The sequence below is a fragment of the Porphyromonas sp. COT-290 OH860 genome (genome assembly GCF_000768935.1).
Classification (GTDB): domain Bacteria; phylum Bacteroidota; class Bacteroidia; order Bacteroidales; family Porphyromonadaceae; genus Porphyromonas.
The window spans coordinates 1-57,187 of the sequence record NZ_JRAR01000049.1 but is presented as its reverse complement, the minus strand read 5'-3'; the positions used below and the strand labels follow the sequence as shown (position 1 = coordinate 57,187).

55 protein-coding genes and 3 tRNA genes are annotated in these 57,187 nt (G+C 50.4%); 18 read left to right on the top strand and 40 right to left on the bottom strand.

Annotated features, from left to right (window positions below; translation table 11 throughout):
* Positions 1-153: 153 nt before the first annotated feature.
* The 7 genes from HQ41_RS05175 to HQ41_RS05145 form a co-directional block, all read right to left on the bottom strand.
* Positions 154-228: transfer RNA gene (locus HQ41_RS05175), tRNA-Glu, on the bottom strand.
* 32 nt (positions 229-260) lie between these two features.
* Positions 261-515, bottom strand: coding sequence for a 30S ribosomal protein S20 (gene rpsT, locus HQ41_RS05170; protein WP_044188835.1), 255 nt, complete (start codon positions 513-515; stop codon positions 261-263).
* A gap of 34 nt (positions 516-549) precedes the next feature.
* A tRNA-Glu gene (locus HQ41_RS05165) sits at positions 550-621 on the bottom strand.
* A gap of 94 nt (positions 622-715) precedes the next feature.
* Positions 716-1,468 (bottom strand): LPS export ABC transporter ATP-binding protein, encoded by a 753-nt coding sequence (gene lptB / locus HQ41_RS05160; RefSeq protein ID WP_044188832.1) that lies wholly within the window; start codon positions 1,466-1,468, stop codon positions 716-718.
* 116 nt (positions 1,469-1,584) lie between these two features.
* On the bottom strand, positions 1,585-3,585 hold the full coding sequence (locus HQ41_RS05155) for a DNA topoisomerase 3 (protein WP_044188831.1): 2,001 nt from the start codon (positions 3,583-3,585) through the stop codon (positions 1,585-1,587).
* A 165-nt stretch (positions 3,586-3,750) separates the two neighbouring features.
* Entirely contained in the window at positions 3,751-5,220 is a 1,470-nt protein-coding gene (locus HQ41_RS09330; protein ID WP_152567347.1) for a hypothetical protein, read from the bottom strand.
* 28 nt (positions 5,221-5,248) lie between these two features.
* Positions 5,249-5,428, bottom strand: coding sequence for a hypothetical protein (locus HQ41_RS05145; protein WP_044188827.1), 180 nt, complete (start codon positions 5,426-5,428; stop codon positions 5,249-5,251).
* Positions 5,429-6,611: 1,183 nt separating this feature from the next.
* Between HQ41_RS05145 and rplM the strand changes: the two genes are divergently transcribed.
* From rplM to tsf, 4 genes are all read left to right on the top strand, one after another.
* Positions 6,612-7,067: a 50S ribosomal protein L13 gene (rplM, locus tag HQ41_RS05140; RefSeq protein WP_044188824.1), complete on the top strand. Its 456-nt coding sequence runs from the start codon at positions 6,612-6,614 to the stop codon at positions 7,065-7,067.
* Positions 7,068-7,077: 10 nt separating this feature from the next.
* Positions 7,078-7,464: a 30S ribosomal protein S9 gene (gene rpsI, locus HQ41_RS05135; RefSeq protein ID WP_044188821.1), complete on the top strand. Its 387-nt coding sequence runs from the start codon at positions 7,078-7,080 to the stop codon at positions 7,462-7,464.
* Between the two features lie 142 nt (positions 7,465-7,606).
* Positions 7,607-8,428, top strand: a complete 822-nt coding sequence (gene rpsB, locus HQ41_RS05130) for a 30S ribosomal protein S2 (protein ID WP_044188819.1) — start codon at positions 7,607-7,609, stop codon at positions 8,426-8,428.
* A 98-nt stretch (positions 8,429-8,526) separates the two neighbouring features.
* Positions 8,527-9,351, top strand: coding sequence for a translation elongation factor Ts (gene tsf, locus HQ41_RS05125; protein ID WP_044188816.1), 825 nt, complete (start codon positions 8,527-8,529; stop codon positions 9,349-9,351).
* Positions 9,352-9,428: 77 nt separating this feature from the next.
* Here the strand turns inward: tsf and HQ41_RS05120 are convergent, their stop codons facing one another.
* From HQ41_RS05120 to HQ41_RS05085, 9 genes are all read right to left on the bottom strand, one after another.
* Positions 9,429-9,902 (bottom strand): S24/S26 family peptidase, encoded by a 474-nt coding sequence (locus tag HQ41_RS05120; RefSeq protein ID WP_044188812.1) that lies wholly within the window; start codon positions 9,900-9,902, stop codon positions 9,429-9,431.
* Between the two features lie 7 nt (positions 9,903-9,909).
* Positions 9,910-10,782 carry a hypothetical protein gene (locus HQ41_RS05115; RefSeq protein ID WP_044188809.1) on the bottom strand — a complete coding sequence of 291 codons (873 nt, stop codon included), beginning with the start codon at positions 10,780-10,782 and terminating at the stop codon, positions 9,910-9,912.
* Positions 10,783-10,828: 46 nt separating this feature from the next.
* A complete protein-coding gene (locus HQ41_RS05110) occupies positions 10,829-11,680 on the bottom strand; it encodes a beta-1,6-N-acetylglucosaminyltransferase (RefSeq protein WP_161780582.1) in 852 nt (283 codons plus the stop codon).
* Between the two features lie 36 nt (positions 11,681-11,716).
* A complete protein-coding gene (locus tag HQ41_RS05105; protein ID WP_052405298.1) occupies positions 11,717-14,107 on the bottom strand; it encodes a polysaccharide biosynthesis tyrosine autokinase in 2,391 nt (796 codons plus the stop codon).
* A 14-nt stretch (positions 14,108-14,121) separates the two neighbouring features.
* Positions 14,122-15,039 (bottom strand): polysaccharide biosynthesis/export family protein, encoded by a 918-nt coding sequence (locus tag HQ41_RS09325; RefSeq protein ID WP_081964764.1) that lies wholly within the window; start codon positions 15,037-15,039, stop codon positions 14,122-14,124.
* 38 nt (positions 15,040-15,077) lie between these two features.
* A complete protein-coding gene (locus tag HQ41_RS05095) occupies positions 15,078-15,665 on the bottom strand; it encodes a sugar transferase (protein ID WP_044188805.1) in 588 nt (195 codons plus the stop codon).
* A 103-nt stretch (positions 15,666-15,768) separates the two neighbouring features.
* A complete protein-coding gene (locus HQ41_RS05090; RefSeq protein WP_044188803.1) occupies positions 15,769-16,890 on the bottom strand; it encodes a glycosyltransferase in 1,122 nt (373 codons plus the stop codon).
* Between the two features lie 336 nt (positions 16,891-17,226).
* Positions 17,227-17,394: a hypothetical protein gene (locus tag HQ41_RS09725; RefSeq protein ID WP_161780581.1), complete on the bottom strand. Its 168-nt coding sequence runs from the start codon at positions 17,392-17,394 to the stop codon at positions 17,227-17,229.
* A gap of 11 nt (positions 17,395-17,405) precedes the next feature.
* Entirely contained in the window at positions 17,406-19,949 is a 2,544-nt protein-coding gene (locus tag HQ41_RS05085; protein WP_052405296.1) for a DUF5686 and carboxypeptidase-like regulatory domain-containing protein, read from the bottom strand.
* Between the two features lie 979 nt (positions 19,950-20,928).
* On the opposite strand from HQ41_RS05085, the gene feoB reads away from it, so the two are divergent.
* The 8 genes from feoB (at position 20,929) to HQ41_RS05050 (ending at position 29,100) form a co-directional block, all read left to right on the top strand.
* A complete protein-coding gene (gene feoB, locus HQ41_RS05080; RefSeq protein WP_044188801.1) occupies positions 20,929-23,463 on the top strand; it encodes a ferrous iron transport protein B in 2,535 nt (844 codons plus the stop codon).
* Between the two features lie 16 nt (positions 23,464-23,479).
* On the top strand, positions 23,480-23,629 hold the full coding sequence (locus tag HQ41_RS09495) for a FeoB-associated Cys-rich membrane protein (protein WP_081964762.1): 150 nt from the start codon (positions 23,480-23,482) through the stop codon (positions 23,627-23,629).
* A gap of 4 nt (positions 23,630-23,633) precedes the next feature.
* The gene (locus HQ41_RS05075) at positions 23,634-24,146 is read left to right on the top strand and encodes a CvpA family protein (RefSeq protein WP_052405295.1); all 513 of its coding nucleotides are present in this window, start codon (positions 23,634-23,636) and stop codon (positions 24,144-24,146) included.
* 156 nt (positions 24,147-24,302) lie between these two features.
* Entirely contained in the window at positions 24,303-25,469 is a 1,167-nt protein-coding gene (gene porV / locus HQ41_RS05070; protein ID WP_044188849.1) for a type IX secretion system outer membrane channel protein PorV, read from the top strand.
* A gap of 1 nt (position 25,470) precedes the next feature.
* On the top strand, positions 25,471-25,962 hold the full coding sequence (gene ispF / locus HQ41_RS05065; protein ID WP_044188798.1) for a 2-C-methyl-D-erythritol 2,4-cyclodiphosphate synthase: 492 nt from the start codon (positions 25,471-25,473) through the stop codon (positions 25,960-25,962).
* A gap of 43 nt (positions 25,963-26,005) precedes the next feature.
* A complete protein-coding gene (locus HQ41_RS05060; protein WP_044188795.1) occupies positions 26,006-26,788 on the top strand; it encodes a formate/nitrite transporter family protein in 783 nt (260 codons plus the stop codon).
* Positions 26,789-26,830: 42 nt separating this feature from the next.
* A complete protein-coding gene (locus HQ41_RS05055) occupies positions 26,831-27,925 on the top strand; it encodes a metallophosphoesterase (RefSeq protein ID WP_044188792.1) in 1,095 nt (364 codons plus the stop codon).
* A 170-nt stretch (positions 27,926-28,095) separates the two neighbouring features.
* A complete protein-coding gene (locus HQ41_RS05050) occupies positions 28,096-29,100 on the top strand; it encodes a T9SS type A sorting domain-containing protein (RefSeq protein ID WP_081964761.1) in 1,005 nt (334 codons plus the stop codon).
* Between the two features lie 229 nt (positions 29,101-29,329).
* Here the strand turns inward: HQ41_RS05050 and HQ41_RS05045 are convergent, their stop codons facing one another.
* From HQ41_RS05045 to HQ41_RS05035, 3 genes are read right to left on the bottom strand one after another with little or no spacing between them, the layout of a single operon-like run.
* Complete coding sequence (locus tag HQ41_RS05045) at positions 29,330-29,602, bottom strand: DUF4834 family protein (protein ID WP_044188787.1); 273 nt, start codon at positions 29,600-29,602, stop codon at positions 29,330-29,332.
* 50 nt (positions 29,603-29,652) lie between these two features.
* On the bottom strand, positions 29,653-30,345 hold the full coding sequence (gene pssA / locus HQ41_RS05040) for a CDP-diacylglycerol--serine O-phosphatidyltransferase (protein WP_044188847.1): 693 nt from the start codon (positions 30,343-30,345) through the stop codon (positions 29,653-29,655).
* Between the two features lie 5 nt (positions 30,346-30,350).
* On the bottom strand, positions 30,351-31,016 hold the full coding sequence (locus HQ41_RS05035) for a phosphatidylserine decarboxylase family protein (protein WP_044188785.1): 666 nt from the start codon (positions 31,014-31,016) through the stop codon (positions 30,351-30,353).
* Positions 31,017-31,213: 197 nt separating this feature from the next.
* Here HQ41_RS05035 and HQ41_RS05030 point away from each other — a divergent pair, with 197 nt between their 5' ends.
* From HQ41_RS05030 to HQ41_RS05020, 3 genes are all read left to right on the top strand, one after another.
* Entirely contained in the window at positions 31,214-32,248 is a 1,035-nt protein-coding gene (locus HQ41_RS05030; protein WP_044188783.1) for a patatin-like phospholipase family protein, read from the top strand.
* Between the two features lie 691 nt (positions 32,249-32,939).
* Entirely contained in the window at positions 32,940-33,467 is a 528-nt protein-coding gene (locus HQ41_RS05025) for a GNAT family N-acetyltransferase (protein ID WP_044188781.1), read from the top strand.
* A 163-nt stretch (positions 33,468-33,630) separates the two neighbouring features.
* Positions 33,631-33,909 (top strand): DUF4248 domain-containing protein, encoded by a 279-nt coding sequence (locus HQ41_RS05020; RefSeq protein ID WP_044188778.1) that lies wholly within the window; start codon positions 33,631-33,633, stop codon positions 33,907-33,909.
* Positions 33,910-34,048: 139 nt separating this feature from the next.
* On the opposite strand, the gene groL is transcribed toward HQ41_RS05020, so the two are convergent.
* From groL to murF, 9 genes are all read right to left on the bottom strand, one after another.
* A complete protein-coding gene (gene groL, locus HQ41_RS05015) occupies positions 34,049-35,686 on the bottom strand; it encodes a chaperonin GroEL (RefSeq protein ID WP_044188775.1) in 1,638 nt (545 codons plus the stop codon).
* Positions 35,687-35,724: 38 nt separating this feature from the next.
* A complete protein-coding gene (locus tag HQ41_RS05010; protein WP_044188772.1) occupies positions 35,725-35,994 on the bottom strand; it encodes a co-chaperone GroES in 270 nt (89 codons plus the stop codon).
* Positions 35,995-36,124: 130 nt separating this feature from the next.
* A complete protein-coding gene (crcB, locus tag HQ41_RS05005; protein ID WP_044188770.1) occupies positions 36,125-36,508 on the bottom strand; it encodes a fluoride efflux transporter CrcB in 384 nt (127 codons plus the stop codon).
* 5 nt (positions 36,509-36,513) lie between these two features.
* Positions 36,514-36,966: a YhcH/YjgK/YiaL family protein gene (locus HQ41_RS05000; RefSeq protein WP_044188768.1), complete on the bottom strand. Its 453-nt coding sequence runs from the start codon at positions 36,964-36,966 to the stop codon at positions 36,514-36,516.
* Positions 36,967-36,996: 30 nt separating this feature from the next.
* Complete coding sequence (locus HQ41_RS04995; RefSeq protein ID WP_044188766.1) at positions 36,997-38,163, bottom strand: hypothetical protein; 1,167 nt, start codon at positions 38,161-38,163, stop codon at positions 36,997-36,999.
* A gap of 11 nt (positions 38,164-38,174) precedes the next feature.
* Complete coding sequence (locus tag HQ41_RS04990) at positions 38,175-39,359, bottom strand: AGE family epimerase/isomerase (protein ID WP_044188764.1); 1,185 nt, start codon at positions 39,357-39,359, stop codon at positions 38,175-38,177.
* Between the two features lie 203 nt (positions 39,360-39,562).
* A tRNA-Gln gene (locus tag HQ41_RS04985) sits at positions 39,563-39,633 on the bottom strand.
* A 92-nt stretch (positions 39,634-39,725) separates the two neighbouring features.
* On the bottom strand, positions 39,726-41,177 hold the full coding sequence (gene rpoN, locus HQ41_RS04980; RefSeq protein ID WP_044188761.1) for an RNA polymerase factor sigma-54: 1,452 nt from the start codon (positions 41,175-41,177) through the stop codon (positions 39,726-39,728).
* An 8-nt stretch (positions 41,178-41,185) separates the two neighbouring features.
* On the bottom strand, positions 41,186-42,496 hold the full coding sequence (gene murF / locus HQ41_RS04975; RefSeq protein WP_044188759.1) for a UDP-N-acetylmuramoyl-tripeptide--D-alanyl-D-alanine ligase: 1,311 nt from the start codon (positions 42,494-42,496) through the stop codon (positions 41,186-41,188).
* A gap of 947 nt (positions 42,497-43,443) precedes the next feature.
* Between murF and HQ41_RS04965 the strand changes: the two genes are divergently transcribed.
* From HQ41_RS04965 to radA, 3 genes are all read left to right on the top strand, one after another.
* The gene (locus HQ41_RS04965; RefSeq protein ID WP_044188754.1) at positions 43,444-44,328 is read left to right on the top strand and encodes a YicC/YloC family endoribonuclease; all 885 of its coding nucleotides are present in this window, start codon (positions 43,444-43,446) and stop codon (positions 44,326-44,328) included.
* Between the two features lie 116 nt (positions 44,329-44,444).
* A complete protein-coding gene (locus tag HQ41_RS04960) occupies positions 44,445-45,374 on the top strand; it encodes a dimethylarginine dimethylaminohydrolase family protein (RefSeq protein WP_044188752.1) in 930 nt (309 codons plus the stop codon).
* A 9-nt stretch (positions 45,375-45,383) separates the two neighbouring features.
* Positions 45,384-46,760 (top strand): DNA repair protein RadA, encoded by a 1,377-nt coding sequence (gene radA / locus HQ41_RS04955; protein WP_044188749.1) that lies wholly within the window; start codon positions 45,384-45,386, stop codon positions 46,758-46,760.
* Positions 46,761-46,962: 202 nt separating this feature from the next.
* Here the strand turns inward: radA and HQ41_RS09720 are convergent, their stop codons facing one another.
* The 12 genes from HQ41_RS09720 to HQ41_RS04895 all read right to left on the bottom strand — a co-directional run bounded on the left by HQ41_RS09720 (position 46,963) and on the right by HQ41_RS04895 (position 56,445).
* Positions 46,963-47,496: a rhodanese-like domain-containing protein gene (locus HQ41_RS09720; RefSeq protein ID WP_200880503.1), complete on the bottom strand. Its 534-nt coding sequence runs from the start codon at positions 47,494-47,496 to the stop codon at positions 46,963-46,965.
* A 286-nt stretch (positions 47,497-47,782) separates the two neighbouring features.
* A complete protein-coding gene (locus HQ41_RS04945; RefSeq protein WP_044188746.1) occupies positions 47,783-48,160 on the bottom strand; it encodes a RidA family protein in 378 nt (125 codons plus the stop codon).
* An 8-nt stretch (positions 48,161-48,168) separates the two neighbouring features.
* Positions 48,169-49,035 carry a M48 family metallopeptidase gene (locus HQ41_RS04940; RefSeq protein WP_044188744.1) on the bottom strand — a complete coding sequence of 289 codons (867 nt, stop codon included), beginning with the start codon at positions 49,033-49,035 and terminating at the stop codon, positions 48,169-48,171.
* Between the two features lie 22 nt (positions 49,036-49,057).
* Positions 49,058-50,191, bottom strand: a complete 1,134-nt coding sequence (locus HQ41_RS04935; RefSeq protein WP_044188740.1) for a CapA family protein — start codon at positions 50,189-50,191, stop codon at positions 49,058-49,060.
* A gap of 5 nt (positions 50,192-50,196) precedes the next feature.
* Positions 50,197-51,150 (bottom strand): ribosome small subunit-dependent GTPase A, encoded by a 954-nt coding sequence (gene rsgA / locus HQ41_RS04930; RefSeq protein ID WP_044188737.1) that lies wholly within the window; start codon positions 51,148-51,150, stop codon positions 50,197-50,199.
* A 19-nt stretch (positions 51,151-51,169) separates the two neighbouring features.
* Positions 51,170-51,733 carry a ribosome recycling factor gene (gene frr / locus HQ41_RS04925; protein WP_044188735.1) on the bottom strand — a complete coding sequence of 188 codons (564 nt, stop codon included), beginning with the start codon at positions 51,731-51,733 and terminating at the stop codon, positions 51,170-51,172.
* A 64-nt stretch (positions 51,734-51,797) separates the two neighbouring features.
* Positions 51,798-52,511 carry a UMP kinase gene (pyrH, locus tag HQ41_RS04920; protein ID WP_044188732.1) on the bottom strand — a complete coding sequence of 238 codons (714 nt, stop codon included), beginning with the start codon at positions 52,509-52,511 and terminating at the stop codon, positions 51,798-51,800.
* Positions 52,512-52,670: 159 nt separating this feature from the next.
* Positions 52,671-52,964 (bottom strand): ribosome hibernation-promoting factor, HPF/YfiA family, encoded by a 294-nt coding sequence (hpf, locus tag HQ41_RS04915; RefSeq protein WP_044188730.1) that lies wholly within the window; start codon positions 52,962-52,964, stop codon positions 52,671-52,673.
* A 2-nt stretch (positions 52,965-52,966) separates the two neighbouring features.
* Positions 52,967-53,863 (bottom strand): tyrosine-type recombinase/integrase, encoded by an 897-nt coding sequence (locus HQ41_RS04910; protein WP_044188727.1) that lies wholly within the window; start codon positions 53,861-53,863, stop codon positions 52,967-52,969.
* Between the two features lie 21 nt (positions 53,864-53,884).
* Positions 53,885-54,658 carry a TatD family hydrolase gene (locus tag HQ41_RS04905; RefSeq protein WP_044188724.1) on the bottom strand — a complete coding sequence of 258 codons (774 nt, stop codon included), beginning with the start codon at positions 54,656-54,658 and terminating at the stop codon, positions 53,885-53,887.
* A 1-nt stretch (position 54,659) separates the two neighbouring features.
* Entirely contained in the window at positions 54,660-55,649 is a 990-nt protein-coding gene (locus tag HQ41_RS04900) for a polyprenyl synthetase family protein (protein WP_044188722.1), read from the bottom strand.
* Positions 55,650-55,752: 103 nt separating this feature from the next.
* A complete protein-coding gene (locus HQ41_RS04895) occupies positions 55,753-56,445 on the bottom strand; it encodes an energy transducer TonB (protein WP_044188721.1) in 693 nt (230 codons plus the stop codon).
* Positions 56,446-57,187 lie beyond the last annotated feature (742 nt).

Sequence of the window (57,187 nt, the reverse complement as noted above, 5' to 3'; positions counted from 1 at the left end):
TACTCTGTTTTCACTTGAGGCAAGGGAGCAGTGGGCTTCTCCCTTTTCCTGACAGGCCTACCCCATCAGGCAACCCATGACGACACGCTACACCTAAGAAGCCAAGTCTAAACAGAAAAAAGTCTTCCTCAAAAAATGAGAGAAGACTTAGTTTGGTAGCCCATAGGGGAATCGAACCCCTCTTTCCAGAATGAAAATCTGGCGTCCTAACCGATAGACGAATGGGCCAGCCTTGAAGCACCCTCTAGGGATGCGGTAGATTAAGCGAGCTTGAGAACCTGCTTAGCCAACTTGGACTTCAGGTTAGCTGCTTTATTCTTGTGGATGATATTCTTACCAGCTAGACGGTCAAGCATAGACGCCAGCTTGGGTAGCATCTCTGTAGCTTGAGCATGATCGGTAAGAGCACGGAACTTACGCACAGCATTGCGTGCTGTCTTTGCGTAGTAACGATTGTGCAGACGACGAGCGTTCGTCTGACGAATTCTTTTGATCGATGACTTATGATTTGCCATTTCTGCTTCTTTCTACTTTTATTTTTTATTCTTGTAGCCCATAGGGGAATCGAACCCCTCTTTCCAGAATGAAAATCTGGCGTCCTAACCGATAGACGAATGGGCCAGCCACTCAGCAATCACAAGGCCATTCCCTGAATTGCGAATGCAAAGGTAAAGCAAATATTTGGATTACGCAAAACGCCAGCCAAAATATTTCACTAACTAAGTGCCTCCAAGTCGAAATTTCGGCGTCTTAGCTCGAAGTCTTTACCTAGATATTTCTCTCTCACAATCTCATTCTCGGCCAACTCCTCTGCTGTACCTTGGAAAAGCACCTTGCCCTCAAAGAGCAAGTAAGCCCGATCTGTAATACTTAGTGTTTCGTAGACATTGTGATCCGTAATGAGAATACCGATATCCTTATGCTTGAGTTTGGCGACAATGGCTTGAATATCCTGCACCGCAATAGGGTCTACCCCTGCAAAAGGTTCGTCTAGCATGATAAACTTAGGGTCGATAGCCAAGCAACGAGCAATCTCAGCTCTACGACGTTCCCCACCAGAGAGCCTATTACCATGATTGGTACGCACCTTCTCTAGACGAAACTCACCGATAAGCTCCTCTAGACGCGCTTGCTGCTCAGCTTTGGTACGCCCCGTAAGCTCGAGGACGGACATAATGTTATCCTCCACACTCATCTTGCGGTAGATTGATGCCTCCTGAGCCAAATAGCCGATCCCAGCACGTGCCCGCTTATAGACGGGATACTTAGTAATATCCTGCTCATCGAGAAAGATGCGTCCGGCATTGGGTACAACGAGCCCTACAGTCATATAGAAAGTCGTCGTCTTACCAGCTCCATTGGGACCTAGTAAACCAACAATCTCCCCCTGCCCCACCTCAATGGAAACATGATTAACCACCGTACGGGCTCGATATTTCTTGACTAATCCCTCAGTTCTGAGTATCATTTTACTATATATAATAATGTATATCACCCTGCGATAGGACTCATCGGATTACGACACCCCACCTCTAAGGCTCCAATAACAAAGGTAATGCAAAATATCCACGCTCTCGGCCTTGCTCAACGAGACAGCGAAGCACCCAAAGCCTGCTCGTACTCCTCGAAGCTCATACGATAGTTACAACCCGAGGCATACGCACTACAGCCGTAAGCCGTACGCCCACGAATAATCCGCCCCACTCCACATCGGGGACATAATGGAGCGATCGGCTCGTTTGGCTCGGAGGTGACGGCTGGAGGTATAGACGAGCGCCCCGACATAACCTCAGCCACTAGAGCGACAACCATCTCCTTGAGCGAATGAATGAAGTCTGCCGCAGCAAGCTCTCTGCGCTCGATCTGGCGGAGCTTGTACTCCCACTGCCCCGTAAGTTCGGCACTCTTGAGTAGCTCATAATTGATCGTCTGAATCAGCCCTATCCCCGTGGCGGTAGCCTTGAGCTGACTACGCTTCTCCTTGACAATATAACCACGCCTAAAGAGCGTTTCGATGATATTGGCACGTGTAGACGGACGACCAATACCATTCTCCTTCATCACCTCTCGCAGCTCCTCACTCTCGACCAGCTTACCCGCTGTTTCCATAGCTCTGAGGAGCGTTGCCTCGGTATAGGGCTTTGGGGGGGTTGTCTGCTTCTCTCTGAGATCTGGCTGATGCGGACCACTCTCCCCCTCAACGAAGGCCGGCAATACCTTATCACTATCTTGCTCCTCGGCCTCCTCATCCTTATCTCCCTCAATCTTCCTAGCCTGAGCCTTGTCTTGCTCGAATACGACACGCCAGCCGGGCTTGAGAACCTCTCGCCCACTGGTCTTGAAGCCGACCTCCTCCACCCGAGCCTGCACCGTAGTCGTGCTGACTTCGCAGTCGGGATAAAAGGCGGCAATGAAATGGCGAGCGACAAGGTCAAAGACCTGCCCCTCTCTCGCAGACAAGCCATGCACGGGCTGCCCCGTAGGGATAATCGCATGGTGGTCGGTTACCTTACTGTTATCGAAGACTTTCTTACTCTTACGAATGGCTTTCTCCGCCACAATCGGGGTCGTCAGATGTCTATAGGCAACCAAGCCCAGAAGGATATCACGCACCTTGGGGTAAATGTCATCGCTCAGATAAGTGGTATCGACACGAGGATAGGTGGTGATTTTCTTTTCATAGAGACTTTGGATTGTGGTAAGTGCTTCCTCGGCCGTCAGACCAAACTTCTTATTGCAAGCTACCTGGAGGCTAGTCAAGTCAAACAGCCTTGGTGGAAGCTCCTTGCCAGCCTTCTTCTTGACCGAGGTAATCGTCAGAGGTCGATCCCGGATAACCTCCAAGGCCTGCATCGCCTTGACTTGATCCTGATACCGCCCTTTCTCGGCACTGAAGGCTACCTCTCGGTAGAGCGTCTTAAGCTCCCAGTAAGCCTCGGGCTTGAAGTGTTCGATCTCCATTTGACGCTGCACAATGAGTGCCAATGTCGGGGTCTGTACACGACCAATAGAGAGGACTTGGCCACGAGGAGCATAGCGCACCGTATAGAGGCGTGTAGCATTCATTCCCAGCAGCCAGTCACCTATGGCACGAGCCAAACCAGCCTCATAGAGCGACTGGAAGTCGGAGGCATCACGCAGATTCTGGAAACCCTCTCGAATTGCCTCGTCCGTGAGCGATGAGATCCATAGACGCTTCACGGGCACAGAGCACCGCGTACGCTGGAGTACCCAGCGCTGTATTAACTCTCCTTCTTGCCCAGCATCGCCACAGTTGATAACCATCGTGGCGGTCTGCATCAGACGTTCGATAACCTCGAGCTGCCTCTTGTAGTTATCTATATCAATGGGCTTGATGCCAAACCTATCAGGGATCATAGGGAGAGCCGAGATGCTCCACTGCTTCCACTCGGGGTGGTAGTCGTGAGGCTCCTTAAGCGTACAGAGATGACCAAAAGTCCAAGTTACCTGATAACCATTCCCCTCCATATACCCCACACCTCGCTCCACGACACGCCTATTCGCCCCAAGCAGGGCGGCTATATCTTTGGCGACACTGGGCTTCTCTGCGATGCAAACGATCATCCGTATCTATGCTGATTATTCTATCTCTCTTGATCTATGTTGTGACAAAGGTACGCATCAATACCCAATCGCCCACGTAGAGGAAAAAGCAAACCACCGAGAGCGAAGATATGGTTATCGCTCTCGGTAGTTCAGATTTCGACCAATTATCCCCAAGAGGGCGGCTTAAATCCTGCCTTTCTCTACAATAGGGACGGTAATCAAGTAAGCCTTACCTTCCTCAAAATCAACCTTAGCCCCGCCCGGCTTCTGCGACAAGACCACCACTTTGGATACAAACTGGCGGCCGGGCTGGTCTGCGTATTCATAAACCACTTGACAACGAGTCTGCTTGGGACCTGTGTACGATTGATCCAAGTCAATAGCCCCCCAAAGGTAGGCACGACCACCAGTCGTTCCATCACGAGCTACGTCCAACTCCTTAAGATTATTTCGAGCATCACGAAACTTGAATTCATACATCGCTTGACGCAAAAGATTGGACTGCTGTTCATTTTGGCCTCTCGAAAAGAATGGCACACCTACTTGATTGTCAAATGTGGAGTTTTTGACATTCTTATATCGACTACCTAGAATGCTTGGCCAAAGCTCGTAGTACCCCGAGTAAGCAAGCCGACTACTCTTGGTACGCAGGCTTTTAATTTTTATTGCCCTCCCTGTATCATTCTTGAACTTAAGGGCTAGCAAGACTCCTGCCATCTTGAAGCGTGCCTCAATAGCACTACCATGAGTGAGGCGATTCTCCCGATTCTCTGTTGTAACCTTCTCTCCAAAGCGACTAAAAAATGGCAGCTCAAAGATTTTAGGATTAGACTTGTTTTTATAATAACCACTGTGATCATTGGGTTCATAGCCATCATCCGTTTTTGTCGCTATCTCAGCCATACTCGTGGCAGACTCACCCACTACATAAGGCTCCCCTCCTTCGAGATACTTTAAGGGTGGCAAATTAGGGACATTGGCCTTAATCTTGTCTATACTCTCTGCGTCGTGCGTTACAGGGAAATAGATGCGATGAATACTTACCCTAGTCCGAGAGGCCTGCTGAAGTGGTGGATTGAGTGCTATGAACGTATTATACTCTTGCCCTGACCGAAACGCGTCAAGCATCGAATTATGATTATTAGTCGAGGTCGCTCCTCCCTGTACGTCGAAACCAATCAAAACACGATACTTGCCATTGCGGTTAATGATACGAGAAACCCCTTTCTGGTTACGACTGATGGAGGTATTGCTCATATTCTTCCCCGCATGGCTATCCAACTTTGTTGGATCTCCGCTATCTTCTACATAGATACGTAAAGCCTCGTTTTTATCATCGGCTGGTTTAACCCCATCTTTCAACCTCTGAGTGAGAGTTTTTGGGAATATCCACACCACCGACACAAAAGACTCGAAGCCTTTCTCCTTGACCACTGGCAGATCAATCTTGGGATACTCTCGATCGTTGGGTTTGAGTGTAAAGGCCCTGAGGTTGTCGTCCCCTTCCATATCGACCCACTCAGGCTGGGCTACACTCCCCGAGATAGAGAAGGAGAACTTCTGCAGAGAAGCCACATCTTGTTCCTTGCTACAAGCAGCACCAAGCAAAAGAGATAGCGCCAAAACACTTGATGTATATATCCAATTCCTCATAAAAATAACATCATTGACAAAAAGTTAATTACAAATCGCCATCTACAACCACACCCTCATGCGAACCACCCTCGTCATAGTCGTAAGCATCTCCTTGGATTGACATAGAGGCGAGCAAACTCAAAGCGCCAACAAACCTAAAACCACTCACAACCTTGGGAGCGGCATACTTTTCTCTAAACAAAGACCTTGCATTGCTGTCATTCATAAATCTACAAAATAATTCTGAAACTAAAGTATGCATTAGTGCATCTAAATCTATCCCTCCAGCCAAGCTACGAATCGGCACAATCTCCTATACACCCAATACAGGTTTACTGAAGCTGAGGTCATTCCCCAATGCGTACCATACACTCTCTGAAAGCAGATCCGAGGTGCGAAGATAGAACAAACGGCCCAATAAATAAAAACAATTACCACCAAACATCAAATCATTAAAAACACTTAAAATCAATCAAATAAAACAAAAAAACACCTTCAGATAATTGCCGTCTTATCATAAATAATTGCACTTGAACCCACTCTCACAGCTAAACAGCAGCCTCAAGCAGAAAATAAATACAGATTTTAACAGAAAACGACTACAAACAGCATCGACTGGCACATCGTAACTGAAAGGGCGGACAGCTGACCAAATTCGAGCTGACCTCATATTCGCCCTCTAGAAGGCTCCACACGGCACGCACCCTCATTCTGGCACTTACTCCCAGACGAACCAATATAGCCACCTAAAACAAGGAGAACATAATAGACTAGTAAAGAAATAGATAAAACAAACACTCCGACGATTTCATCTAAGACAAAGGACAAATTTTAGAGTTTCTTCCCATCAATCTTTTGGAATTAGTGGACACATCAACGAGGATTAGTCCACTCATCTCAGAGGATCTTCCCTACAACTTTCGCAAACCATGGCATCAAACTTTAGAAACCCCGACTCTGTTTCCCGAAATTCTTCAGCAAGTCTTTTACACTCCTTAACCAAAAGATAGCAGAATCGCCTTGGGTTCGCCAACTCTCCCTGCAACGAACAAAGCCATATCTAAACCAAACGACAACCAACAACGGTGATAGACATCAGCCTCAGCTTGGCGTATCCACAGATAGCCTAGCATATATTTTCGAGATGCCCCCTCCCCCCCCTCAATAACAAGCAGATGAACAGAAGATTGTCATTCGGATTATTATTCGTACCTTTGCACCGCTAAAATTATCAATATAGTGCTAGGAGTCTACCGCTAAGACTTGATTTCCTAATCCTACACATTAATATATGTATATAGCATACGAGTGGCTGGCTTGTGTCCGAATAAAGCCGCTGCAAGTATGAGGGAGTTAAGCAGCAAGCAGGGGGCTTCGTCTATTAAAAATTAACAATTAACAGAAAAGAAATGGACACTTTAAGCTACAAGACCGTTTCTGCAAACAAGGCAACTGCAAACAAAGGTTGGGTAGTAGTCGATGCTGAAGGTCAGTCACTTGGACGTCTATGCTCCAAGGTGGCTAAGCTCCTTCGTGGCAAGTACAAGCCTAACTTTACGCCTCACGTTGATTGCGGTGACAACGTTATCGTGATCAATGCAGAAAAGGTAGTGCTCACTGGTAAGAAGTGGGACGACCGCGTTTATCTCAAGTACTCAGGCTATCCCGGCGGACAGCGTGCATTCAGCCCTCGCGCTCTTCAGGCCAAGGGTAGCGATCGCCTCTTCCGCAAGGTGGTTAAGGGTATGCTCCCAAAGAATCGTCTTGGCGATAAGATCATCGGCAACCTCTACGTTTACGAAGGATCTGATCACAAGCACGAAGCTCAGCAACCACGCTTCGTAGATGTTAACACCCTAAAGTAAGACAAACGACATGGAACAAATCAATGCTATTGGCCGTCGCAAGGCCGCCGTTGCCCGTGTGTATGTATCTCTAGGCACTGGTAAGATCACGATCAACAAGCGTGACATCGCTACTTATTTCCCATCGTCTATCCTTCAGTATATCGTGCGTCAGCCACTCGCTACGCTCGACGCTGTAGAGAAGTACGACATCAAGATCAACCTCAAGGGTGGTGGTTTCAAGGGTCAGAGCGAAGCAGCTCGTCTAGCCATCTCTCGTGCACTGGTTAAGATCAATCCAGAGGACAAGGCAGCTCTACGCGCCGAAGGCTTCATGACTCGCGACGCTCGCACAGTAGAGCGTAAGAAGCCCGGTCGCCCCAAGGCACGCAAGCGCTTCCAGTTCAGCAAGCGTTAATACTCTGTCGCCTAGTGATAGGTGCAGACTATTGTCGCGTTTAGTATCTAAATCGTCAGGATTACGAGCATAATACTTAGCTCAGTACTACCTGTCGGTTGAAAGTATTCAATACATTAATAGAACGTAAACGAAAACAATCATGTCAAAGGTTTCATTTGAACAACTCCTCAACGCTGGTGCTCACTTCGGTCACCTCACTCGTAAGTGGAATCCAGCTATGGCTCCATACATTTTCATGGAGCGCAACGATATTCACATTATCGACCTTCACAAGACAGTTGCCAAAATAGACGAAGCAGCTGAGATCGCCAAGCAGATGGCCAAGAGTGGGAAGCGTATCCTATTCGTAGCTACCAAGAAGCAAATCAAGGGTTCTGTAGGCGAACTAGCTAAGAGCGTTGGTATGCCTTATGTGACGGAGCGCTGGCCCGGTGGTATGCTTACCAACTTCCCAACGATCCGTAAGGCCGTCAAGAAGATGACCCTCATCGACAAGATGACCAGCGACGGTACTTTTGATAATCTCTCTAAGCGTGAGAAGCTCCAGATCACACGTCAGCGTGCTAAGCTGGAGACGACTCTAGGCTCTATCGCTGATATGAATCGTCTGCCATCTGCACTCTTCGTTGTAGACGTGATGAAGGAACACATCGCTGTAGCCGAGGCCAATCGCCTAGGTATCCCTGTGTTTGCTATTGTGGACACCAATAGCAACCCCAACAATGTAGACTACGTTATCCCTGCCAACGACGACTCTGCCAACGCAGTAGAGCTCATCGTAAGCGCCATGTGCTCTGCTATCGCAGAAGGCCTACAAGAGCGTAAGGCTGAGGGTAAGGGCGAAGCCGCAGAAGCTGGCGAAGAAGAACCACGTCGCATCCGTCGCGGACGCAGTGGTGCTCGCCGTGAGCGTGGCACTGCTCAAGAAGAAGCCGTAGCAACAGAAGAGCAGGAAGACTAGGATTCTTAATAAAGCTCGGAGGCTACCCCATAGTGAGTAGCCTCCGAGTCTTCTAATAAGAAGTAAGTTAAACCAAACAAAAGATATTAGATAATACAATGGCTGTATCAATTCAAGACATCGCCAAGCTCCGTAAGATGACGGGTGCTGGTATGATGGACGTCAAGAAGGCCCTCGAAGAAGCAGCAGGCGACTTCGACAAGGCTATTGAGATCATACGCAAGCGTGGTCAGGCTATCGCAGCTAAGCGTAGCGACCGTGACGCCGAAGAAGGTTGCGTACTAGCTGCTCACGATGGCGACTTCGCTGTAGTGGTAGGCATTAAGTGCGAAACTGACTTCGTAGCCAAGAATGAAGACTTCATCAACCTAGCCAAGGCTGTACTAGCTGTAGCTACTGAAAAGCGTGGTGCTAGCAAGGAAGAGATCCTCGCTGCCCCCATGGCCGATGGTCGCTCTGTACAGGAACACATCACCGAGCGTAGCGGTGTGACGGGTGAGAAGATGGAGCTCGGCATCTACGAGTTCGTTAAGGGTGCTGCTGCCACTTCTTACATCCACCCCGGCAATATGCTGGCTACCATCGTTGCTTTCAACGAAGCTATCGACGCTCAGGTGGCTCGCGACGTAGCGATGCAGATCGCTGCTATGAACCCAGTTGGTATCACTGAGGCTGATGTACCTGCCGAGATAAAGGAGCGTGAGCTCGAGATCGCACGTGAGAAGGCTCGCGAGGCTGGCAAACCAGAGAACCTGATCGACCACATCGCTCAGGGTGCGCTCAAGAAGTACTACAAGGAAAATACGCTCCTAGAGCAGGAGTTTGTTAAGGACAACAAAAAGACTATTGGTCAGTACCTACACGAGCAGAGCAAGACACTTGCTCCAACGGCATTCTATCGTGCTTCTCTAGTAGCAGAGTAATGATCCTCTAGCTCAGTCAATCAAAAAGCCTCGGCTCCCACAAAGGAAGCCGAGGCTTTGCTTTTTCGTTCCGCTCATCACAAAGAGATCGAGTTCAGCCGACGATAGATACGCAGCAAGGCACGCCGTAGCAGCGGGTGCCTAGGCCACAAATGCTCAAATATAGCCCAACGCTTAGAGCCACGCATCATCATCTTGCCATTGCGCTTTACGCCAACGAGCTCAGCCAACACCTGAGATTTGGTGCAGAGCTCTATCTGATATGGATTGCCGTCACCTCGCAAGGTTAGTTGCTCCCCATCCATTTTGACTATTCGATGAATGACATATCTTTTGTCAGAGAGCTTGACCAGAACTATTCGCCCCAGCGATATACTATCTACCGATAGAGGCGCCAGAAGTAGGGTGTCCCGCTCCTGCCAGATCATCGGAAGCATACTCCAGCCCTTAGCAAATATCGTTACCCGCTTGCCCGTTTCAAGCTCTTTGAGGATTTGGGCGAAGAACACCTCGTTATCGAGCACAAGCACACGGCACAGGCGCGTATCCATAATAATACTAAAGCAAAGATCTAGTCAGAGAAACAGCCTCCTCATCTGGCCTACAGTCTAATCGGTATACGGGTACTCGCTCCAAAACATCAGCAACAGTATTGAACACTTGCTCTCGAACTCTAGACTCGGAGAACATAAAAGCCGAGGAGGAAAAGAGAGAATCGAAGGCCTGAAGTGTCGAGAGCTTTGTGAGTTTATTCTCTGGGCTTTGGCGTAGATGTACAAATGCCACAGCTTCGGCCCAACGATCCTTGTAGCAGGGCGTACTGCCACTCCAAGGGCAACCGTAAACCCTAACCGAAGCATCAGGCATAACCCGAACGATAGGCTCGTCATCATTGAGCAGAGTAGCCTCAGGCACAAACTGACGCCACAGACGGCTATGAGTACTTTTCCCCGTCCCGCTAACGCCCAAGAAGATCAAAGCTCTTCCATGAAGCTCTGTGACGGAGGCATGTACCTTGAGCATACGAAGTTCCGAAGTCACGATGCTGAAAGCAATCATGATAAGACGATCAATCAAATAGCGAGCTCTCTTGTTAGTCAGCGAAGATCGGCAATGGAGCTGACGCCAGTTGGGGCTAAAGCAACCAACCTCCTCTACGCCCAAATGCGTCATCTCTATGCGTATATCAGAGTTAGCCCGCCTATATACCCGGGAGTGGTAATAGATATCCTCGACTTCCTCCAAGAGCTTGTCGTCTACAGATGAGGTACAAGAGCAGTCGCCCCATACCTCAACCAAAGGCTGCACTCCATCGGGAAGGCAGGCTTGGCGAAAAGCTTCATAATTCGGCAAGATAGCTGCCGTAGCAATAGGGTCGAGTGTATTGAGCACGAGATACTGCTCTGCAATGCGATAGATCAACTGAGGCATAGTCTAGGATTAAATAGTTGAGGGAATAGAGAAAGATCAATCAATATTACTTCGCAAATTCTTTTTGTATGAAGTCAATAATCTCACGATCCACTTCGGAACTAAATTTACGAGCGAACAACATATCAGACGCTAGCAAGAAGTCCTTATCCTTCATCGTATAGGTATCAGGAGAGTTTGCATAGGGTGCCCATCGAACCTCCCTCATGGCAGCACGGTCATATGTGCCTTTATATACATGCAAGCTATCATGCATGTACTCCCAGAGAAGCGTTTGTAGAAAAATCTCATCCCCTGCTCGAGTGTATTTAGCCCTTCTTTGGACAAAAGGGCGATGCTCAAGAAGCATCGACACTGCCCGACCAGTAATACTTATCCATTGAGAACCCTTTTTGTATTCGTACTCTGCTTTTCTCTGGGGAAGTATGCGTCCGAGAAGCTCTCTACATTTAGCTATCAGAATACTAGGGAGCCTCCATGAAATTTTCTCATACTTCATAAATAAATAGTAGCGGCTGATCTTAAGCTTTGCATCATAATTAGGCTGATGCGGATCCCAGTAAGAAACAAACTCAGTTCCTTGATGCTCATAGAAGAAACGATGGATATAGTCTTGAGACTTAATGGGCAAGTCTACCCCAGAAAGCAAGTGATAATAAAGGTACCCTCCTCTACGATAAGCCTCTTCAAACAGGTTATATTCTACTTCTATCAAGTTAGCATGTCCCCAGCGAGCATCGATACGTTTATCCAGAATATAGAGATTGGCATGCACTACAGACAAAAAAGAGGGAGAAAACTCTTTCCACTTCTTATCTACATGAAGATAGATATCGTTCCGCTCATCATCAAGCATACGGACAAGTACCTGTAACAGGTACTTGTCCGTATGTGCCATAATGAGATAAGCGTGTTTAGCAGACCTCATAGGTAACTATGATTTTCTGAACCGAGAGAAAATACCACTCCGCTCTTTCTTATTGCCATAGCCATAACCGTAGCCGTAACCATAACCGTAGCCGTAGCCGTAGCCATAACCGTAGCCCTTATTCTGAGAGGAGATCCCGTTAAGTACTATGGCCATATTATTTAATATCTTCTCGTCATAGAGGAGCTGTAGGTCTGGCAATACTCGTCGGTCTACAGTCCCTGAGCGAAGAATGAACAATGTCAAATCAACAACCCTATTGACAATCGTAGCATCAGCAACAATACCAAACGGTACACCATCAATAAGGACATAGTCATACCTCGCGCTCAGCTCATCCATTAGAGCATCCAGTCGCTCACTCATTAATAGCTCTGCAGGGTTAGGAGCAGAACTACCAATTGGGATAACATGAAGGCTCGGGCAGTTCTTATCTTGACGCAGAACATCCTCTATTTTGATAGAATCATCGGATAGATAGTTCGTCATTCCTCGTCCGGACATCTCTAGGCGTTTACTCATCATCCCCTTACGCAGGTCTAAGTCAACTATCACGACTTTCTTGTCTGCGAAGATAAGGCTTCTTGCCAAATTATAAGTCGTGAAGGTTTTCCCCGCATTAGCGCCAAAAGACACACACATGATGCGCTGCCCCGAAGTTCTTCCATACTTCTTCATAAAACCCATATTCGTACGAAGCACTCGGAACGCCTCCGTAATGGCGTCAGACCCCTGAGGCTCTACAGCCACGAAGAGATTCGTATCCGACTGTGGGATATCGCCCAAATAAGGAATGCTGACACGCTCCAAGACGTCTTTGCGTGTACGGACCTTAGTATCTGCAAGGAGCTTTAGAAGGAAGAAGGCCGTCGGAATAAAAAGTCCGATTGCAAAGCTAATGAGCAACGTACGTGTTGTATTTGGGCTAATAGGGCTATTCGACCCTGTATCAAAATCCATAACATAGGCATTATTACTCTGAGCTGTCTGAGCCAAAGTATTCTCCTCCCTTTTGGATAGGAGCTGGGTATAGAGAGCTTCCTTCATTCTCTGCTGACGCTCAATGTCAAGCCACTGACGCTGCTTATTAGGAACCGCCATCATCTCGGCCAGCCCTTGTCTATTGCGAATCTCAATTTCTCTAAGCTGTAGATCAAGTGACTTGATATAGCCCTCTAAAGTATGACTAATCGACATTCTCGTCTGCTCCATAGCCTTGGCGTATTTCTGAACCATGGGGTGGTCTTCCATGCCTCCAGTAGTAGCAAGCCAACGGTCATACTCAGGTTTAACTTGGTTATATGCTGTGATAGCCGTTTCCAAGGCTGCATTATTCAACCCTATATTTTGCGGCAGATATTCACTCCTTTTACTTGGGTTGTTGATAAAATCAAGGAAGTATCTAGCGAGGCGCTTCTGAGCATCTATTTCAAAAGAAGCCTCATGCCCTGTCTGCGCTCTACTGGTGTATGCTCCAGCCACCACTTCGGGAGCAATAAAGTTATTAGCCCTTTGGAAGCTATCAATATTACTCGCCAACGCATCTAGCTCCTCACTCAAGTTAGCAATGCGCTCATTGATAAATCGAGCAGTATTGACAGCAATTTGGTTACGAACGCTACTTGTTTCCGTATTGTAAGCATCAACGATTGCTTCAAGCAGGTCGGTTGCACGTTGCTTGGAGTTATCCGTAAGCGTTAGGCTGAGTACTGTGGCCCTATTCTCAGGTTGTCCAATAAACAAACGGCCTTGATAGGACGCAGCCAAATCCTTTACTGGCAAGCGAGTTATCTTAATAGCTTTATTAGGCCACGGCTCATTATAACCCTTAGACGGAACTACAATAAGCCGACTCTTCTCGTATGTCACTTCCTCCCCCAACTGTACCTGTTTGGTTTCTCCTCCTTCTCGGCTCAACACAATCGAAGAAGCATCCTTGTATGTGACTTCAAACTGATGGTATTGATCCAACGAATCAGCAAAGGTAACCTGTATAGGAGCCGATTTGTACAATTCAATAGGGCGCAAACCATCTATGATGCCGTAATGGACATGGCCATTAATAGCCTTTATAGCATTTGCGATTACGACACGAGAGCGTAGTTGAAGACGCTCGTTCTCTATATTGACACGGCTACGTCTACCGACCAAATCAAGGTCAATAGAAGTACGCTGAGCCGGATCTCGCACGATGACCGTCACAACGCTTTCATAAGTATAAGCCTGCTTAGCAGACTTATAATACATATAGCCCGTACACAAGAGGATTGATAGTAGGAACCACTTCCAGTACCCAAGGAGATAGAAGAACAGGTCAATCAGATTGATATCTGCAACGACTGTTCCTGCGGATTTGGTTTGCTTCGAGGAAGACTGCGGTGTAATAGCTGGAGTCATACGACGTATTCCTTTTACTTAGCGAGTTTAACCAGCGCCACTAGCGCTGTGATAGATGATATGGTTGAGAATACATACCCACTAAGCTGCATAGCTCTGTCGATAGTTTCCACATTGCGGTAGCGAGGCTGAACATAAACAATGTCATTAGGCATGAGATAGAATGCTGGCGATTGATAAACATCGACAGACGTAAGGTCTAGAGCATAGGTTTTGTAGCCTAGTGCTTCTTTACGAATAACCTTAATTTTATCCACCCTTGAGTTCTGAGGCAAATCTCCCGTCATCGCAATAGCCTCTAGAATATTGACCCGATCTTGAGCCTCTACACGCAACACACCTCCTCGAACCTCCGAAAGAGGCGTGAACATGGAGAGCTGGGCTCCCTGCCCTTGGCCTCCAGCTTGTCCTTTGCCTTGATTGGCGATAGCACCAAGGAGATATATTTTATAGTTAGCTAGAAACACCTCAATCCTAGGATCCGTCAGGTATTTGCTCTCAATGATCAGTCCCTCAAGCATGGTCCTAATCTCTGGGAGTGTTTTACCCGCAACTTGCACCTTACCTAACACAGGGAAATTTATACTGCCGTCCAAACCGACCAAATACCCCAGCCTACGCTGCCCTCGGCTATCCTCATCAGAAGGACCTTGAGTTGATGTCGGTCCTCCAGTAAGGGCTGTGAGTCCTCCACCTGCATCAAAAGCGCCACCATTGAAAGGGGCAGCAAGCTCGGGGAATGCACTCCCTACATATATACTAATACGATCGCCTGAAGAAATGACGACCTCGTTATTATGCAATACGGCATATTGCTTTGCGTAGTCTACGTCCTGCATGTATGCAAACTGCTTCGGTGCATCACAGCTCGTTCCCAAAAACAGAATGGAGAGTAGGCAAATAAGGGTTGATCGGGTTATCAGTTTTATCATAATTGTTTACTTAACCTCTAGATACAATATTATCTGAACTAAAATTTCTTCCCAAAGATAATAGAAAATGACGTAAGAAAGATAATTTTAACATCCGTCCACATCGAAACACTCTCCAAGTACTGTAAGTCATAGTCCAATCGGCGAATCATCTTTTCTATCGTATCTGTGTAGCCATTATACAAGGTGGCATACGAAAACAGGCCCGGTCTTAGGGCATACAAGCGGACGTAATCTGGGCGGCGCTCCATAATCTGCTTGATATAGAACTCCCTCTCGGGTCTCGGGCCAACGAAAGACATATCACCCTTCAGGACATTCCAGAGCTGAGGGAACTCATCTAAATGATGCGCTCTAATAAATGCTCCTACCCTCGTAAGACGATCATCTTTCTCTCCCTGACAGAGCCGAGCACCTTCGTCCTCTGCATTCATCTTCATAGAGCGGAATTTGTACAAGACAAATGGGCGCCCCTTATATCCAATCCGCTCCTGACTATATATAGCAGTACCCGCCCGATCCTCGAGTTTGATAGCTATCGCTATAATCAAGATCAGCGGCGAGAAAATAATCAAAGAAATCAGCGCTAGAAGAAAGTCAAATATACGCTTAAGTATCAACCCCATAAATAAATTTTAATAGTAACCTAGATCTATGTTTGAGGCCACAAAATTACACTTAATACGACATTATATCAAGAGCATAGAGCAAATCCTACAGGCGAAGGTCCTACCACGCAAGGATTCGGCGATACTGCTCGAACAATCCAGCCTGCATCTTTTCTCTTGTGAATAGTTCCAAATATCTCTTTTTTGCGCCTCGGCTCAATTTATCGTAGAGTTCTTCGCTGGAGCAGATAGTCTGAATGGCATCTGCTATTGCCTGAGCATTTTTGGGGGCGACATTGAGTCCGGACTCTCCATGTGCATTAACCCAAGAGACCCCTGACCCCTCGATCTTTGTCGCTATAATAGGTTTCCCCGCAGACATGGCCTCAACCTGAACGATCGCATAGGCCTCTGTCTTGATCGTTGAGCTCAAACAAAACACATCACAAGCTGCATAGTAGGCAGCTTCCAAGTCATTGGGGATAAAGCCAAGGATACGCACCTTCTCGGACAAGCCCAAGTCTGCCACACGGCGTTGCAGACTAGCCTTGAGGGGACCACTACCTCCGATCAAGACAACATAGCTATCATCAAGCATCATGGCCGCATCAACCAAGTATTCATATCCCTTATAGGGGACCAGACGTCCCATGGAGTAAACAATCTTTTTGCCAGCGTACTCATTACGAATGGTTGCAATGACACCATCATCGGCGACTCGCTCACGCACGCCAATAGGCAGATAGCTCACCTTCTCTTGCACTTGCTTGAGATAGGGCGACTCCTGTACGTAGGTAGGCGTAGTGCCAAGAATAAGGTCTGCCCTATTGACAAGCCACCTCTGGAGCGGCAGGTACAACCTAAGCAGGAAACGCTGCTTGAGGATATCGCTATGCCAATGCAGCACGACCTTGCCTTTGTAGTCGGACAAGAGCAGAGCCAATGTGGCCATCGGATCTGGGTGATGAATGTGTATAATATGGTAGTCATGGCAGATCTCTCTCAATTTAGAAATCATATCTGGAGAAATCATGGTAGCCGACTTATTGGCGATGGTCTTTGTCTTAATAATCTTACTATATGAATTTAGCCGAGTTTCACCCACCTCATCATCGGCCGAAGCACAGAGCATATCACAATAAACATTGCCAGCGGATAACCCTCTCACGAAAGCCATCATCACCTTCTCTACCCCCCCCTTGATAGGATGAAACTTGCCAAGCTGAAGTACCTTTAGTTCCATAAACACACGTTATTTCGCTTCTGCTTGACAAAGATATGCATTTTGAGAGATCTATCACAAGGGATATCAAAAAGACTTAATTTTTTTTGACAAAGAAAAACAATTATTCATCCCTCCGTGAGCAATCTTGTGTTCTCTTGGGCTGACTTCATTGGATTGCTCTAGGAAGCCGGGAAGATCCCTAGTCCATTTTACCAATATCTAATGGCGCTCTAGGCCTTACCTAAGGCATTTGCCCAAGCCCCTATATCAGGCGTCTAAGCACACCTGAAGATAGAAGACGAAGAACCCAACACTCACAAACATAGTTTGCCCTCGACTACTTTACCGCTAGGCTTACTCCTCTCGACGAGGGCGAAAAGTATGGAAGGCTGCAAGGACAATCATGATGATAAGTGGGATCGTTACCTTGGGCTCTGCACGTAGCCGATCCAGTATGAGTGCGACAACCAATAGGAGGATACCAACTAGCCACAAGGCTGTACGCTTCTTTTTGTTGATCATACCTTGGTCTTCTAGAATGTAATTTTCGTTTGTACACGTATAGCCTGCCTATGAGATACAGGCAAATGAGGATCCGTTAGGCGGTAGAAATAGTCCACACGCAGGATATTGAAGATATTCTCCACTCCAGCACTCAGCTCTAGATGTAGATGATTGTTCATCGGCCGAGCAAACTGTGGCAAGTACTCTGCCCCGACACGAGGCTTGCGAGCATCGGCCGACATATCTCCCCAAAAGCCATGCAAGCTAACAACTTCTCTTAGATTGAGGTATTTGACCAAGGGGAGCCTACTTAGAAGCAGCCCATTGAGGTGATATGTACCTTGGAAGCGCAGATAGCGATCGGCGATGTACTCCAGAGGTTGCAGAGTCTGGAAGGCTCCGCCTCGCAGAATCCAACCAGTATTGGCCGTGGGGTAGAAGAGCGAAGTTTGTGGAGCTGCACCGAGGGCAATACCTGCATTGACCTCTGCATCAAGACGCCCGAAGAGCGATAGATGGATCCGCTGGCTGTAGCTACCCGATAGGTGAGCATACGTTTGCATATTACCGGGGAGTCCCTTGGGGTATAGGCTGAGCGACACCCCAAAAGATGGACGATAGCGATTGAGATCGAAAGACTTACCTTGTCGCACCTGCCTAAATCTCCCTCCTCCGATCGAGAGATTAGCACCAAGGTTGATTGAGGTCTGAGCAATATGATCGACACTCTGCGGGACGAGTTGCTCATCTAGGCGGTAATAGGCCAAGTCCCCCGTAGGCACCTTACGTATATATTGAGCCGAGATCGAGGTACTGAGCTGGTCTGTCCAGTCTTTGACGTAGCTAAGAGCATACTTATCACCATAGAAACGAATCCGATTGTCAATATTGCCAAGTAGACTGGCCAAACCGTCCTTAAACATAGAGCTGCCCTCATCTCCGGGGATAAACAAATCTCGGTGGGCCGTCAGCGAAATATGATCACGAGGATGCTCAAAGGCGTGATAGTTGCGCCGCTTGGGGGTGAAGGTCGCTTGGGCATAGTACTTCCACCGCTGATCTCGTAGACCATAGCTAGCATAGCCCTCGAGGAAGAGGTGTTGCATCAGATTGGCAGTGGTCATTCCTCCCAGCCTTAGCCGTACACCCTCCAGCTGATTGTACCCAACCAATGTTTCGTATGGACCCAGATCGAACTTGATGCGCTCCTTATTGAGAGGTTCTAGGGGGATCGAAAAAAAGCCAGTGGCGAAGAGGCGACCAATTGAGCTAAGGATATTGAACCCTCTGTGAGTCTGCAAATAATTGACGAAGTCCACCGCCTTCTGTTCCTTGCGAGAGAGCGCCTGAGGGCGCTCTACAAGCCCATAGTTACCCGGCTTGATGAGCATAGCCGCTAGGCGCTCACTCTCGGGCAGAAGGCTCCTCGGATCTAGATACTCGGTCCGAAGCGCATCTTGCCCGAAGCGATAGCTATGGTAGTCACGCTCTACCTCAACCTCTAGTCCCTGCTTGATGAGCCCCGTAGGCTTGAGCACAAGCCCTAGCTTTTTGGTCTTAGGGAGCCAAACTTCTCCTCGTGGCGTCTGGACGGGAGCGAAGGAAGTGGAGATACTCATGCGCTCCACCCAATTGACGCTCGCCACGTTGGGGAGCGTCATCTCCACATGACGCATGGAGAGCTGTACCGTATCGATCCAGATATGCCCATTCATACCCACACTCCGTGGGTTCATAGGCCTAAAATGCATCAAGAAGCAAGGCGCCCCTTCGTAGCTAACAGTATCTTGTATATAGTACTTATAGAAGTGCGTTGCCCACTGCCTGTTGAGCGGGCTGGGGAACTCCGTCAGCAGGAGCTGGAGATTATTGTCATACACATCGAAGTCTGCTAGCAGCATATCAATGCTGTTGGTCGTTCCCCCCTCGTCCATAGCAGCCTCTACACCATGCAGACGACGCCCCGTGATCACTGGCAGCAAGGAAGATCCGCCCCGTGCGGCAAAAACGGTCTGCTTCTCCCTCAAGGAGAGGGGCATAGTAACAGAGCTAATGAGGGTAGCCGAGTCCCTAAACCGATCCGCCACCTCGGCTTTGAGGCCAAAGTATCTCTTCCCCGGGCGAGAGCCTACTTGAGAGATCAAGATCTTCTCATACTCTTGATAGGAGTAGTCCTCAAATGCAGCGACTCGGTTGCGATCCTTAGCCTCGATAACACGCTCCATGAGCATAACGGCTGGATTATTTTTGCGCCTATACCGCTCCTTGCGTGGGCGCACAACCACTGCCTCGAGCTCGTCATACGCCTCCTGTAGAGCGATCCGCCCCAGAGCCGGTCGGCTATCTTCTCGCCAAGTGTACTCAAGGCTTTTGTAGCCCATAGAACTGAAGAGGAGTTTGACTCGTCCTCGGCTCACAGCCGCCGTGGGGAGCTCTAGTCGAAAGCGCCCACTAGCATCACACGACGTGCCGATACCCTTCTCTCCTCCCTGAACCAGTACGTTGGCGTATGGGATCGCTTCTTTGGTTTTGGCATCAACAACCTGACCGCTCAGAGTCTGAGCCTCCACCATATCAATACGGCAGAGGCAGAGTAATGAGGTTATCCAGAAAATACACTTCCACCTTATAGAGTTTTCGATCCTAGAAGTCATTGACAATCCAATCTATTCAAATACAAAAATCAAGTGCAAAGATATCTAAAAAGCAATCGCCCCTTAAAAACGCATCTTGATCCCCCCAAATTGTCCCGCCTCAAAATGCTTGAGCATACCATAGGGCGAGAAGCACAATCGTCAATGGGCGTAAAATCTGCAGCGTTCCCTCCCAATCCATACCAAGGGAGCTACCACTTGTCCTTGTAGGTACCCATGAAGTAGAGGAACGAGCTCTTGAAAGTGAAGCGACTCGGTACGGAACTCTGAAAGTAGTAGAAACCACTCTGCTCCTTGACACGACGGCACGTTTTGGCTTAAAAACACAAAAGTTACACCTGTGCATCCGTCTACTTTTATGTAAAAATACGCAAACGAACTACACTTAAATTTTATCAAACAAGGTGGTAGTTTATAAAGCTACGAGGGGTGCTCGCAAGAAATTGAAGGGAAGAACGACTGGGACTGATGGACCAATCCTCCCCAATATGTCCATTAATCCGCCAAGATTGATGGGGAGAAATACCAAAAAGTGTGCCATAGGCTTATCAAGCCAGCCCAGAAAACAAAATAAAGCACTCATCATAAGCAAGTTGCACGAACGCTATTTAAGAGGGGTATTTCCGTTGCTCTGGAGCTAAGTGCCCAAACAAGAGAGGACGCAGCCTAGAGCCTCCTAGGCGGCAAATATGAGGGCTAGGCCGTTGGCTAGGCTGGCCTCAATTCGCAGCCGAATTAGCCCAAAAGTGTTAGAGAGTGTAAACCCCCAAATCCTCAGAATCCGCCCTTTCGTAACATGATGATACTCCTCTCCCGGCTATCCCCATTAGTAGGTATTTTCTTGCTCGGCTCAAAGCGAATTAAGAACAAAGACGGCATTTCTATACTTTTGTAGTATATGAATTTATCAGAGCTTAGACAAGGTGAGCGAGCCGTCATACTCAGAGTACATGGCTCGGGGCAGTTTCGCAAGAGAATCCTAGAGATGGGGTTCGTCCAAGGGAAGGAAGTTTTAGCCGTGCAGGGCGCCCCTCTGCGTGACCCAATGCACTACAAGATATTGGGCTATGACGTTTCTCTAAGACTAGAGGACGCTCGGCAAATAGAGATTAGACCGCTCGAGGCTCTCGCTCAAGAAGCACCAGAGAGTACAGAGCTACCCACTGGGGTACCGGAGGGCTGGGGTACGGACAAGCTAGGGCGCACACACACCTCGGCAAGAGCTAAGCGCCAGAAGCTACGCATCGCACTGGTAGGCAACCCCAACTGTGGCAAGACTTCGCTTTTTAACCAAGCCAGTGGTGCGCACGAGCATGTCGGCAACTATAGTGGCGTGACCGTCGAGGCCAAGACGGGACACATAGACTATCGGGGCTATCGCATCGAGATCATCGACCTACCGGGGTCGTACTCTCTCTCGCCGTATAGCCCAGAGGAGCTCTATATCCGCAACTTCCTCAGCGGAGATTTGCGCCCAGACCTTGTACTCAACGTACTTGACACGACCAACCTAGAGCGCAACCTCTACCTAACGCTCCAAATCAAGGAGATGGGGCTACCTGTCGTGGCAGCCCTCAATATGTTTGACGAGTTTGCCGAGCGCAAGGAGTTCCTCAACTACCCCAAACTGGCTCGCCTAATCGGTGTACCGATGATCCCAACAGTCTGCCGTACAGGGCTGGGGTTAGAGGCTCTATTCGACCAGATAATACAAATATGGGAAGGAATCCGCTCGGCCGACCCACAAGTCGTAGACCCCGAGCAGGGACAGATCCGTCCGTTACAGATCAACTATGGACTCACGCTAGAGGGACAGATCTCAACGCTACAACGCAAAATCCTAGACCACCTACCTATCGCCAACGAGCTAGAGGCACGCCACATCGCTATCAAGCTACTTGAGGGGGACGAACCCATCGCGCGTGAGCTGATGAACCGCTACCCCAAGGGTGCTTTCGTTATCTCCGCCCGAGATTATGCCCTCAAGAGCATCAAGGAGGAGCTAGGCGAGCGAGATGCAGAGGAGCTGATAACGGACGCTCGCTACGGCTTCATCTCAGGAGCTCTGAGAGAGACCTACAAACCTAACAAGCACCGAGGGCAGACACTTACCGACCGCATAGACCATATCGTCACGCATAGGCTGTGGGGCTTCCCGATCTTCCTGCTACTCATGTATATCATGTTTGAGGCAACCTTTACTCTGGGAGCGTATCCGATGGACTGGATCGAGGCAGGCGTAGAGGCGATAGGCAATGCCATACGTGGATTGATGAGCGACGGCCCCCTCAAAGACCTGATCGTAGATGGCGTCATCGCTGGGGTTGGTGGGGTCATTGTCTTCCTTCCCAATATCCTAATCCTCTATCTATTCATCGCGATCTTTGAGGATAGTGGCTATATGGCCCGTGCCGCCTTCATCATGGATAAGCTGATGCACCGCATGGGCTTGCATGGCAAGAGCTTCATTCCTCTGATTATGGGCTTCGGGTGCAACGTGCCTGCCGTTATGGCCACACGCACCATCGAGAGTCGCAAGAGCCGCATCATCACGATGCTGGTACTTCCCTTCATGAGTTGCTCGGCACGCCTACCCGTATATATTCTACTGGCAGGGGCGCTGCTCCCCAGCTACGCAGGCTTAGTCCTCTTCGCCCTATATATAATAGGTATCTTGATCGCTGTAGTGAGTGCACGAGTAATGCGCAGCACCTACTTCCGAGGCGAGGACGTGCCATTCGTCATGGAGCTACCTCCGTATCGTATGCCTACGCTCCGCTCCGTAGTCAGGCATATGTGGAATAGAGCCAAGCAGTATCTGCATAAAATGGGGACTGTGATCCTAGTGGCCTCTATCGCCATTTGGTTCTTGGGCTACTTCCCTCGCCAGAGCGAGGCTGAGGTAAGGCTGGAGCAGCAGATCGAGCAGGTAGAGCAGAGTGACCAACTAAGCGAACAGGAGCGAGAGCAACAAGTGGCAGAGCTAACGGCTCAACACGAGCAGTACCACCAAGAGAACTCGTATATCGGTCGCCTTGGTAAGCTCACCGAACCAATCATCGAGCCTCTAGGCTTCGACTGGAAGATGGGTATCAGTCTGCTCTCGGGTCTTGCCGCCAAGGAGATCGTCGTCAGCACACTAGGAGTTATCTATACGGGCAACCCAGACGACAGCGAGGAGGCACAGCAGGTACTCTCCGAGCGTATTCGCACCGAGCGGCGTGCCGACGGCTCTCCAAGCTTCACGCCTCTAGTTGCTTTCGGCTTTATGATCTTTGTGCTCATTTACTTCCCTTGCGTGGCTACAATCATCGCCATAGCACGAGAGTCGGGTTCGTGGCGCTGGGGAGCATTCTCCGTGTTATATTCTTGTTCTCTGGCTTGGCTTATGAGTTTCGCTGTCTATCAGATAGGGCGACTACTTATGGGCTAGAAAGATTGAGATTGATATGATACAGTATATAATAGTAGGGATAATCGGTCTGCTAGTCGTGGGCTATGTAGGGCGTAGCCTCTGGCGGGCGCTCTCGGGCAAACCGAAGAGCGGCAGTGGGTGCTCGGGGTGCGACGGCTGTGGCCTCAAAGACAAATGCCACTAGAGCGATGAACTGGATTGACCTTGTCTTACTGATCATGCTACTCATCTCGATAGTCAAGGGTGCTGTCATGGGAGCTGCCAAGCGGATTATACAGATTGCCGCTGCCGTAGTGGCCTTCGCCGAGTGCTGGAGGCTCTCGCCTTGGGTACGAGATGTGGTAATGTCTGCTTTCGACCTCTCGGGAGAGGCGATGAGTTTCCTAATCCCGATTATCTCCTTTGCCGTCATCTATCTTGCTATATGGGGCGTGGGGAGCTGGCTCGCTGGCTTCTTCAAGGGGGGAATCTTGGGCTTCGCCAACCATGTACTGGGGGGTGTTCTAGGTCTAGTCATCGGTATTTATGCTCTGGGCTATCTGCTCACCTTGGCCGACTATGTACTCCCCACAAGCGAGCGTATGGCCAAGCACGGTATCAAAGATGCACGACCAGAGAGCCAACTCTATGCGCCCATACGAGACTCTATCACCGATCTCGAGGGGATAGAGGCTTATATAAGAGGAGCCAACAGACAATAAGTAGGGGTTTCCGAACGATACTATATTGATGATGCTACGGCAAGTACAGAGATTACACAAGCGGGCTAAAGGAGATCTTTATATCTTTGCGCTTGCGACTTTGCCACTAGCAAGTATAGCGCATCAATTGAGATAAGTAACTAAATAAGCAAGATGATGAAGCATATAAGTCTGGCCCTACTAACCACCCTAGGGCTTACAATGGGACTAAACGCCCACGCTCAGCAGAGTGAACAACCAATCAATCCCGTAGTCACGGCTGTACCCTCCCTACAGATCACACCAGACGCTCGTGCAGCAGGTCTAGGAGATATCGGGGTGTCTACTACGGCAGACCCATACGCCCAGTACTGGAATCCAGCCAAGTATGCTTTTGCCTCAAGCAAAGCGGCCTTCTCTATGAGCTACACGCCTTGGCTCTCACAGCTAGTAGACGACATCGCCCTCATGCAGGCAGTGGGCTACTACAAGATTGGCTCGGAGGATAATCAGGCGCTTGGGGCATCGCTCCGCTACTTCACCATGGGTAAGTTCGTCAAGTTCGACGCCCTCGGCACTAATATCGGGGAGGCACACCCCAACGAGTTTGCGGTAGACCTGAGCTATTCGCTCAAGCTCAGCCCAGAGTTCTCTATGGCTGTTGGCCTACGCTATATCTACTCGGACCAGAACGTGGACAAGCAGTACCCAGCAGGTTCAGCCTTCGCAGCCGACCTAGCGGGATATATGAATAAGTACATCATGCTAGCAGGGGCCGAGAGTCTGTGGAAAGTTGGGTTCAACCTCAAGAACTTAGGCTCGAAGATCTCTTTCGACGATGGGGCTAGCAACTCCTTCATTCCAGCCAACCTAGGGCTCGGAACTGGTATTTTGTATCCGATCGACGAGTACAATATGATTTCGTTCAACGTCGAGGCCAATAAACTACTCGTACCAACTCGACCTCTACGTACAGAAGGTATGACCAAGGAAGAGGAGAATAAGCTCTACGACGACTACCGCAACACTTCATCTGTGTCGGGGATCTTCAAGAGCTTTACAGATGCTCCCGGTGGCTTCTCGGAGGAAATGAAAGAGGTACGCTGGAGCTTCGGGGCAGAGTACAGCTACAATGATCAATTCTTCCTGCGTGCTGGCTACAGCTACCTGCACCCAACCAAGGGTAATCTACAAGGCTTCACAGCAGGAGCAGGCTTCAAGATGAGCGCCTTCCGCATTGATGCGTCCTATCTGATGTCTACCGTACAGAACAATCCGCTCGACCAGACGCTTCGCTTCAGCCTAGCGTTCGATATGGAAGGGCTGCGTAACCTATTTAGATAATATGAAACTACCATATAGAATAGGCTTCGGCTTCGACGTCCATCGCCTAGAAGCTGGCTACCCGCTTTGGCTAGGTGGCATCAAACTGGAGCATCATTTAGGACTAGAGGGGCACTCAGATGCCGATGTCTTACTGCACTCTGTCTGCGATGCCCTACTCGGAGCCGCAGCCCTTGGGGACATAGGCGTACACTTCCCTCCTACGGATATGAAGTACAAAGGCATCGACAGCAAGATCTTGCTCCGAGAGGTCTGCGCTCTAGTACGCCAGACGGGGTATGAGATTGGCAATATCGACGCCACGATTGCCGCCGAAGCTCCCAAACTCAATCCCCATATCCCACAGATGCGCCAAACAATGGCGGAGGTAATGGGCATAGAGGTAAGCCAGATTTCGGTCAAAGCAACTACGACCGAGCGCTTGGGCTTCACGGGGCGACAAGAGGGTATGTCTACCTATGTGGTAGCATTGATCTACGATGCTCGGCAGTAGCCAAAGATCATAGAGTAGGCTATTAATCTATCGCAAGAAGTGTATGAATACACCAACGGAAGTCATTGATCAGCTCATCGGGCTGGGCGAAAAGAAGTACAAGACGCCTTGGCTCAAACTCATCATACTCGGTATGCTAGCGGGCGTGTACATTGCTACGGGCGGCCTACTAGCATCGTTGTCTGCAGCGGGCTTCGGAGCTTGGTCAGAGGGCAACCCTTTTCTCCCCAAGCTATTGGCGGGCATCACTTTCCCCGTGGGGCTAATCCTCGTGGTCCTTGTCGGGGCAGAGCTCTTCACTGGCAACACGGCCTATCTGATGCCTGCTACGATCACACGGCGCATACCATCTATTTACTTCGTACAGAACTGGGCGGTCGTTTTCGCTGCCAACCTTGTCGGGGCGCTACTCTTCGACTATTTCCTCGTCTACAAAGCGGGCATCATGCAAGCACCAGCCTACGCCGACTACATCAGGCACGTAGCCGAGTACAAGGTCGGCCTGCCATGGGATCAAGTCTTGCTGCGTGGCATTGGTGCCAACTGGCTAGTTTGCTTGGCGGTTTGGCTTGGCTTCGCCTCTCGTAGTATGGTAGGACGCCTTGTGGGCATTTGGTGGCCAGTGATGGCTTTCGTGGCGATAGGCTTCGAGCACTCAATCGCCAATATGTTCTATATCCCTACTGGTATGCTCTATGGGGCTAATGTGTCTTGGGGAGCATTCATACTAGACAACCTAATACCTTCTACTCTGGGCAACATCATCGGCGGTACGCTTTTCGTAGGTTGTATGTACACGTATCTCTATGCCGGCAAACGCCATTAACGAGCGATGCGACTGCTACTCTAGGGAGAAGACTTGAACTAAATGATGATCTTGATCGTACTGTTACTACTGACTCTGCTCGGTGCAGGACTCTACTACGCCTACTATAGCCTCGGAGTGCTCGCTCCTTCGTGGCCTTGGCTAAGGGTTGGTGTGGTCGGTGGGAGCATTATGTGCCTACTCAGCTTGGTCTTGTCCTTCGCAGGGCGTGAGATATTCCCTATTTGGTTTCTGCGTCTATCCTACTCGCTCGGCACATCGTGGCTATTTGTCTTCCTCTATTTGATGATGCCTCTTCTCTTGTGGGGTTTGATTTACCTATGTCTTCCCATCGCTCGAGGGCTCCTCACCGACAACTGCTGGCTTACCCTAGGGCTACTGCTCTCGGTCGCATCCGTGCTGCTCCATGGCTACTACGAGTATCGAGACAAGAAACGAGTAGCCCTAGAGATTGATATCTCCAAACCGCTGCCCAAGCCGCTCAAGATAGTTGGCATCTCGGACCTGCACCTAGGCTATACGATAGGACGTGGTGAGCTGAGCCAATGGGTAGACAAGATCAATGCTGAGCAGGCGGATCTAATCTTGATCGCAGGCGATATCCTAGACAATGACGCACGCCCAGTACTACAAGAAGGTATGCACGAGGAGCTAAATCGCCTCAAAGCCCGACTCGGAGTCTTCGCTTGCCTTGGCAATCACGAATACATTGGGCGAGAAGCCCAACGTAGGGACGTACTCAGCAGGACCAATATCAAACTACTGCAAGACGAAACTATCTTGGTTGATAGCACTTTCTATATCATCGGCAGGGACGATCGTATGAACCCTTACCGCCGATCTACCCAAGAGCTAGTACAAGGGTTGGATCACTCCAAGCCTATCCTGCTACTTGATCATCAGCCCTACAATCTAGAGCATAGCGAGGCAGCTGGTATAGACTTCCAGCTTTCTGGGCACACACATAGAGGGCAGGTCTTCCCGATCAACCTACTGGTCGATGCACTCTATGAGCAGTCGCACGGCTATCTACGCAAGGGCAATACCCACTTCTACGTCAGCTCTGGTATTGGCTTGTGGGGTGGCAAGTTTAGGATTGGCACCCAAAGTGAATATGTCTGCGTGACGCTCAGATAGGCATCTGCTCGCCCTCAATCTCTCTTGTGCAGACATACCAGCCCTTCGGTTATGACTTTATTCCATTTTCTGAAGCACTTTTTTGGATAAATAGGGAGTTAATGAGAAGAAAACTCCCTACATTTGCGGACATATTAAAGAACTTTTTAACAACTTAATTCAAACCACTTATGAAAAAGAATTCACTTTCTACATTCATGGTATGGGCGCAGAGATGCCTATTGCTTCTTGTGCTGTTTGGTATTTCCTACAAACTATCCGCCCAAGAGGGTAATGCCTACAGCGTTACAGTAAAGACAAATGCAAAAGACTTAATCTCCAAGGGCGCCCTTAGGAAGGACAAAACTCCCGGGCGCATCTTTGTCGGCACTGATGAGGTAACAATGGACCTCAAAACAGGTGAAGGCAAGACAATTATCCCCTTGAAAGGACATGAGAAGTGGGACAACACATGGGAGCATGTCCGCGTACGAGTAATGGCCAACAAGGGATTTTACCTCCAGTCTATCACTTGGGTTGATGAAAGCGACCCAACCAAAGAGCACACGATGAAGAACAATAGTCAGTTCGAGGCCAAGAGCCTCAAAGGCAATGTTATCATCACTGTGACTTATGCGCAGGTGGAAGAACCTGAAGAAGAAGATGAAGAAGAACCTGAAGTAGAAACCTTCACTGTGACTTACAATATCGTTGCTGGCCTAGGGACGTTTGAGGTGCGTCATGCGGAGGTGCAAAATGGGAAGTTCATTCTAGAGAAGGGCGACCAACTTTCGCTTGAGCTAACCCCTGAAGATGGCTACAAGATTGGTCACGTTAAGTACGACGGCATTACAATCGAAGGGCACAAGTTCAATTCCTACGGCATATACAGCCTCGGGACGATCAAGAAGAATATGCACTTTGATGTTACATTCCTCAAGGAGGGCGAAGAGGATACAACAAGTATCGAAACCATTGAGGGAAGAGCCAACGAGATATACCCTAACCCTTGCCACAATGACCTCTTCCTCAGCCGAGCTGGTCAGGTATCTATCTACAATCTAACCGGCGTTTTGGTACACAAGCAGGCTGAAGCAACGACTCATGTCGATGTGTCCAAGCTACCACAAGGCGTATACGTGCTCAAAGTTAGCCAAGGCCAGCAAGTACGTGTGCACAGACTGGTAAAGCGATAAGCCGCACTCAGCTCACTGAGTAGTACATATAGCCTAGGGGCTGTGCTAGAAATAGATCTTGGCACAGCCCCTTTTGTGTAGTACCAGAACCTACAAAGGACAAGGGTAAGCCCTATATCTCCTTGACCTCGGGACATAAAGATTATCCCCCAAGAGCCTACTCATTGCAGAGCTCTTGGGGGATATTTTTTGTTTGTGGCGACAAACCTAGCAGGACTGGAGCGATGGATTACTTGGGTAGCTCCTCGAAGTCTACATAGTCATCGCTATTCTCCTTGTCGAATCGCTTGGCTTCTATCTCGTCCATGTCCATCTTTTCTTTCTTATGGCTAGTTGGCTCTTGAGATGAAGTACGCCTATTGGAGCTAGCACCTTGCCTCATCTGCTCGTGTAGCCTCTGCTGAATACGTCCAGCAATCCATTTGAGGAACCAGTTGCGCAGCACTGGCATAAGCAGATATAGTAGTATCCCGACGAGCAGGAGTGTCCCTACAAATTCCATTGTTCTAATCTTCGTTTAGTTTGATCCGATACCTCTAGCTCGGTGGGCCTCTACCCCTTAGTCGAGCTCTGCACTATAGATAGCAAAACGTATGCCAAGATACCGACAGAGAAGCCAAAAAGACCGAAAGCGGCAACAGAGGCTAGTACGGCTACGACCAAAATAATCTGGTAAGTGAGGCTTGAGAATGAGAGCTTCTTGACCTTGAACGAGAACATCGGGATCTCACTCAACATCAGATAAGCCAGCAGAAACACAGCTACGTAGGTCGTAAGCTGCGTACCTACCAAGCCGATAGCCGTGAATAAAGTGGGGATAAACGCCGAATAACCAATCCAAAAAAGAGCATTGGCTGGTACTGGTAGGCCGATAAAAGAAGTCGTCTGACGGGTATCGTGATTGAACTTGGCCAGACGAAGCGCAGCTCCTGCGGCTAAGACAAGCACGGGGAGTGCCTCGTAGAAGCCCAGACCGCTATCCCAGAGCCCCTGCACGACCAAAATAGCAGGTGCCAAACCAAAGCTCAGTACATCGGCCAGAGAGTCTAGATCCTTACCAATAGGCGATGACACACCTAGGGCACGAGCAGCTAGCCCATCGAAAAAATCGAAGACTGCCGCCAAAATAATTAACACAGCCGCCAAGGACAGATCCCCCACCTTGAGCGTATAGATAATAGAGAGAGCCCCTGAGAGGAGGTTCAGACAAGTAATGGCATTTGGGATATGCCTTTTGATGCTCATCATCATCACTCAGGTAAGCGGGCGATCATCGTTACGTTGCCATCGACCTTCTGCCCTAGCTTGACGCAAACCTCAGAGCCGAGAGGCAAATAGAGGTCTACACGAGAGCCGAACTTGATGAAACCCAAATTGTCATTGATGCGAGCCTGATGACCTACCTCGGGGTAAGTAACGATGCGCTGAGCCACAGCCCCCGCAATCTGGCGCGCAAGGACACGATGGCCCTCGGGCGTACGAATTACGACGGCCGAGCGCTCATTCTCCGTACTACTTTTGGGCAAGTGAGCTGCTAGGAAGCGGCCCTTATTGTGCGACACATGCTCAACCGTACCATTGACGGGGATCCAATTGACATGCATGTTGAAGACGTTCATAAAGACAGATACCTGTAAGCAGCGGCACCCCATGATTTCCTGCTCATCGACCTCCTCGATCACGACTACCTTACCGTCCGCAGGGCATACCACAGCTCGATTATTGGCGGCCTCGGGGTGCTTGCGTGGGATATAGCGAAAGAAGTTGAGCACTAGTGCATAGAGAATAGCCGAGATAGCAAGTATAATATAGAATGCAACCCCAGCTCCCGAGAGCATATACGCCGTAGCACAAAAGAGCGCTAGCGATATCCCAATGCCGATTAATAGACAAGTTCCCTCCTTGTGAAGTGTCATTGATGTTTAGTTTATTACTGATTAAATAGTTTATCTACTGATTTTGAATGAGCAAAGATAATAAATACCCCCCATAGCACCCAAAAGCGAACAAAGCTTGAGCAACAAAGCGCCCAAACCGATAAATAACTCTAAACAAATGACTACTTTAGTAGACGTAAACCAAAAGCACTTTTGCTCAAGAAACATACGAACCTATGAACAAGAAGAATAGCTACTTTTTTCGCAACCTCGTATTTGAGGGTGGTGGAGTCAAAGGAATTGCCTATGTAGGAGCCTTGGAGGTACTCCAAGAGGCTGGCATTTTTGACCAGATAGAGCGAGTAGCAGGGACCTCTGCTGGCGCTATCATCGCCGTATTGCTCGGTGTAGGCTATACCCCCGAGGAAATCAAGAAGGTAATGTGGGAGCTCGACTTCAAGAACTTCATGGACGACTCGTGGGGAGTGGTCAGAGATGCCAATCGTCTAATCAGTGAATTTGGCTGGTACAAAGGCGACTTCTTCCGAGCTTGGATCGGATCCATGATTGCCCGCAAGCTAGGCAACTCCGAAGCGACATTCTCTGACCTCATTCACTGCACAGACCCCAACCTCAAAGCCAAGCAGATCTATCTCGTAGGGACGAACCTATCTACGGGCTTCTCCGAGGTCTTCTCGCACGAACACACGCCTCGCTTCTGCATCGCCGATGCCGTACGTATCTCCATGTCTATCCCGATTTTCTTCGCTGCTAAGCGCAACTTCAGAGGAGATCTCTACGTGGATGGTGGCATGCTCGACAACTACCCCGTCAAAGTCTTCGACAGACGCAAATACGTCAAGAGAGATTGGGCACGTACAGAGTACTACGAAGCTATCAACGAGGAGCTGCGTGACCGATGCAGACGTATCTCGGACTATGTCTACAACAAGCAGACACTCGGCTTCAAGCTAGACAGCAAGGAGAAGATCTCCATGTTTAGAGATCAGGCCGAGCCACCCACACGCCAAATCAACGACCTATGGGACTACACCACAGCCCTGCTCAATACGCTCATTGATGCACAGGACAATACGCACCTACACAGCGACGACTGGCAGCGAACCATCTATATCGACACTCTAGGGGTGAAGGCTACAGACTTCGCTATCGAGGAACAAAAGAAGCACGACCTATTGGCCTCGGGTCGCAACTATACTACGGCCTACCTAGAGTGGTACAACAATTCGGAGCCAAAAGCCAATAAATAGATCTACTGGCCAAGGATTCGCCAAGGCGTACATCGAGAGCGATGTACGCCTTGCATTTTGCACATTTAGAAACACCTAACAAGGAGCTGTGTCAAGACTCTTCTTGGCGCAGCTCCCATTTTTATGTCCCAAGCGCAAGGGATCTACATATTCATACTTATTTACACTTAAGTCTATTCATTGTGCTCACTAGACCAATGAGGCCCAACAATGGCCGACCTCGTATTTGCCCCCTAGCAAGCCCTACACGGCGTCCTCGGTCACTGGCGTACTCCCCCACAATCAGAAAGAAAAGACCAACCTTAAAAGGCTTCCACGCAAAGCACTAATAACCAGACATATAAAACAAGTCTCAAAGGGATTTCATACGATATTACCGCATCTCTTGGTATTCCTTCCCATCAATCTATACGAATTGGTGGACACACCTTAACGCATGAACCCACCAATCCGTATGAATCTTCCCATGAACTTTGCCGAACCTCACGATCGACCTTTATGAACAACCAGCCCATTACATGAAAAACTTGAGTAACATCTTAATACTCCTTAACGAAAAAGTAGAAGAATGTAGGGGTATTTCATCGGGCTAGAGTATAAACTACAGAATGTCACCCACACACCACATGGCTACTCCAAGCTGCTAGAAACAGCTATCTTAGTATCCGAAATAAGCGAACTAGCATTCATCATGCGGTCAACAACGATAAACAACTCAAGACACCCCCTCTACGAGGCAATCAGCGCATTGTATGCTCGGAGCTTTCCTATCTTCGAGCAGAGGACGAGCGACCAACAGGCCTATGCTTTCGCTCACAGCCAATATCGGCTCATTGCGTACACCGATCAGGGCGAGCTAATAGGCTTTATCTCCTATTGGGAGTTTGAGGACTATCTATATATTGAGCATTTTGCGATTAATACAGATATCAGAGGGCGCGGGTATGGTAGCCAGCTACTGAGTACGTTCGTCCAATCGGCCGATAGACGTATCCTGCTAGAGATAGATCCTATCGTTGATGAGGTTTCTCGTGCACGGCAGAGGTTCTACCAGAGGTGTGGGTTCCACACCAATCCATATCCGCACAGGCACCCTCCCTACCGATGTAGTTACCCTGCTCACTCACTGATTGTATTGACGACTGAGCAAGTCATTACAGAGGCAGAATACCAAAGATTTGCTCAAGATTTGGCTCAAATCGTGATGCTCCAACCGTAGCGGAGCGCAGATACTTATTCAAGAAAATTATTAAGCTCCGAGGTATCTACGACCTCGGAGCTTCTTCTTATCTTTGCTTGCAGAGGCAGCCAATCGGCTATGTATATTTGCCTTAGCCTGCTGTCTATGTATTTATTGTACTACTTATTTTAATGTATTTCTTATGAAGAGCAATTTCAATGCGCATCTCGCTTCTCCCGAGATGCCTCTGCCAGAGTTTCGCATCTACTCGGTCAAGGAGCTGGCAGTCCTCTACTATCCCACCTCTAGCCCCCTCTCGGCGTGCAGGAGCTTCCGCAAGTTGCTACGCACCGACCCTCTTCTTAGGGACGGATTGGCACAGCGTGGCTTCAAGGCTTACGGACGCAATCTGTCACCAGCTCAGGTGAGGTTCTTACTTGAGCACCTTGGTAGCCCTCGGGAGTTCTACGAAGTGCAGTAGACAAGGCTCACACTAAACACAGTGGCGGTGCATCAGAATATGCGATTCTTGCAGTTTACGCACTCTGAAGCATCGAAAAGGGGCTGCGGCAAAACGAACTTTGCCACAGCCCCTTTACTATAATTGAGTTACTAATGGACTACATCATGCCGCCCATACCTCCCATACCGGGAGCCATAGCTGGGGCAGCAGAGGTTTCCTCCTTCTTGTCGGCTACGACACACTCAGTCGTCAGGAACATACCTGCGATAGAGGCAGCATTCTCTAGAGCCACACGTGTTACCTTAGCAGGGTCGATGACACCAGAGGCATAGAGGTGCTCGAAGCGGTCGGTACGTGCGTTGTAGCCGAAGTCAGCTTCGCCATCTCGTACCTTCTGCACAATCACTGCACCCTCCTTGCCAGCGTTGGCTACGATCTGACGAAGTGGCTCCTCGATAGCACGCTTCACGATCTCGATACCCGTAGTCTCGTCATCGTTCTCTCCCTTGAGGTTCTCAAGAGCTGCGATCGCACGGATGTAGGCAGTACCACCACCGGGGACAGTTCCTTCCTCAACGGCTGCGCGTGTTGCGCTCAGAGCATCATCTACACGGTCTTTCTTTTCCTTCATCTCTACTTCGCTAGCAGCACCCACGTAGAGCACAGCTACACCGCCAGCGAGCTTAGCCAAACGCTCCTGTAGCTTCTCACGATCGTAGTCGCTCGTGGTCTGCGCCATCTGTGCACGGATCTGTCCAACACGCTCAGCAATAGCCTGCTTGTCTCCAGCACCATTGACGATCGTGGTGTTGTCCTTGTCCACCGTGATCTTCTCGGCACGGCCAAGCATCTCGAGTGTTACGGCATCGAGCTTGAGCCCAGTTTCTTCGCTGATCACCACACCGCCCGTAAGCGTAGCGATGTCTTGGAGCATAGCCTTGCGGCGATCTCCGAAGCCCGGAGCCTTCACTGCGCACACCTTGAGGCTACCACGTAGGCGGTTTACCACAAGCGTCGTGAGGGCTTCGCTCTCGATGTCTTCGGCGATGATGAGCAGTGGGCGACCCGTCTGTATGGTTTGCTCTAGGATTGGCAGCACTTCCTTCAGGACGCTGATCTTCTTATCGTAGAGCAGAATGTACGGATTCTCAAGCTGAGCCTCCATCTTCTCGCTGTTGGTCACGAAGTATGGAGAGATATAGCCACGGTCGAACTGCATACCTTCGACGATCTCTACCGTCGTGTCCGTTCCCTTAGCTTCCTCTACGGTGATCACCCCTTCTTTCTTCACCTTACGCATCGCTTCGGCAATGAGAGCACCGATGTGTTCATCGCCATTGGCAGAGATCTTGGCTACGTGCTCGATCTTCTCGAAGTCGTCACCAACCTCCTGAGCCATAGCCTTGATTTCGCTCACAACCTTAGCCACAGCCTTATCGATACCGCGCTTGAGATCCATAGGGTTAGCGCCAGCCGTTACATTCTTGAGCCCAACGCTGATGAGCGCCTGTGCTAGGATTGTGGCAGTAGTGGTGCCATCGCCAGCGTCGTCGTTGGTTTTGCTCGCTACTTCCTTGACGAGCTGAGCACCCATATTCTCAAATGGATCTTCCAGCTCGATCTCCTTAGCTACCGAAACGCCGTCCTTGGTGATATGTGGTGCACCATACATCTTACTGAGGATTACGTTGCGCCCCTTAGGGCCGAGTGTTACCTTAACGGCATTAGCCAACGAATCTACACCACGCTTGAGGAGGTCGCGTGCCTCCATATCGAATTTAATTTCCTTTGCCATTGTCTTTGAGTCTATTGATTATGAATACACTTCCGAGTTTAGAGCGTAGCTAGAATATCGCTCTGACGCATGATGAGGTACTTCTCGCCTTCGTGCTCGATCTCCGTACCAGCGTACTTGCCATAAAGGACGATGTCGCCTACCTTAACGACCATCTCTTCGTCCTTGGTGCCACCACCTACGGCTAGGACTTCCGCCTTAGCAGGCTTTTCCTTAGCTGAGTCTGGGATAATCACTCCGCCTATTGTCTTCTCTTCTGCAGGAACTGGCTTGACGAGCACACGGTCTGCCAATGGTTTGATGTTCATACTTTATTTGATGTTATTTGATTAGTACCATTAAAATTGTCCGAATTTCGGTTTCGTTTCGCTTACAATTTAGGACAATACTTGTGCCAAAGTTACAAATACTGCCAATCTGTCACCACGACAGAGGATATCAGCAGAGCAAACGCACCAGATATATCCCCAGAGCAACCAAGGCAATCCCTCCGATGAGGCTAAGCAGCATATAGGCCATGAGGGGCAGGTACGCCCCTTGCTGGAGCAAGCGCAAGTTCTCTAGAGCGAAAGCCGAATAGGTTGTATAGCCACCGCAGAAGCCTGTGATAAGCAGTAGCCTCCAGCTCTCGGAGAGTCCATGACGCAGTTCGTAACCTGCCACAAGGCCGATGAGCAGGCAACCGATTAGATTGACAGAGAGTGTTGGCCAAGGCAATAGGCTATTCGTGGCAATTCGACCCACCCAAAGCCCTACGGCATAACGCAAAACTGCCCCAATCGCTCCCGAGAGAGCGACTAGGACAGTGTGACTTAGTCCCATAGAGGCTAGTAATTGACAAGTGCCTTGACGATCAGCTTGCGGATTTTGCCCTCGCCAATCAATGGCGCATGTGCGTCCTCTGGATAAACCACGGCGAACTGACCGATTTTGAGATCGACATAAGTAGAGGCAGGCTGCTCGAAGAGCATATAGTCGCCCTCCTCGGCGTAGGGCTTAGTAGGCGTACCGCAGTCCTGCAAATCACGCCAACCGATACGCTCATTACCCGCCAGCAGGATATGAATATCTAGATACTGACGATGCGCCTCTAGGGGCATTTCTTCCTGACGCTTGGCATCAGCCTCCACATTGTTGATGAAGAGGCGATCGCCGTCTAGGACGATGCGTTCGAGTGGGGCGTTGAGCAGGTCGTGCGCCTTGATATAGTCGAATACTTGTTTGAAAGCAGGGTGTAGGCTCTCGTAGCGAGCCGACTCATGAATACTACCAAGAATCATAAAATGATGAGTTTGATGTGTAGGATATAACTAATGTTGAACACGAACGATACTACTGGTGCGCACGCCGGGCTTGATCTCTCCGCCGATGATGATGCCGTCTAGATATGCGGCATCGGCTCGAGCCAAATCGGGGTGTGCATGCTCTCTACGCCACTTCTGCGTACGCAGGTTGTAGACAAGCATGAAAGGCGTGAAGCTGTACCACTCGGGCTCGTGCAGCAGATAGGCACGCCCCTCAGCCTCTAGGCGAGAGGTCACACTACTTTGTCCTAGTCGCTTGGCTCGGCGTAGGCGCTGTATGCGCTGCAGAGCTGGGAGAAACTTCGCCTCGTGTACACCAGAGGTGACCATGATCTCGTCCTCTGCGTACAGGGACATGATACCTCCGCCGAAAGTAGCCCCACGTCTAATAGAAGCGTAGGGCACGGGGACTCTCTGCCACGAGGCTTCTTGGTCGTCGGCTCGGAGCGTATAGCAGGAGAGAGCCGTTCGCACACCTTCCTCCCCCTCACTCCCAGAGAAGGCACCCATGAAGTAGATATAAGGCTCTTCGTCGAACCAATACTCCGTAGCGAGTACTTTGAGCAGAGCAGAGCCGGGATAGCTCCTTTCTTCCCGCCAGCCGAGCTGCGGTTCGTCGAGATCCAGCGAAATCACAGAATTGGACAGACGACCCGCAACGCTACCGCCAATCAGATAGAGCCGTGAGCGGATAAGCGCCGAAGCCATTGCACTGCGTGGCTGTGGCAGACTTGGCAACGTTTCGGTGGTCAATTTGCCAGCTTCGTCCACAGAGATGGCATAGACAGAGGCTAGCTCTCGCCCACCAGTAGTCTGTCCGCCTGCGATGATGAGCCGCCCAAGATAGGTGCGTCCAGCGGCATAGGCCAATGGCTCGGGCAGATTACCCAGTCGCTCCCACTCCTGCCCAGAGAGCAGCCCACATGTTGCGTAGACATGGCTATAGAAGCGTTTCGCTCCCCCCTCGGCCGCTGGCGCATCGGGGAAGTTACATCCGCCTACGAGCACCACATAGTCTTCGGCGAGCGAGGCGGCGATGTGTCCAGATACACCCTTGGCGTAGTCGGCATCTAGCTGTGGCGTTTGTAGGCGTGTGGCTGATTGGGCATTCGCCCCACCTACTGCGATGATCAGAAGCGCAGTAAGTAGGGCGAATTTGATTGGCTTAATCATAAGCTTTTTGTTTAGAGTTTTGCTAGCATCTCTTGGCAGAGCTGATAGCTCTTGATCATCATACGGGGAATGTGGAATGGACCTTTGAAGATATTACCCTTGGCAGGTTGAGCTACCGAGCCGTCCCGATGCAGATAACCATACCACTCTCCGAATTCGTTGTCTGGGAAATGAGCATACGTCCAATCGCTGATTTGGCGATGCATCTGCATATACTTCTCATCTCCGCTAAGCTGATAGGCGTAGAGTGTGGCGATGATTGCTTCGGTCTGTGGCCACCAGAACTTCATATCTTGCGAATAGTCCTGTGCGGGGAAGCCCTTGCAATCTCTGAAGTTGATGATACCGCCATACTCCTGATCCCAGCCCCAGTCCCAAGACCAGTCTAGAATCGTAAGAGCCATATCCTGCAGCTCCTTATCGCCTCCACGATATTTCACTTCGTCGAGCAGGAACCATGCCGTCTCGATGCAGTGGCCGGGATTAATTAGTCGGCCATTGATTGTGTCGATAAACTCACCATGCTCACCTACTCCCTCAAGAAGCGCCTTGTACTCGGGCTTCATGAAGTATGTTTTGAGCTCATAGATCGAGTCGGCGATCTGCTTGTCGAGTGCAGGATCGGCAATAGCTGAGCGCAAACGAGCCGCTACATTGAGCATAATCATGACGATCGAGTGCGATCGTCCCTTGACGTGTGGCTCATACTTAGCTGGCAGTGCGCCGGGTGTAGCGAGCCAGCCCTGCACCTGCTTGAAGAGTGCTAGGGCACGCTCTGCATAAGATCTATCGCCCGAGGCGATGCTATACTCCGCCATAGCGATGATAGCGAAGGTTTCGCTGAAGACATAGCGACGCAAGCGCAGGGGTGTACCGTCTGCCATTACCTCGAAGTACATACGACCATCGGCGTTGAAACAGTGCTGCAAGAGGAAGTCTATACAACTCTTACTTGCCTCTAGGTATTCGGCTCTAGGCTCTATTTCGTTGTAGGCATTGGCAAAAATGTATCCTGCGCGCCCCTGAAACCAAACACTCTTGGTGCCGTCCATCAGCTTGCCATCTCTATCTAGGCAGGTATAGATGCCACCATGCACAGGATCCAACCCATGCTTGAGCCAGAAATTAAGGATATTATCTTGGAGCTCACTGCGATAACGCTCAGCCCAATAAGTCAAATAAGTCTTGATGTCCATTGAGGTAATTAAAACAATTTACAATATGACAAAAGTAATCCTAATCTCCCAATATAGCAAGCAGATAGCCCCCTCGGCAAACGGCACGAATGCGTTGGCCCATTAGAATACAAGTAAAACAGAGGGAGGAGGAATGCAAAAAAGTGTCAAGGGGGACTTTAACAAGCATAAATAAAAAGGGGAGCTAATTAGCTCCCCTTTAGTTGCCTCATAAGGACTCGAACCTTAACAAACAGGACCAGAATCTGTTGTGCTACCATTACACCATGAGGCAATCACATTCGGATAAGAAAAATTTCCTAAATCCGACGGCAAAGGTAATACTAATTTCCAAATACACAAGCGAGGTGAGAGAAAATACAGCCACTACAGCTCACGGCGCAACCTAGCTACTGGTAGCTTCAACTGCTCCCGATACTTCGCCACAGTGCGCCTAGCCAGAGGGTAACCCTGCTTGGCAAGCAAATCAACCAGCTCGGCATCTGTATAGGGATTGTGCTTGTCTTCCTCCGAGATTAGGAGCTCCAGAGCCTGCTTGATCTGTCGCGTGGAGATCTCCTCCCCCTCATCGTTGGTAATGCCCTCGCCAAAGAAAAATTTGAGCGAATAGACACCGTGATCCGTCTGCACACTCTTGCTATTGCTCACACGGCTAATAGTACTAATGTCTAGCCCTGTGGCCTCGGCGATATCTCGCAGAACCATGGGGCGCAAGTCGCTCAGCTCACCCGAGAGGAAGAATGCGTGCTGGTGCGCCACAATGGCAAGCATAGTCTGTCTAAGCGTCTGTTGCCTCTGAGCCACAGCGTCTATGAACCAACGAGCTTGCTCTACCTTATGCTTGAGGAAAGTCATCGCTTCTCGTCGCTTACGGTCGGCTGATCCCTGCTGGACGTCCTCGAGCATAGCCACATAGGTAGGGCTAAGTCTAAGCGGTGTGAGCTCTCTCTCGTGTACAAGCGCCACGGTAAGCTCACCATCGACCTCCGAAACGATGAAGTCGGGGGCGTACTGCATCATACGACTCTCCTCATCGCTCCCTAGCCCCGAGGTCGGACGTGGGTTGAGTTTAGCCACCAGAGCGTAGACCTCCGAGAGCTCATCTTGGCTAATCTCGAGCGAAACGCAGAGCTTGTCGAATCGCTTATTGACGAAGTCGTCGTAGTGATGGCGTAGGATCGTCAGCGCTAGAGCTATACCAAGGCGAGCCCCCCCCACTCTACGCTCTAGTTGTAGGATTAGACACTCCTGCAAGTTGCGAGCTGCAATGCCAGCAGGCTCAAGCCCTTGAATACGTTTAATAAGTTCCCTCAACTCGTATTCGCTCGCCTCAATACCTACCTTGAAGAGCAGATCGTCTTGTAGCTGATAGATCGAGCGATCGAGATAACCCTCTGCCGAGAGATTGCCTATAATATAGCGTGCAAGCTCTCGCTCTCGCTCGGTGAGCTTGGTCAAGCTAAGCTGCTCCATGAGTAGCTCGTCTAGCGATGGCGCAGAGGCAGAGAAAGGGACCTCCTCTCGCTTAGCCTGCCGCTCTTGTAGCTCTCTGAGTTTATAGGCAGGTATATCATCTTCGCTGGCATACTCCCCTAGCTCCCAGTCCTGCTCGCTCGCCTCGCCTCGGGCCTCGTCGTCGGCAGAGGATAGGCCCTCTGCCTCGTAGCTCTCCTCGAGAGCTGGGTTCTCCTCAAGCTCCCGCTCTATACGTATCTCTAGCTCGAGGGTTGTCAGCTCGAGTATCTTGATGGCTTGTATCTGTGCGGGGCTTAGTGTAAGTCCCTGCTCCAGCCGCTGCTGTTGGGTCAGTTTATTCATAGTGTCCACTAGAATAGGTGGAGGATATGCCCTAGACCTATCCCATTGGAGCCCTTGACCAGTACCAAGTAGCCCTTAGGGGGGTGTTGCTCTAGCCAGTACGCTAGTTCCTCTCTCGTTAGGAAGCTATTGGCGACCTCTCCTAGCTCTTGGCGCCACTTAGGGCCACAGTAGAGTACTTGGTCTTGCTCGCCTAGCAGTGCCTCTACCTCCCGACGCAACTTGTGGTGGGCAGCCTCACTCTCGACCCCTAGCTCATTCATATCTCCAAGCACCAAAAGTCTAGGACGATCGACCGATAGGCTGACAAGGTTGCGCAGGGCGGTGTGCATACTCGAGGGATTGGCATTGTAGGCATCGGCGATGAGCCAGTTGTGCTCGGTTTCAATGAGCTGACTGCGGCTATTGCTTGGGGCATAGTCTGCCAAGGCTTGGGAGATGTCCTCTACTGGCACATCGAAGTAGAGCCCCATGGCGATAGCGGCCAAAGCATTGTCTAGATTGTAGCCCCCCACCAACCTCGTAGACTGCTTGCACTCGGCTATCTGTAGCGTGGGGCAAAACCATGTGAAGTGTAAGAAAAGCTCACGATTGTCCTCTGGCAAGACACCTCTAACTACTGCCTCCTCGCCCTGACCATAGGTAACGGCAGGGATACCACGCCCTAGATCACGAAGCGTAGCGTCCTCCTCTCTGAGGAATATCTTGCCCTCATGCGCCCTAAGCCAGTCGTACAGCTCGCCCTTAGTCTTGATGACCCCGAGGAGCGAACCGAAGCCCTCTAGATGCGCCAGCCCTACATTAGTAATAAGGCCGTAGTTGGGTTGGGCAATGGCGCATAGCTCAGCAATGTCGCCCGGCTTACTCGCCCCCATCTCGATGAGTGCGATCTGATGCTCAGAGGTAAGGCGCAGCAGAGTAAGCGGTACGCCGATATGGTTGTTTAGATTACCCTCGGTGTAGAGCAGGTTGTAGCTCTTGGCGAGTACGGCAGCAGCGAGCTCTTTGGTCGTCGTCTTGCCATTCGTCCCAGTAATCGCAATGACGGGAGTAGCTAGAGCCTGCCTATGATGTGCCGCCAGAGCTTGTAGAGCCTCCAGCACATTAGGCACATGGAGCAGCCGCTCCCCTACGAGCGAGGCATCATCTACGACGGCATAGGCAGCCCCTGCCTCTAGGGCGGATAGGGCGTACTGGTTGCCATCGAATCTCTCTCCTAGCAGAGCGAAGAAGATGCTGTCGGGCGTGATACTTCGGCTATCGGTAGAGATCGCTGGGTGCTCTAGATAGAGGCTATATAGTTGTTCTATTGTCGTCATATCTACTCCTAAATTTTGATGATATACAAATGTACACCAAAGGGCGGACATTATCCATCTCCGCTCTGCCCAAAGTCTTTGCGATGTAGCGCTGACAATCGCTATTCAATAACCTCGCCTTGCCACATTCAATACCCTTACTACGCCCCAAAATCCCCTCAAGGCTCGCATATCGCTCCCCTACTCGGCTTTTGCTAGCAGTGGACACAAGCACTCATCATCACATTGGGTCGGATTGATTTGGGGTTTCATTCTTCGCATTTTTGGTTAAGGAGTATTAAAGGATTTCTAAGGTTTTTGACGGAACAAGGCCGTGACCCTACAAAGACTAGCAGGAAGTCTGGGAGAAATTAATGGGAAGATTTATTCGGATCGATGGACTTATGCTCCGAGATGTGTCCACCAATCGGAGAAGATTGATGGGAAGAAATCCTGCAAAATACACTACAAGCACATAAAACGACCCTCCAAACCATCATATCAGTCTATTTTACAGCAGTTTGTAATCACATCGTTTGATGCAATTATTTTCACTCGACTGGGGCTAAGTGCCAAAACGAGGTCGAGCTCAATCTAGAGCCTCCTAGATGGCAAATACGAGGTCTGCACAAGTTATCCACCACTTATACACCTGTTCCCATCAACATTCTGAAACTTGACCTAAAATATAAATCCCCCAATACCCTTTGTAGTCATTCATTAAGCTTCTAGAGCCCGAACCCGATCTATTGAGCCATTCGCTTGCTAGCACTCACTGTAGATAGCAAGGCCGATCGGAGTACTACACGCCTTGTAGCTTGCTCCCGCACTCTGCACCGAGTCCTGCAAACCTACCGCAGAAAGGAGAAATAGCCGTGCTAGCCTAGCGAAGAGTAAGCCATAGAGCTTGTGTAGGTTTGGAGAGAAAAGCGTAACTTTGGGGATACAAGTAAGCAAACCGAATTAGTATGATTTTATCAATGACGGGCGTGGGCAAGGCCATCGCTCGATACAACAATAAAAACATCGTCGTCTTCGTCAAGACACTCAACAGCAAACAACTAGATATATCCACACGCATCGCTCAGCCCTACCGAGAAAAAGAGATTGAGATCCGTGGACTTGTGGCCGAGGCACTCGTACGAGGCAAAGTAGAGCTAAGCATCAGCATCGAGGAGGAAGCTGGTGCACTCTCGGGAGTGCAGAAAATCAATGAGGAAGCACTTAGATACTATGTCGAGGCACTCTCCCCCGTCTACAAGGGGTTGGCCCTAGAGTTCCAGACCTTCGAGAGCCTACTGCGTCTGCCGGGCGTCCTTCTCCCCAACGAGAGTAGCCTGCTCGAGGAGCTACCCGAGGAGGAGTGGCAGGTGCTCGTTGGGGCTATTCGTGAGGCACTTGAGGCTGTCACAGCTTTCCGTCGCCAAGAGGGTACTATGCTCGAGGGGGCTCTGCGCCAGCGCATCGACAACATCTCTACCCTACTCTCTGGGGTGGATCAGCCCGAGGCCGAACGCATCGAAGCCATTCGCCAGCGCATCAGCGAGGCTCTACAAAAGATTAGCCCCGATAGCTACGACAAGGGCCGACTAGAGCAAGAGATGATCTACTACATCGAGAAGCTCGACATCAACGAGGAGAAAGATCGTCTACGCCACCACCTCGGTTACTTCGTCGAGGTCATTGAGCAGGGTGAGGCCCAAGGCAAGACATTGGGCTTCATCGCCCAAGAAATCGGCCGAGAGATCAACACCCTTGGATCGAAAAGTAACAATGCCGAGATGCAGAAAATCGTGGTTAAGATGAAAGACGAACTAGAGCAAATCAAGGAGCAGTCGCTCAACATTCTCTAGACTCATCATAGAGTATCGCCCCAGCAAGCCCACTAGGCAAGGGGCGATACTTGCATATCCGCCCAGCACCAACTAAGAAAAATCAATCAGCTCGACTTAATACAATCCCAAGAAATATGAAACAGATCATTCCCAGCGTCCACAACGAAACAGACCGCCTAGAGGTGGTCGTGCTAGGATTACCCCATAGCCTCGGGCCAGACCCTACACTCGACCAAACCTACGATGCCAAGAGCTACGAAGCAGTTAGCCGAGGCGTCTACCCCCAAGAGCAGGACGTGATACATGAGATGAATGCCGTACTCTCTGTACTTGAGCGCAACGGCGTCGAGGTGCTGCGCCCCGATTTGGTAGAGGACTACAACCAGATTTTCGCCCGTGATGTGGCCTTCGTCATCGATGACACCCTCTTCGTGTCCAACCTGATCCCAGACCGAGAGAAAGAAACAGGGGCTATCGGGCATATCCTCGAGCGTATCCCCTCGGCACATATCGAGAGCCTCCCCGAGCGTGTGCACACCGAGGGCGGAGATATTCTACTCTACGATGATATTTTATTCGTCGGCTGCTATCTACGCCCCGACTACTCAACCTACAAGACAGCACGCACCAACCAATATGCTATCGACTACCTGCGTGAGCGTTTCCCAACCAAGCAGGTTGTCCCCCTAGAGCTGCGCAAGCACGACCACGACCCACGGCTGAGTGTCCTACACCTAGATTGTGCCTTCCAGCCAGTGGGCAAGGGGCGAGCACTTATCTTCCGTGAGGGATTTCTAGAGCCTAAGTATGTAGGGGTAGTAGAGGAGATCTTCGGCAAGGATAATCTATTCGCCGTGACTGGTGAGGAGGCCTATATGATGAACACCAACTTGGTATCTCTATCGCCCAGCAGAGTCATCAGCGACCAAGCCTTCACACGCCTCAATCAGCACCTAGAGCAGAACTGGGGTATCGCCGTAGAGGCAGTTCCCTACCAAGAGATCGCCAAGATGGGTGGTCTGCTACGTTGCTCAACGATGCCTTTGGTGCGCAAGCCGATCTAATGCAAGTTAATGGCTAAGCAAAAAATCGTATTTGCCTGCCAAGGCTGTGGCACAGTCTACCCCAAGTGGCAGGGACAGTGCCATGCCTGTGGCGAGTGGAACACCATAGCCGAGGAGGTATCAACCAGCAGCAACCGTCCGTCAGTAGGGCACCCTGCACTAGGAGGCACCGTGGCCGTGAAGCCCGTTCGCCTCTCCGATATTGCCGCAAACGCTGAGGTGCGCCAAGACATGCTCGACCCTGAGCTCAATCGAGTGCTCGGCGGTGGCTTGGTACCGGGTGCCTTTGTGCTACTAGGAGGAGAACCGGGCATCGGCAAGAGTACGCTGATTCTACAGACGGTGCTGCGCCTACCCTTGCGCACGCTCTACATTTCGGGCGAGGAAAGCCAAACACAGCTCAAGATGAGAGCCGATAGGCTTGGCACTGGTGTGGCCGACTGCCTAATCTACACAGAAACAAACCTCGAGCGTATCCTCACGACAGCCCTAGAGGTCAAGCCCGACCTTGTGGTCATCGACTCGATCCAGACCATACAGACGGAGCTATCGGAGAGTAGCCCCGGGAGTATCTCGCAGATCCGCGAGTGTGCGAACCTACTGCTCAAGTACAGCAAGACAGAGGGTGTACCCGTGATCCTCATCGGACACATCAACAAGGAGGGGAGCGTCGCAGGGCCCAAGATACTAGAGCACACGGTCGATGTCGTCTTGCAGTTCGATGGCGACAAGCACTATATGTACCGCATCTTGCGTGGACAGAAGAACCGCTTCGGCTCGACCAACGAGCTGGGCATCTACGAGATGCAGCAGACAGGGCTGCGCCCCGTGGAGAACCCCTCGGAGCATCTCATTAGCCGTGATCGAGCGCACCTGAGTGGCATCGCTATTGCCGTGGCGATGGAGGGCGTCCGCCCTTTCCTTATAGAAACGCAGGCCTTGGTCAGCTCTGCCGTCTATGCTACACCGCAGCGCTCTGCTACGGGCTACGACACGAAGCGTATGAATATGCTACTGGCTGTACTGGAGAAGCGAGCCGGCTTCAAGCTCATACAGAAGGACGTCTTCCTCAACATAGCCGGGGGCATCAAGATTGCCGACCCAGCGAGTGATCTGGCTATCATCACTTCTGTCCTCTCCTCGAGCCTAGACATCGCCCTCCCCGAGGGTGTTTGCCTGACGGGAGAGGTCGGGCTATCGGGAGAGGTGCGCCCCGTGAGTCGTGCCGAGCAGCGCATTCTAGAGGCCGAGCGCATTGGGCTCAAGGCTATTATCCTACCACAAGCCAACCTCGCACAGCTGAGCAACCGCTCGTGGGGCATTCGCCTCGTGGGGGTAAGTACAGTAGAGGAGGCTTTCCGCCTGCTCTTCAAGCCAAGGGAGTAGCGAGAATTATCGTCAAGCCATATACAAGAGAGGGGTAAGGTGCAGAAAGGTAAGAGCTGCCTATGCATTACGGCGCACCACACCCCTGTACATACTATTGTGCAGATAGCCTAACCTCGCGATACAAAAAACGCCTCCTCGCCCTAGCAAAGAAGAACCTTTACTGTAGGGCGAGGAGGCGATCGTGCTATATACAAACAGCCTACAAGCCGAGCCTTTCCTTAGCAGCCTTGACCATTTGCCAAGTACCGCCATTGATTACGTTGGGTATGCCAGCCTCATCAAGTATAGCTTTGGCCTGACCACTACGGTTGCCACTACGACAGAAGACTAGGATTCCTTTCTTCCCCTTAAACTCCTCAAGACGATCCTTAATCGAGCTGAGAGGGATATTCACAGCTCCAGGCACACTGCCAGCGGCAAACTCTCTAGGCGTACGTACATCTACGAGCATGGCTCCGTACTTGAGCGCACTATCGAAATCGGTGATGCGCCCCTCTTCTTTCTTATCCTCCTTTTGCCTATCGTCTTTCTTTTGGTCTTTGGGCTCCTCCTTTTTCTCTTCCTTCTTTTCGTCCTTAGGCTCATCTTTCTGCTCCTCCTTCTTTGGCTGGGTAGGCGCCTCGGTCTGCTTAGACTCTGGGGCAGGTGTTAGGGGCATGCTGCCGGAGCAACTCATCGCCGTTAGCGCAAATACTAATAGGAGGGACTTCCCTCCAAGTGTCTTAATACTCATTCGGTTATTTTATTTATTGCTTAAATATATGTTTGATAATAACGAAGCACCTAAGCTAAATGTTTATACTCGAATAGCAAGGTGTCTGCCTATACAGATCTTCGGGCGCTCTACAGTAGGGGGAGCCTCTAGCTCAAAAAGTAGAAGGTAAGAGGGTGGTATGCCCCCTCTCGTCGGCCTCGGAGCCTTGCAGTCTGCGCATTCTGAAACACCCAAAAGGGGCTGTAGCAAAAATAAACTTTGCCACAGCCCCCTCTCTTGTGTTTGAAGTTTCAGTTTGGGACAGTTAGCCCTTGATAGCAAGTACCTCGATCTCTACTAGACCGTTCTTGGGTAGCGTGCGGACGGCTACGGCAGAGCGTGCAGGGAAAGTGCCCTCGAACTGACGAGCATACACCTCGTTCATCGCTGCGAAGTCGCCCATATCGGCTAGGAAGACAGTGGTCTTAACCACATCGTTGATCGTCATACCAGCTTCGGCGAGTATGGCATGTACATTGCGGAAAGCCTGCTCGGTCTGAGCCGTAATACCGTCTGCAAATTCGCCCGTCTTGGGGTCAATCCCTAGCTGACCTGAGGCGTAGAGCGTCTTATCTACAAGAACAGCTTGGCTGTAAGGGCCGATAGCAGCAGGTGCTGCTGAGGTAGAAATAACTTTCTTCATAAGATCTATTATTTTTTTCGAGTTGAATGGGTTTTCTTCTTCGTCACTGGGGTATAGGTCACACCAGAGCTCTTGGGCTTGTAGTGCTTGAGCGCATGAGGCATATAGGTTTGGATCTCACGGATACGTGTTTCGTCGGAGGGGTGTGTGGAGAGAAATTCCATACCGCCCTTGCTCCCTGCACCCATTTTGCGCCACAGATTAACTGCCTCGTTGGGGTCGTAGCCAGCCATAGCCATAAGCACTAGACCAATTTTATCGGCCTCTAGCTCCTGCTTACGGCCAAAAGGTAGAGCAACGAACATATTCGTCCCAAGACCATAAGCCTGACCGATAACCATGCGCATCAGAGCGGACTTATCACTCACAGCACTACCGAGAATGTCGCCACCCATCTGCAGTAGCATTTGGTTGCTGATGCGCTCATTTGCATGCTTAGCCAAAGCGTGTGCGACCTCGTGACCGATAACGGCAGCAAGCTGAGCATCGGAGCCAGCACCAGAACCGATAAGATTAAGTAGCCCAGTATAGACGACAATCTTACCACCGGGCATACAGAAAGCATTGACCGATTGGCTATTCACGACGTTGAGCTCCCAAGACATCTGACGAGCAAGATCGTCGAACCTCTGCTCCTTGAGGTACTGCATCGTCGCATTGATGATGCGTGTACCAACCTCTTTCACTCGGCTATTGGTCGTCATATTCGTGCTAAGAGGGGCTTGCTGGATAAACGAGCGATACTGAGATACGCTTGAGGATAAGATCTCGTTGTCCGAAACTAGATTGAGGGTACGCCTCCCCGTCACGGGCACCGTACCGCAAGAGTAGAGTCCTAGGGCAAGTAGGAGGGCGGAGATGAACTTATTGCTCATAAAATCAAGACTATTTAGAGGGTTAATGCACCATAGGAATGGCGCTATAATAGGAACAAAAATCCTGCAAATCGACCTGCTCTGCCCGAGGCAATGGCACGGGAACTTGAGCCTTCGGTAAATCTACAGGGAGTAAGCGATAGACCGCTCGCCCATCTGGGCGAAGCTTATTGACAAAAACGTATTGATAGCTAGGCTGTGTGACAATATCAGCGGTCGGATTGGCTCGACTAAGGGTTAGGGAGAGTAGCATGCCACCACGTGTGGCAGCTGGTTTGCGCTGATTGCTAACAAAGTTGCCCAACGAATAAATCACAAAGCTCTTCCTACTCTCTAGGCTGTCTGGCTCAATCCATTCGCTCTGCTGTACGACGTGCGGGTGACTCCCAACGATTGCGTCCACTCCTTGGCCGTGAAGCCATCGAGCAAGGGCACGCTGCTCTCTATTGGGCGCTCGTTCGTACTCTACCCCCCAATGTATCTGGACGATCTTGTAGTTCGCTCCAAGCGAATCGGCCCGAGCGATGTCCTGAGCCATTAGGAGCGTATCAATACCATCTACCAGAGTTGGCTCTGGCACTGTGAGGCCATTCGTCCCATAGGTATAGGCCAGTACGGCTAGACGCAAGCTCCCAAGCTCTAGCATCAGAGGTACTGTGCGCTTACGTTCGTCCACACTTCGGTAGCTACCCGTGTGAGCAATGCCTAGGCTATCTAGTACATCAAGGGTGCGTGTAATACCAAGCGCAGAGCGGTCGGCCGAGTGATTGTTGCTGGTCGTCAGGACATCGAAGCCAGCTTCTCGCAGAGCCGTGCCCATAGCATCGGGCGTAGAAAACATTGGATAGCCAGTGTAAGGCTTGCCACCGAAGGTCGTTTCTAAGTTGCCAAAGGCTAGATCGGCCGAACTGATACGAGAGGCGAGCGAATCGAAGGACGAAGTAAAGTCATACATACCTTCCGCCGTGCGAGCTGCCTTGATCTGCGGGCCGTGCACCATGATATCCCCAGCGAAAACAAGGCGATAAACCTCTGGCCTAACTGGAGCTATTGTATCCGCCGACTGAACAGAAGTACTTGAGGCTTCTGCACAACTTACCCCAGAGAGCAGGAGAAGAAAGCTCAAGATTTGGAGTATTCGGCAGAGGGATCCCATAGGCTTTAGTATTCGGGGCGATACTTCTCTTCGTCCTTGTCTTCAAGAATGCTCAGATAGCTGATGTATCTGCTCTCGGCGATGCGCCCGTCCTCTAGCGCCTCACGCACGGCACAGGCTGGTTCGTGGGTATGTGTGCAGTTGCCGAAGCGACATTGGGGCTGGAGGGCAAAGATCTCGGGGAAGTAGTGTGACACTTCTTCGTCCTGCATATCGAGCAGTCCGAAGCCTTTGATACCCGGAGTGTCGATCAGATAGCCCTTACTCGTGGGCAGAGGGATCATCTGGGAGAATGTTGTGGTGTGCATTCCCGTGTAATGCGCTTGGGAAATATCGCCCGTACGTAAGTCTACACCGGGAATCAAAGCATTGATGAGCGTACTTTTGCCCACACCCGAGTGCCCACTAAAGAGCGTGATCTTGTCCTGCATCTGCGCACTCAGAGTCTCGAGCCCCTCGCCCGTGATGGCCGAGACTCTATGACAAATGTAGCCAATACCCGTGTAGAGAGCGATAAGCTCTGCAAGATAGGCTTGGCCTTCTTCGTTGAGGAGGTCGGTTTTGTTGAAGACAAGTTGCGTGGGTACTCGATATGCTTCGGCATTGGCGAGGAAGCGATCGATAAACGTAGTACTGGTCTCTGGTGCAACCAGCGTACAGACCAGAAACGAAGCATCTATATTAGCTGCAAGGATATGCGACTGTTTAGATAGATTGGCAGCCCGACGCAATATGTAGTTGCGTCGGGGCAGTATTTCTTTGATGAAGTGAGCCTCGCCTCCGCCCTCTGGAGTTAGCTTAACCTCTACACGATCGCCCACAACGATTGGGTTGGTCGAGCGAATGCCCCTAAGGCGCAGATTGCCCTTGGCCAAACAAGCTCGCTCGACACCATCGTCGCAGAGCACGAGATAGTGGCTGCCTGTGTTGCGAATAACCAGACCCTGTACTTCTTGCATTACGATAGCTGTACGGACTCTAGACCGTCATGATTTCCTTTTCCTTCTCGCCGAAAAGCTCGTCAATACGCTTAATATACTTATCGTGGAGCTTCTGCACTTCTGCCTCGGCGTCCTTGGCTACGTCCTCGGGCGTATTGTCTGTCTTGATGCTCTTCTTGACGGCGTCGTTGGTATCGCGACGTACGTTGCGCACTCGGATCTTCGCTTCCTCAGCGTCCGACTTAACCTGCTTGACCAGCTCACGGCGACGATCTTCGGTCAGCGGTGGAATGCCGAGACGGATCAGCTCGCCATTATTCTCGGGCGTAATGCCGAGAGGAGAGTTAATGATCGCACGCTCGATGTCGCGAATGATCGTCTTCTCCCATGGAGTGATCACGATACTCTTGGCGTCTGGGATTGTCACCGAACCAACCTGATTGAGGGGCACAAGACTTCCGTAGTACTCTACCATGATGCCATCTAGGATCTTAGGATTGGCCTTGCCGGCACGCACTCGTCCTAGTAGCTCCTCGAGGTGATCTACAGCCTTGCTCATACTTTCGCCCGCTTGGGCTATCATGTTTTTTAAGTCGCTCATTGCTTTATTATTCTAGGGTTTATCTTCTACTCTTTTATATTCTAATCCTACTCCAGCGAACTATTTATTCGTTGCTCACGTAGGTGCCGATATTCTCGCCGCTGAGCACTTTGATGAGGTTGCCGGGCGTATCCATATCGAAGACTACAATGGGGAGGTTGTTCTCCATACACATCGTCGTAGCCGTCAAATCCATAATCTTGAGGCCTCGGCGATAGATCTCCTGATAGCTGATGCGGTCGAACTTGGTTGCCGCTGGATCTTTCTCGGGGTCTGCTGTATAGATACCGTCCACACGTGTTCCCTTGAGCATCACATCAGCCTCCAGCTCGATGCCTCTGAGCGACGAACCGGTATCGGTCGTGAAGAATGGGTTACCCGTACCAGCCGAAAGGATAACCACCTGCCCAGCCTCCATGGCCTCGATCGCACGCCACTTGGTATATAGCTCACCAATAGGCTCCATGCGAATGGCCGTCATCACGCGGTTCTTCACGCCAACGGCTGAGAGCGCAGAGGATAGGGCAAGGCTATTGATTACGGTCGCAAGCATACCCATCTGATCGCCCTTAACACGGTCGAAGCCTTGTGTGGCTCCGCTCAGACCCCTGAAGATATTCCCGCCACCAATGACGATAGCCACCTGAATACCCATCTGGCACGCAGTCTTGATATCGTGGGCATAATCGGACAGACGCCCCGTATCAATACCGTGCTGCTTAGCTCCCATAAGAGATTCTCCGCTGAGCTTGAGCAGCACTCTATTATATTGCTTCATACAACGCTATAGTTACAGATATCGTATAATACTACAAAGTAACAATATTTCACCACGATGAGCAAATATCCCAAAAGCAATCCCCACCCTATGGCTACGAGCCTAGGGTGGGGATTGAGGTATCACATCTTGTCTATCGCAGAGAGTGACGAATTACCTCTACTTGCGTGACTCTTTGCGCTTCTCCAGCTGTCGCTTGAGTGCATCAATAGATATATCTATAGCCTCCTCAAATGTGTCGGCAGTCTTATCCGCAAATAGATCGGCGCCTGCGATGATGAGTTTGACAGAGGCTTCTTTGTTAAGCGAAACTTCTGGTTTAATGACCTTGAGAATCACCTCTGCCGCTTGAATTTCGTCGGCGAAACGGTTAAGCTTCTCTAGTTTCTTCTGGATGAACTCCTTGAGCTGAGCGGTGGCTTCGAAGTGCAAAGCCTGAATCCTGATATCCATAGTCATTTTTCTTTTTTTGCTCTTGGGTGAGCGTTATACATCTGTTGCAGCTGTTTGAAGGTCGTATGCGTGTACTGCACTGTCGTCGTGACCGAGCTGTGCCCCATAAGCTCCTTGATGGCCAAGAGATCAGCTCCAGAGTTGAGCATATCGGTAGCGAATGAGTGCCTAAGGGCGTGCGCCCCTCGCCGTGAGAGGTTAGGAACGCTCTCGAGGACTCGATGTACAATGCGGTAGACCGCTTCGCCCGTCATAGCTTTACCTCTCAAAGATACGAAAAAAGTATCGGTATTGCCAAACGTTTCGTTACGTTTCTCTCGCCACTGAATCAGCAGTTCAGCCAAATTGTTGCCAAAAGGAATGATCCGCTCCTTGCCTCCCTTGCCGAGCACCTTGAGCGTCTGCCCTCGTAGGTCCACATCGGCATCTTTGAGCCCCGCCAGCTCCGAACGCCTGAGCCCGCACTCATAGAGTGTGGCGATAAGCGTACGTGCGAGTAGCTCTGGCAGACTCTCCTCTTCCTGCTCCTCAAGTAGCCGCTCGATCTCGGCCGTTGGCACATAGACTGGCAGAGGACGCTCTGCACGAGGCGGTCTGAGATACTGCGCTGGGTGGCGGTCGATGTCGCCATGCTTGAGCAGATAGCGGTAGAAACTCTTGACCGCAGAGAGCCTACGTGCTACGGAGCTAGCCTTGAGGCCCGAGTCCATTTGTGCCGAGAGCCAACCTCTTATCAAGTCCGTATCGGCCCCACTAGGGGCAACCAACTCCCCAAGTCGCTGCTCGCAGTAGAGGGCATAGGCCTCTAGATCGGCAGCATAGCTCTCTCGGGTACGTCGGGCAGCATTGACCTCCTGCTCCAAGTAGCGCAAATAATCTCGTATCGCTTGGCGCATCATCTCTCTACACTTATCAAGCAACTAAGTCAGCCCAAACAGGCGCTCTGCATTCTGAGAGGTGACTTCTCCCAGTTCGTCCGCCGAGCATCCGTAGATCCCAGCGAGGAACTCTAGGGTATGCACCAAGTGCGCAGGCTCATTGCGTCTGCCTCGCTTAGGCATAGGACTCAAGTATGGGGCATCGGTTTCTATGAGTAAACGCTCTAGAGGGATCCGCTGCACGTAGGTCTTGAGCTGACTATTCTTGAAGGTTACCACCCCATTGAGCCCAATCATGAAGTCCTCGAAGCCGAGTGCCTCCTCCAGCTCCGCCTCACTGCCCGTAAAGCTGTGGAAGACGCCACGAGTTGTATTCCTACCTGCACGGCGTAGCAGGTCGAACGTATCGGCGAATGCCTCGCGCGTGTGTATAATAATAGGTAGGCCGTACCGATGTGCTAGGGCAATCTGCTCAGAGAAAGCCTCTGCCTGCTGTACCTTGTAGGTCGTATCCCAGTAGTAGTCTAGCCCTATCTCCCCAACAGCGACAAAGCGCACATGGGCAAGAGCCTCGGCAACGAAATCGAGCTGCTCACGATAGTCTGCTCCCACAGAGGTCGGATGCAACCCCGCAGAGGGATAAAGCACTTTTGGGTAACGCTCGACGAGCGCCATCATACGAGGATAGCTCTCTCTATCTACATTGGGCAGTACCATACGCTCCACCCCCGAGGCTACAGCTCGAGCTAGCACCTCATCAATATCCTCGTCGAACTCCTCGGCGTATATATGCGTATGCGAATCTATCAGCCTCATCTTAGCTCATGCGACTAGCAAGCGAATCGAATAGCTCCACAAGCGGAGCCGTACGCTCTGGCTCCAGAGATAGAGCCCCGAGAATGCCGAGCGCCTCTTGAGTCAGTCGGGTAATCTGGGCACGGGCATACACAGGTGTACCCGCCTTATCGTAGAGAGCTGTAACACCTTGTATCCGCTCTCGGCGATGCTCCTGCCCGAGCGTCATCAAACGATCTAGCTCAACCAAATCTCTCGCCTCAAGTTGCTCGCGAGTATAGAGGAGCATAAGCGTCTTCTTGGCATTCATGATGTCACCTCCGATAGGCTTACCGAAGGTCGCCTCATCGCCATAGACATCGAGATAGTCGTCCTGTATCTGGAAAGCAAGCCCCAGCTTCTGCCCTACTTCGTCTAGTCGCTCTGCGTCCTCCGCACTGGCACCACTAGCTAGAGCACCCAACCGCATAGACGCCCCGAGCAGAACGGCCGTCTTGAGGCGAATCATCTCTAGATACTCGTCCGTAGACACATCTTCACGACACTCAAAGAGCATATCGTACTGCTGACCACGGCAAATATCTACCGCCATCTGATTAAAGATCGGGAAGACACGATAGAGTAGCTCTGCCGAGGCGATACCCTCCAGCGCTCTGTACGCCTCGATACTCATCACATCGCCCGAGAGGACAGCCGTGTTCTCGTCCCACTTGCGATAGACAGTAGGCTGACCACGTCTGAGCGGCGAGCGATCCATCAGATCATCATGTAGCAGCGTAAAGTTGTGGAAGACCTCTAGTGCCACAGCCATCGGCAGGGCAGGACGAATGTCGGCAGAGAAGAGCTGAGCCGAGAGCAAGCAGAGCAACGGACGCACACGCTTACCGCCAAGCTCTAGGGTATAGTGAATGGGGGCATAAAGCTCCTCGGGGATACACGTGGCGTAGCCTTGTGCATGGAGCGCCTGCTCAATCTGTACGAGCAGCTCCGATGATGTACGTAGTGTAGGCATAGTCTATAACGCAATAAACCGTGACCGCTCTGAATAGGGGGCCACGGTTTACCATAAATAAAATATTCACAATATGAAAAGCTCTTTTCTAATCTAAGACAGCTTATTGTAAGCGGAATACAACTGGCAGTCTGAAGCGCTGACGCACAGGCTTACCACGCTGCTTACCGGGCTTCCAAGCTGGCATACCAGATACCACACGCACGGCTTCCTTATCTAGAGCAGGGTCTACACCACGTAGCACCTCTACCTGAGATGGCCTACCGTCACGCTCGATCACGAAGCCCACGATCACACGACCTTGGATACCGTTCTCCTGAGCGATCTCGGGGTAGCGCACGTTGTTGCTTAGGTACTTCATCAGAGCTGCCTGACCGCCGGGGAACTCAGTGCTCTCTTCTACGATCTCGAAGATTTGGTTGGCATCTTCTTCCTCTACAGGAGCAGCTACGACTACAGGAGGAGGCGTTGGCTTAGCCTCGTCAGCCGATACGAAAGCTACCTTGGCAACTTCCTTCTCGTTGTCTACTGTAGTAAACTCCTCAGGTAGCTGAGCCTCGATTTGCTGTTCGGGCTCTGGCTCTGGCTCTGGTTGTTCCTCTTGCTGTTCGTCTTGTACGATGAGGGCATCATCAAGATCGGCTAGGCTTAGTACTGCCGTATCAATAGCCTTAGCGATAGACGAGCGCCACTCAAGGGTAACGAAGAGCAACGATAGCGCCACTACCAGACCGAGCAAGAGGGATAAGCCCTTGCTTTTCTCAAGGTCTGCTTGAGGTGATTTCTTGATTTCCATAACTATTCCTATATTATTTGTTTGTTTAACTTCAAGACTACATCAGCACAAAAATACTAAAGTTTTTGCCAACAACAATACATCACAAGAAAAAGTGAAGTCTAGCACCATGAGCGACTTCACTAAGTTCAGCTTGGGTTGCTCTGTACATTAAATAAGGATCCGGACAATCCCCAATTAATGACCACCACAAATCGAGGTTATCCAACTATGCACTTATCTAGCGCGTCTGCCATTCACACATTTTCACAACCATTTAGACAATTGAAGCAATTGAGCGCTTGTATCAGCCGAATGCAAGCAAAAACTCAGACCTCGTATTTGGCCTCTAGGAGGCTCTACACGGCGTCCGACCTCGCTCTGGCACCTTAATAGCAGTTACCCTAAAATAGGGGCCTAAACGAGATATTTACACTAGGCTATATATCAGCCATATACAAACAAGAAATACGATTTTTTATAGGTCGGTGGCACATTTCGAGGTATTTCTTCCCATCAATCCGCCGAGATTAGTGGACACATCTTGGCAGATTAGTCCACCGATCGCCAAAGATCTTCCCATCATTTTCTCAGAAGAGACTATTGCGCAATGCGCCGCTCAAAGTTTCTTGTATCTTTCTCGATGTTTTTTGAGTGTTTGAGCCGCTTTGGGAGCCTTGAATACTATCCCCCTATCCCCATCCCTGAGGGAAATTTCCCTCAGGGATGGGGATTTTACGGTTATTTGACACCTTCAAGCACA

What these genes read in the sequence shown, in the direction of transcription:
- HQ41_RS04900 (WP_044188722.1), bottom strand. Translation starts at nt 55,649, where the DNA reads ATGCCTACACTACGTACATCATCGGAGCTGCTCGTACAGATTGAGCAG.
- HQ41_RS05010 (WP_044188772.1), bottom strand. Translation starts at nt 35,994, where the DNA reads ATGAACATCAAACCATTGGCAGACCGTGTGCTCGTCAAGCCAGTTCCT.
- crcB (WP_044188770.1), bottom strand. Translation starts at nt 36,508, where the DNA reads ATGGGACTAAGTCACACTGTCCTAGTCGCTCTCTCGGGAGCGATTGGG.
- rsgA (WP_044188737.1), bottom strand. Translation starts at nt 51,150, where the DNA reads ATGCAAGAAGTACAGGGTCTGGTTATTCGCAACACAGGCAGCCACTAT.
- HQ41_RS04910 (WP_044188727.1), bottom strand. Translation starts at nt 53,863, where the DNA reads ATGATGCGCCAAGCGATACGAGATTATTTGCGCTACTTGGAGCAGGAG.
- HQ41_RS05085 (WP_052405296.1), bottom strand. Translation starts at nt 19,949, where the DNA reads ATGGTGGAGGCTCAGACTCTGAGCGGTCAGGTTGTTGATGCCAAAACC.
- HQ41_RS04995 (WP_044188766.1), bottom strand. Translation starts at nt 38,163, where the DNA reads ATGATTAAGCCAATCAAATTCGCCCTACTTACTGCGCTTCTGATCATC.
- HQ41_RS05060 (WP_044188795.1), top strand. Translation starts at nt 26,006, where the DNA reads ATGAATACACCAACGGAAGTCATTGATCAGCTCATCGGGCTGGGCGAA.
- HQ41_RS09720 (WP_200880503.1), bottom strand. Translation starts at nt 47,496, where the DNA reads ATGAGTATTAAGACACTTGGAGGGAAGTCCCTCCTATTAGTATTTGCG.
- HQ41_RS05030 (WP_044188783.1), top strand. Translation starts at nt 31,214, where the DNA reads ATGAACAAGAAGAATAGCTACTTTTTTCGCAACCTCGTATTTGAGGGT.
- HQ41_RS05000 (WP_044188768.1), bottom strand. Translation starts at nt 36,966, where the DNA reads ATGATTCTTGGTAGTATTCATGAGTCGGCTCGCTACGAGAGCCTACAC.
- HQ41_RS04895 (WP_044188721.1), bottom strand. Translation starts at nt 56,445, where the DNA reads ATGGAAATCAAGAAATCACCTCAAGCAGACCTTGAGAAAAGCAAGGGC.
- rplM (WP_044188824.1), top strand. Translation starts at nt 6,612, where the DNA reads ATGGACACTTTAAGCTACAAGACCGTTTCTGCAAACAAGGCAACTGCA.
- HQ41_RS04960 (WP_044188752.1), top strand. Translation starts at nt 44,445, where the DNA reads ATGAAACAGATCATTCCCAGCGTCCACAACGAAACAGACCGCCTAGAG.
- pyrH (WP_044188732.1), bottom strand. Translation starts at nt 52,511, where the DNA reads ATGAAGCAATATAATAGAGTGCTGCTCAAGCTCAGCGGAGAATCTCTT.
- HQ41_RS04935 (WP_044188740.1), bottom strand. Translation starts at nt 50,191, where the DNA reads ATGGGATCCCTCTGCCGAATACTCCAAATCTTGAGCTTTCTTCTCCTG.
- frr (WP_044188735.1), bottom strand. Translation starts at nt 51,733, where the DNA reads ATGAGCGACTTAAAAAACATGATAGCCCAAGCGGGCGAAAGTATGAGC.
- HQ41_RS05120 (WP_044188812.1), bottom strand. Translation starts at nt 9,902, where the DNA reads ATGGATACGCGCCTGTGCCGTGTGCTTGTGCTCGATAACGAGGTGTTC.
- murF (WP_044188759.1), bottom strand. Translation starts at nt 42,496, where the DNA reads ATGACGACAATAGAACAACTATATAGCCTCTATCTAGAGCACCCAGCG.
- HQ41_RS05155 (WP_044188831.1), bottom strand. Translation starts at nt 3,585, where the DNA reads ATGATCGTTTGCATCGCAGAGAAGCCCAGTGTCGCCAAAGATATAGCC.
- HQ41_RS04940 (WP_044188744.1), bottom strand. Translation starts at nt 49,035, where the DNA reads ATGAGCAATAAGTTCATCTCCGCCCTCCTACTTGCCCTAGGACTCTAC.
- pssA (WP_044188847.1), bottom strand. Translation starts at nt 30,345, where the DNA reads ATGAGCATCAAAAGGCATATCCCAAATGCCATTACTTGTCTGAACCTC.
- HQ41_RS05095 (WP_044188805.1), bottom strand. Translation starts at nt 15,665, where the DNA reads ATGGGGTTGATACTTAAGCGTATATTTGACTTTCTTCTAGCGCTGATT.
- hpf (WP_044188730.1), bottom strand. Translation starts at nt 52,964, where the DNA reads ATGGATATCAGGATTCAGGCTTTGCACTTCGAAGCCACCGCTCAGCTC.
- HQ41_RS09325 (WP_081964764.1), bottom strand. Translation starts at nt 15,039, where the DNA reads ATGATAAAACTGATAACCCGATCAACCCTTATTTGCCTACTCTCCATT.
- HQ41_RS04905 (WP_044188724.1), bottom strand. Translation starts at nt 54,658, where the DNA reads ATGAGGCTGATAGATTCGCATACGCATATATACGCCGAGGAGTTCGAC.
- ispF (WP_044188798.1), top strand. Translation starts at nt 25,471, where the DNA reads ATGAAACTACCATATAGAATAGGCTTCGGCTTCGACGTCCATCGCCTA.
- HQ41_RS09330 (WP_152567347.1), bottom strand. Translation starts at nt 5,220, where the DNA reads ATGAGGAATTGGATATATACATCAAGTGTTTTGGCGCTATCTCTTTTG.
- HQ41_RS05145 (WP_044188827.1), bottom strand. Translation starts at nt 5,428, where the DNA reads ATGAATGACAGCAATGCAAGGTCTTTGTTTAGAGAAAAGTATGCCGCT.
- HQ41_RS05075 (WP_052405295.1), top strand. Translation starts at nt 23,634, where the DNA reads ATGAACTGGATTGACCTTGTCTTACTGATCATGCTACTCATCTCGATA.
- HQ41_RS04990 (WP_044188764.1), bottom strand. Translation starts at nt 39,359, where the DNA reads ATGGACATCAAGACTTATTTGACTTATTGGGCTGAGCGTTATCGCAGT.
- HQ41_RS04945 (WP_044188746.1), bottom strand. Translation starts at nt 48,160, where the DNA reads ATGAAGAAAGTTATTTCTACCTCAGCAGCACCTGCTGCTATCGGCCCT.
- HQ41_RS09725 (WP_161780581.1), bottom strand. Translation starts at nt 17,394, where the DNA reads ATGATCAACAAAAAGAAGCGTACAGCCTTGTGGCTAGTTGGTATCCTC.
- HQ41_RS05115 (WP_044188809.1), bottom strand. Translation starts at nt 10,782, where the DNA reads ATGCCTCAGTTGATCTATCGCATTGCAGAGCAGTATCTCGTGCTCAAT.
- HQ41_RS09495 (WP_081964762.1), top strand. Translation starts at nt 23,480, where the DNA reads ATGATACAGTATATAATAGTAGGGATAATCGGTCTGCTAGTCGTGGGC.
- HQ41_RS05045 (WP_044188787.1), bottom strand. Translation starts at nt 29,602, where the DNA reads ATGGAATTTGTAGGGACACTCCTGCTCGTCGGGATACTACTATATCTG.
- radA (WP_044188749.1), top strand. Translation starts at nt 45,384, where the DNA reads ATGGCTAAGCAAAAAATCGTATTTGCCTGCCAAGGCTGTGGCACAGTC.
- rpsI (WP_044188821.1), top strand. Translation starts at nt 7,078, where the DNA reads ATGGAACAAATCAATGCTATTGGCCGTCGCAAGGCCGCCGTTGCCCGT.
- HQ41_RS05020 (WP_044188778.1), top strand. Translation starts at nt 33,631, where the DNA reads ATGAAGAGCAATTTCAATGCGCATCTCGCTTCTCCCGAGATGCCTCTG.
- tsf (WP_044188816.1), top strand. Translation starts at nt 8,527, where the DNA reads ATGGCTGTATCAATTCAAGACATCGCCAAGCTCCGTAAGATGACGGGT.
- HQ41_RS05110 (WP_161780582.1), bottom strand. Translation starts at nt 11,680, where the DNA reads ATGGCACATACGGACAAGTACCTGTTACAGGTACTTGTCCGTATGCTT.
- rpoN (WP_044188761.1), bottom strand. Translation starts at nt 41,177, where the DNA reads ATGAATAAACTGACCCAACAGCAGCGGCTGGAGCAGGGACTTACACTA.
- HQ41_RS04965 (WP_044188754.1), top strand. Translation starts at nt 43,444, where the DNA reads ATGATTTTATCAATGACGGGCGTGGGCAAGGCCATCGCTCGATACAAC.
- rpsT (WP_044188835.1), bottom strand. Translation starts at nt 515, where the DNA reads ATGGCAAATCATAAGTCATCGATCAAAAGAATTCGTCAGACGAACGCT.
- porV (WP_044188849.1), top strand. Translation starts at nt 24,303, where the DNA reads ATGAAGCATATAAGTCTGGCCCTACTAACCACCCTAGGGCTTACAATG.
- rpsB (WP_044188819.1), top strand. Translation starts at nt 7,607, where the DNA reads ATGTCAAAGGTTTCATTTGAACAACTCCTCAACGCTGGTGCTCACTTC.
- feoB (WP_044188801.1), top strand. Translation starts at nt 20,929, where the DNA reads ATGAATTTATCAGAGCTTAGACAAGGTGAGCGAGCCGTCATACTCAGA.
- groL (WP_044188775.1), bottom strand. Translation starts at nt 35,686, where the DNA reads ATGGCAAAGGAAATTAAATTCGATATGGAGGCACGCGACCTCCTCAAG.
- HQ41_RS05035 (WP_044188785.1), bottom strand. Translation starts at nt 31,016, where the DNA reads ATGACACTTCACAAGGAGGGAACTTGTCTATTAATCGGCATTGGGATA.
- HQ41_RS05025 (WP_044188781.1), top strand. Translation starts at nt 32,940, where the DNA reads ATGCGGTCAACAACGATAAACAACTCAAGACACCCCCTCTACGAGGCA.
- HQ41_RS05090 (WP_044188803.1), bottom strand. Translation starts at nt 16,890, where the DNA reads ATGGAACTAAAGGTACTTCAGCTTGGCAAGTTTCATCCTATCAAGGGG.
- HQ41_RS05050 (WP_081964761.1), top strand. Translation starts at nt 28,096, where the DNA reads ATGAAAAAGAATTCACTTTCTACATTCATGGTATGGGCGCAGAGATGC.
- lptB (WP_044188832.1), bottom strand. Translation starts at nt 1,468, where the DNA reads ATGATACTCAGAACTGAGGGATTAGTCAAGAAATATCGAGCCCGTACG.
- HQ41_RS05055 (WP_044188792.1), top strand. Translation starts at nt 26,831, where the DNA reads ATGATGATCTTGATCGTACTGTTACTACTGACTCTGCTCGGTGCAGGA.
- HQ41_RS05105 (WP_052405298.1), bottom strand. Translation starts at nt 14,107, where the DNA reads ATGACTCCAGCTATTACACCGCAGTCTTCCTCGAAGCAAACCAAATCC.